Genomic DNA, 48,690 nt, shown 5'->3' with positions numbered 1-48,690 from the left:
GAGCAGAGAAGTTATTGTAGTGAGAAAAAGCCACAGTCTGTGTGGATAGGTCACTCATTGGTGCGTTTTCAGTGTTTCTTGAAAGTTTAATGATACCGCTCATATCGATATTAATCCTTATATTTTGTACAAAAACACCACGCTTTTTAAATAGCGTCGTGTTGGAAAGAATGATTAAAGTGGCGCAATGTTAAGACAAAATATTTGGGCTAAATGTGACGTACATTCAAATATTATTTCACTAGAGCTTTATCGACAATAGGATAAATAGTCACTTTGCGACTAATTATCCACGACAATGTCAATAATGGCGTTTAAATAACGTTTTTTTGCGAAAGATTCGTCAATAGTGAATATAATCTCATTGAGAAATGGACCCAATTTGATGAATTTAATCTGAATTTGATAGGTTGTTCACAATAAACTCATCTATCGCTACTTATAGCGTGCGGTTTATGTCGTTATAAATGCATAAATTCCCTGAGAGAAATTAAATTGAGCGTATATGACTTTATTATATAGACGAGAATAATGCTTAATTGATAAAAGTGATGAGTTGCAAAATGTGTTACGCCAAAGATTTAATTGTTTGGCAAGATAAACGATACAAAGTATTCGCTGAGTATAATAAAAGAGCTGTACCGACAAGTGACTGCAATATACTTGAGTATATCCGTTTACTGGGATGATTGTGTCGGGCAGCTCTGTGTTATCTAGATTAAAGAACCTGTTCGCTGGTAACGAGCGGTACGCGAGTGGAGACAGCGTGCAGGGCTATGTTATGAATCATCTCATCTACTGTGGTGCAGCAATCCATTAAAATAGAAACCTGATATTTTTCTGCCGCTTTTGATATGGCAGTGTGAGTAACACAGTTTTGCGTCATCATTCCACAGATGAGCAGTTCACTAATACCATGCTTTTGTAACGTTTCTTCGAGGTTGGTTTGTTCAAAGCTGTCGGCATTATGCTTAATAACGACATCAGCCTGTGGCGCTGCGGCAATGATTTCCGGATGTATTTCAACCCCTTCGCTGCCTTGATTAAAAAATGGTGCTATGCCAACGCTAGGATCCGCTTCATGTTTAATATGAATAACCGTCATGTTTTGCTGTTGTGCTTTTTCTATGGCGGTTTTGATGTTGCTTAGTGTCGTTGCTGTATTCCACAGAGGAAAGCTTCCCGTTGGGAAATAGTCGTTTTGTAAGTCGATAACAAGCAGTGCTGTTTTGTTCATTTTATTCACCGTAATGATATGTGGGTTTGTATGGGACCATTATCATCGCTTTGCTGGTTCTCTATAAGAGTCTAAAATGACATAATATAGGTTAAATGCGACAAAGAGAGTTAAGTGAGTGAAGAGAGTAGCCATTGGAATCTATCACTATCCTAATGCATTAAAATCTGCCATTTATGGGTTGGAAGAGCTGTTTTTAATGGCCAATAGTGTGTGTAATGAGCATCAGCTAGATGTGGTGTTTGAGCCTGTCATCTTTGAACATACTCAATCGCTGGATAATACGTTTGCCGTAATTCTTTTACCTCCCGGTTTGCAAGACAGCGATTACATTAACCCTGATATTAAAATTGTTGAATGGCTTCAAACTCAGCATCGCCAAGGTGCTACTCTCGCGTCTGCATGCGCGGGTGCTTTTATATTGGCGGCGACAAATTTGGTTGACTCCAGAGCCGTCACCACACATTGGGGATTGGTGCCACAGTTTGCTGGTCAATTTCCTCATATTGAACTTAAAAGCAATGAGATTTTAATTAATCATGGTGATGTGATTACTGCTGGCGGCATGATGTCTTGGTTAGATCTCGGCTTTGAACTAGTTAAACAGTATGCGTCAGCCTCAGTAATGCGTAAGTTGGGTAAGCTACTGGTGGTTGATACCGCGCCGAGAGAGCAGCGTTTTTATCAACAATTTAATCCGTCACTATTGCATGGTGATCAGAGCATTGTGTCTATTCAACAATCCATGAACTTGAGTTATATGGACTCGTTGTCGGTGAATACTCTCGCTGCTCAGGCCAATCTTACCGTTCGTACTATGCAACGTCGTTTTCTTAAGGCAACTGGCTATACGCCAAATCAATACTTACAGCGATTACGGGTACAAAAAGCGTGCGATTACTTGGAAAGCGGTCAGCATTCATTTGAGTATATTGCCAATCTCATCGGCTATGAAGACACCAGTGCTTGTAGAAAAATATTCATTAAAATCATCGGACTTACTCCGCGAGAGTTTCGTAAACGCTTTACTGAGTATTAGTGCTTTAGAATAGCGCAGATATTTTTGACCACTTCATCGTATATGGTATCCCTTGTATCTGAGCGATGGCGCTTGATTTTTCAACGATGACTTGGTTACACTAGACACCTCATTTCTGTAGGAGATTACGCCAACATGAACAACTAAACCTGTTTTCCATTTATTACTATTTTTTTGGACATACAGGGTTAGTAGGCGTAGCTCACTTTCCGATATTCGATAGCCATTCCTTGTTTTTGTAAAGCGCACTAAAGCTGCGTGTAATGCTATTGAACTATCATAACTCTTTTCCGTGATGCGGCGGTTACTTCTCCTGTTACACAGGAGGCAAACTATGCCAGTTATACAAGCTCGTAATATAAGTTATCAGTTCAGTGACGGAGAGTCGCTGTTTCAGCACATTTCATGCACAGCAAATAAAAGCCGCATAGGTTTAGTTGGGCGAAATGGCGTTGGGAAATCTATTCTTGCTGCCATTCTAACCGGAGAAATGGCGTCATCTAGCGGCACCGTAATATCACCAACTTCATTTGCGACGTATCGACAGCAACCTTTGAATAGCCAAGTTGAAACACTCTCAATTGCTGAATTTATCGGTAAGGATATGGTGTTGCAGGCGCTAAAGAAGATCGAAGCGGGAGACTGTGCTAGCAAATGGTTCGATTTAGTTGGAGAGGAGTGGAATCTATCCATCGATCTTAATCAGCAGCTGCAAAGCATGGGGTTGCCTGCGAATCCAGATTTCCCTTGTGCACTGCTTAGCGGAGGCCAACTTGCTCGTTTGCAGTTATGGCAACTATTTCAACGTGACGTCGAGCTATTGGTTTTAGATGAGCCGTCTAATCATCTCGATCGCGACGCCAGGCAATGGTTAATTGAGGCGATAAGACAGTTTAAAGGGGCAATACTTCTCATTAGCCATGATCGTGAGTTGCTACGAGAGATGGAAGAAATATGGCAGCTTTCTGACTTGGGATTAAAGGTGTTTGGCGGAAATTATGATTTTTATGCACATCAGCTAAGTGTTGAGCAGCAGGCGGTAGAGCGGCAACTCGCTGTTTTAAATAAGCAGAAAAGTGAACTGAAGAAGAACGCGCAACGTAGCAGAGAGAAAGCTGAACAACGCGCCAGCCAAGGCAACAAGTTACGTAAGGAGGGGAGCCAACCTAAAGTGTTATTAGATGGCAAAAAAGATCGCGCCACCGCGAACCTTTCTAACCGGAACAAAAATGAATCGCTACGGCAGATGCATTTGCAAGAGAAAGAGCAGAAGTTAATGTCTCGACAGCAACAGGTTACTAATCAAACGCTCCATTTGGCCGATAGCATCAGTCGTTCTGGTAACGCGGTTTCAATGGTTGATGGGATACTCGCATTCGGCAGTAGTACGCCAATAACAATGCAGCTTGGTAGTGGTGAAAAAGTTCACCTTGTCGGAAAAAATGGCAGTGGCAAGTCTACGCTACTAAAAACCTTGCTTGGTAAACAAACGTTAATTGCTGGCGAGTTGCGAGTAAACAGCCCGGTTTATTATCTCGACCAACACTTTGCGGCGATTAAAGCGGAACTTACTATGATTGAGAACTTAGTCTGTTCTTGTGATGGTATTAAAGAGCAGACGGCCCGCACCTTACTGGCCGGCATAGGTTTTCGCCGTGATAAGGTGTTTCGCCTAGGAGGGTCACTGAGTGGTGGAGAGAAAATGAAGTTGTCGATGCTAATTGCAAGCCATCAACCTTGTCAGCCTTTACTGCTACTTGATGAACCTGACAATCATCTAGATCTCGACTCAAAAATCACCTTAGCAAAGGCGTTGAAAGCGTATCGAGGCGGATTTATTTTGGTTAGTCACGATAAGGACTTTGCAACAGAATCCGCTGTGTCTCGTCAAATTACTCTGCAATAAAAACCTTGGCTAGATTGTTACATAGGCTCTGCGGTTCTGTTTGAGGGTTTGCCCGCCGAGATGAGAGCATGTTAATTAATTGTAAAATTGTGATGGGAGATTGATTGCGTGTGTAATTAATTGCCTATGCTTTGTAACTTCTTCTCTAGTACAAGGACTGTATCGTGAATGGTTTAAAAACAGCAATCATAGGTAGCTCTATAGTCTCTTTAATGGCCTGCACAGGGTCGGTTTTTATAGAGCCTAAGCAGGTCAAACTTGATGCCGAGAATGTATGTACAAATCCTGATAAATCAGCGTTTGATCCTATTGCTTGGTTGGGAGGGTACCTGATTAAGAAAGGGGCAGAGTTTTTGGTGGAGGAAGTCACTGAACAGGCGAAAAAACAAGTTCAAAACCACACTGCTACCTACAAACTCAACCACAGCTTTGCTTGTGATTTTAGCGCTAAGGGGAGCAGAACAATCACCTTTAACATTCAAGACTCAACTGACAAGCGCAACATTGGACAGTTGCAGACGGAAATGTCATCGGTTAAGAACAATGAGTTCACTCTAGCAATGAACACCAGTTTCAGCGATTTCGATTGGAGCAAGTTTAAAACAAAATCGGATGACAAGATTGACGCCAGTGTGGTGGTGAACCTGATATGGAAAGTGAACACTCGGAAAAATGGTGAGATATTGCATCAGCCTTTATTTGATGGGGCATTTTCAGCATTCAAGTTGAAAGAAGTTAATGATGGCTTCCTAATCAATAATGAGAAAAAAGATCAATTCTTCTCGTCTACAAAAGTGACTCATCCGCATATTGCCGTTGAAAGTGATAGTGACTTTGTACAAGTTCACTCTTTTGAATGGTCGATTACCATGGTTGATGAATCCTTGGACGCTGAGATAAAGCGTAAAGTTTATGATGCGCTAGAAGGAAAAGAAGACGACCACCAGTCTAAAATTGAAGAGTGGCTAAAAGAAGAACTATAACGAGATAAAACAGAGGCTTTAACATGAAAAATATCATTGCAATGATTATTCTCGCTCTGTTGGTTGGCTGTACGAGTCCGTACGCACCTATTCAATCAACTTATCGTGATGATTACCAAAACAGAGGTTTTACTCCGTTGTACCAAGCCGATAGTCAAACAACGATCATCATGATTCATGGAATGTGTAATCACTCAACTGGCTGGGCAAAGAGCAGAGTGGAACGAATGGCTGATACTATGAATTTGACCGCTAGTCGCACGTCAAATCGGGCTATCTCTAGAGAGTTTGATACCAAAGATGGAAAAAATAGCATTTTCTTAAAGTCCTATCATTACGCTCGTGAGGGGTATCAACTAACGGCTTATGAGTTTACCTATGGCGCGTTTAACGATCATCGTGCCTATCATTTTCAAGATGATGACAAACACGCTTTAGCCAATCGCGAGATAAAGAAACTGTTAATGGACGACTGTTTATCAGACGTAACTGTCTATGCCGGAGAGCGAGGAAAGGATATTCGTAAAGCGTTACGCCACTCTCTGAAAGAGATTGAAAGTAAGCTGAGTGCAGATGAACGAGTGTTTTTCTTGGCAGAAAGTTTAGGAAGTAAAGTGTTAAGGGACAGTTTGATTTGTCAGCCTGAGAATAGCAGTGCTGCGAACAAAAGTGAGCAGAGCAAACTAAATCGATTCTATTATTCCGCTGATGCTATTATTTTGGCTTCCAATCAGTTACCGATTTTAAATCACATAGATAGCTGTAAAGATAGCCCTTTAACGAGGCGAAGCGGTAAACAAGAACTCTCAGGAGGGCTATTGGACATGTACCGAGTAAATGAAGAGTTGAGAGCGAAACAAGCCGATGAGGGTAAGTCAAACTCTAGCTCAGGCTATAAAGTTTTGTCGTTCACTGATCCAAATGATTTGCTCAGTTATCGATTTAAAGAGAGTGATTTCTCAACAAAAAATGTTCAGTTGCTTGAAATACCCGTGAGCAATACCAGTGCATTCTTAAACTTATTGGCGAATCCATATAAAGCTCACACCGGTTATCTGACTAACTCCGGAGTGGTGAAACTAATTGCCTGTGGTAATGATGACTGCGCTCCTTGATTGATTCGTTTCCCTTAAATCAGTCACTGTTGTTAACAGAGCAATCGCGTTACTGAGAGAAAAATCTAACCGATGGATTGATATGAATGGGCATCTTAAGCTTCTACGCTTATGATGCCCATCTTTATAAGACAACTTTTCTAATAGAAAGAAAGGGCCTTCGCTGAAAGCAATTTTAACTAACGTTCAGAATATGTTTAAGCCGAAAACCTCCTTAACATCAAATAGGACTTGCTCGGTTTTAATTTGCGATGACTGGCTGCCTTTTTGTAAAATCTCAATCAGCTGGGCTTTATCATTCAGATACATTTTTCTGTTGTTTCTTATAGGACGAAGCAATTCTTGCAGACACTCTTCGAGTATTTTTTTGGTTGTTCCATCACCAAGGCCGCCTTGTTGGTATCTCTCTTTAAGCTGCGTCACATAGTCCCTGTCTTGGCAAAAGGCATCAAGATAAGTAAACACGACATTTCCTTCTACATTACCCGGATCGTCAACTCTTAAATGGCCTGGATCGGTATACATAGATTTTACCGCCATGTGGATCTCTTTTTCCGATGCGCCCAAGTTAATGGTATTTCCCATTGATTTAGACATTTTATTTTTACCATCTGTGCTAGGAAGACGAGAAGCCTTACTTAAAAGCGGTTGACACTCATTTAAGATCTCTTTGTTAGCCATTGAATTGATTTTGCGAACGATCTCATTCGTTTGCTCAATCATAGGTAACTGATCGTCACCAACAGGAACCAGAGTTGCGCGAAATGCGGTGATATCGGCGGCTTGGGAAATGGGGTATGTTAAAAATCCTGCAGGAAGCGAGCGTTCAAACCCCTTAGATTTAATCTCACTTTTCACCGTTGGATTACGTTCCAGTCGAGCAATGGAAACAAGGTTACTGTAGTACATTGTTAACTCAGCGAGTGCCGGCAATTGAGATTGTAGAGTAATGGTGGTTTTTAAAGGGTCAATACCTACCGCTAGATAGTCTGCAACGACGTTGAGTATATTCGAAGAGACCTTTGAAGGATTATGAGCGTTGTCAGTTAAACCTTGCATGTCAGCAACAAGAACTGTTTGGTCATAGATCTCTTGTAACGCTATGCGTTGTTGTAAAGAACCGATGTAGTGACCCAAATGCAAAGGGCCGGTAGCTCTATCACCCGTTAAAACGGTGTCTAATTTGTTTACAGATTGATGAGTATTCATTGATTATCTCCAAGTTAAATAAAACACTACTGGAGATAAAATAAGACCACACGCTTAGCTACCTTCCAGCAGCGTAAGAATGTAAGAATTCCGTGCCGCTCTAAGTTGAGCGCCACCAGAAGAAGAAATGTGAAGGTATTGAGATGTTTTTCATCTTTTCAACATAACAACAATTATTTTTTAATTCAATCTTTTATATAAAACCATAAATAGATTCAATGTGATGATAACCTTGTTAGAGAGGCTTTGTATGAGATAGCAGAGAGGAGTTCCGCTGCTTAACAGTTTCAAAATGGGCCTATTTTGTAACACTCGCTGCGTCAATAAAGACTCGATTTCTTCCCGCTTCTTTTGCCCGGTACAGCGCTTTATCCGCACGCGCTAAAACAAGGGTAGGGTGATCATCGTCAGTTCGGCATTCAGAGCAGCCAATACTGACGGTAACATTGATTGAGTGTTCATGAAATTGAATGTAGGTTTGTGCAATCGTGTTGCGGATTTTTTCTGCGATAAACGCAATTTTTTTGTCGGTTGAATCGATTAGAATAAGGGCAAACTCTTCCCCACCGATTCTAGCGACAACGTCCGATGCGCCTGACTCTAATGTCAGTGTGTCAGCAATATATTGTATGACCTTGTCACCTGCCGCGTGGCCGAATGTATCATTAATGTTTTTAAATCTGTCGATATCTACCATGATAATGGCGTAGAGTTTGTCAGTTGTTTTGGCTTGCTTATGAACGGATTCACCGAGCTCAAAAAAAGCGCGTCGATTACTAATATTGGTCAGTTCATCTACTCGTGCCATTTTCTCTGCTTCCTGATGAAGAAGAGAAAGCTCTTTTGTTCGTTCCGCGACTTTCTTCTCCAGAAGTAGCCGTTCTTTTGACAAAGCAAATCTAATCTTTTTGAGTTTACCGTTGTAAATAGTAAGCACTAACAGTAGTACCGTTAGTGTGGTTAAGAATATGGCGACAATAATCACTTCTTTGTTGTGCTCATCCCAAAGCGAAGGCTGCTTGAAACGTATCTCTGCTTGTGGACTGATGATGTTTTGATATTGCCAACGAATGATTTCATTCCAATCGTAGGCTAGCTCAAAGCCGTCATGAGAGAATGTGACGGTTTGATGCTTTATCAAGTTCAGTGCGGCCTCTCCAGCCATCATGCCTAGCTCGGTGGGGGAGTGAAGGTAACCACCAACCGAGCCAAAGCCGAGTTCAACCACTGAGGTAGCAAAAATAGGCGCCTTTGACATTTGGTGTAGAGATTTTAGAACATAAACGGGCAGCAGCCCCTTGCCATTGTGTACCCGATAAATGGGAGCAAAGAAAATGGCGCTATTACTTGGTATGTTTGAGATTGTGGTGAGGAGAGTCGGTAAGTCTTTGTTGTCGAGAATGGTATAACGAATGTGTTGTCGATCTAGCTGGTTAGAAATATTGCTTAATCTGTGTCGGTCACTCGGTTTAATCGAGTCACCAATAACAAAAACCTCTTTAGGTTGAGATAAACGAAGTGCATCGTTAACCAGCAAGGAATAATCTATTTTTGTATCGATGACGACCGCGTCATTTATTATGTCTGCGTCATTTTCTTTGGGCTGAATCACGATACGTTTTGCTGTGGGAAAAAGTTCTGGATATGACAAAGAGAAGTGCGACGCAGCAGGGCCAGCAGAGATAAATACATCAGGCTCTTTATGATCAAACTTGCTTTTAAGATATCGAAATACAGCATGATGCTGTTCGATTTCATCAAAACGACCGGCATCTAAGTGGTCGATATAATAAATATGGGCAGAGTTACTTTCATCCAAGCTACTTTTAATGCCTTGAACGATCGATTTGGTCCACAAGGATTCTGAGCTTCCTGACCCTAAAACAAATATTGTGGTTGGGGATGCCTGTAGGGGAGTCGCCCACAGGGTGCAGAAGATAACTAGGCTGAATATGCTCAGCAGTTTATGGGTCGTCATGGTTGACGTTCATCACTGCTAACGCCTCTCGGCACTGATAATCGATTTAACAAGGAAATGATGTGACTCCTTTGTATTCAAACATTTAGAAAGCCCTAATAAATAGACTAGCACATGTGCACAAAAGCTTATTAACATTCTTCTTTTTTCTTGAGTTATCTCAATAACATATTGAAAATTAGATGATTAGTGGCTATTTTATATTTGGCTAAAGTGGATGAGAACGATAATGAAATACCCAAAACCGTTGCATAAAGGAAGTACAATTGCGATCACCGCATTTTCGTCGGGAATAGCACAAGATCACCTTGCTAGATTTGAGGTTGTAACAGAGCACCTCAAACAACAAGGCTTTCACCTTGTCGTTGGTCAATGCTTACTTGGTCAGTTCAAACATGTAAGTGCGCCAATAGAGAAACGAGTGGAAGAGCTAATGGCGTTCTTGATGGATGATGACATTGATGCGATTTATCCGCCTTGGGGCGGAGAGCTGGCAATGGAACTTCTACCCCTTATCGATTTTTCTAAGTTAGAGAAGGCCAAGCCAAAGTGGATTTTGGGCTTTTCTGATATCAGCACAATATCGGCCGTATTTACCAGCAAGCTTCAATGGGCCTCGGCACACTGTTCAAACTTAATGGATTTAACGCCTCAGGCAACAGATCCACTGACATCAAATACCTTAACGCATCTTGCGACACCACTGGGTGAAGAATTTAGACAGGTTGCCTCATCAATGCATGCCAACTCTTGGCCAGATATTGTTAATAAACCATCAAGCGGGTTTATTGCCAACACGCCCTCCAACTGGCACTGGTTAGTAAAACCAGATTCGTCTTCTATGATTGAAGGTCGCCTTATCGGTGGTTGCTGGGATACATTGTCGCACCTTTTTGATACCGAGTACTTAGACTTAAGCGCGTTTGCAAAGCGTTATCCTGAAGGTGTTCTGCTTTATCTGGAAAATGCTGAAATGCCGCCAACGGAAGTGGCGCGAACAATACTGAACATGAAATTTCGCGGTGTGTTCTCGCACATTAACGGTCTGCTTTTAGGACGCAATGCGGCTTCAGAACCTAACAGTGATCAAGATCTTAGCTACGATGAAGCGATAAAGATTGGTTTAGCTTGTACGGGAATTCCTGTGATGATGGATTTAGATATTGGTCATCTTCCGCCAAACTTAACGTTGATTAATGGTGCTGTTGCGAAGGTAGAGCTTGATAGAGAAGAGGATGGTATAGGTACCATCTGTCAGCGTTTAATTTAGTTGTCTAAATTGATATAAAAAGTCCCTCATGAGCCTGAGGGACTTTTATTAAGCGACGGACTATTTAGCTGTTAGTGTGACAACATCATCGTAAACTCGGCGCTGCCAGCCAGTTACTTCACCTTCTTTATCCATCATAGGGAAAACATAAACTGGTGAGATCTCAGTAGTCCAAACACCTTGGTCATTTTGAAATACATTAACTTCCAAGTGACCATAGTGTTTTCCACCACTCACAAGCTGTTTGTCTTGCCAAACTTCTGGTGCATCTATGTGTGCTAAGAACTGCTGATGAGGGTTATCCATATCCACTTTGTATTTGCCATCTTTACCAAAGTAAGGTCCACGTAAGCCATCCCCACCTATACCAGCATCGTAAAAATGGACTCCATCCACAACAGAGCGTTCATACATTTCATCGTGGCCTGCAAAAACGGCATCGACACCATACTGCTCAAATAGGGGTGTTAAGACACGAACAGGAACGCCGGATTGATTATCTTGGCCGTTTTCAAAGCCTTCGGTTCCTGTTGGGAATCCATGAGGTCCTACGGAGTAAGGAATATGGTGGAACTGTACAAAGGTAAATTGGCTGTTCTTCTGAGCATCTGCCAACTGTTTTTCTAGCCATTTGTATTGCTCTGAACCCGGGTTAAAGTCCGGTGCATTGACACCCGGTAGACGCCAGTTAGTATCTTTATCTGTTTTGTCTTCTTTGCCGTCGGACGTATCGATAGTGATATATGTGATTGGTCCGTAATCTACACGATAGTAACGCTCTTTATAGGCTTCTACCTTGCTGCCGTTATCTGGCACATCAAAATACGTTTTGTAGCGAGCGATAGCTTGTCGGGCGAGCTCAGTATTGTATTCAGACATACCGCCGTCTGGACCCGGGTAGTTTTCGTGATTGCCTATTGCTGGAAATAGTGGCACGTACGAGGCGATATTATTGAAGTCACCTGCATTGTGACGCCAAAATTCATCCCAGTCGCGCTGTTCATTGCCGGACTCAACCAAATCACCAGCGATGGCGATAAAGTTAGGTTGTCGTTCTTGCATCACTCGAATGTTTTCTTGATAGCCAGTGGTCTGATCCACTAGGTATTGACGGTCAAAGTCGCCATAAGGTTCTGACCAACGGCGAGTTTTTCCGGTAGATTCTGGTTCTGTTTCAGAATCGGAGTAAACTAAAAACCGAACTGCTCCATTTTTATTTGGTACTGTTGAGAACTGTGCGTTGTACTGTTGACCGTCTTGTTCTACCGTGTATTGATAGCTTGTTCCCGGTTTTAAACCATCAATTTTTACACTATGAATGTAAGGTGTTTTCGAGTCGGCTTTATTCTCAAAGTATTTTTCAACTTCAGTTGGGTAGTATTTTAAGCCGTTTGCCAACTGAGGTTCTGATTTCAACGTTTTGCTGTAATCATTAGCAGATATATTTATTTTGCCAGCGATATCTTCAGTTGTTATCCACATGATTGTCATGCTAGTCGTGGTTGGGTTTTGTAGGTAGGGGCTTACTTTAAAGGCATCTTGCTCTGCTGCAGTTATCGTAAAACTGGTTGCAGCTAAAATCAAAGTGCTAAGTAATGTCTTTTTCATCAGTAGTCCTCAAATGTTGTTGCTAGTATTTATTTTTTATTTATCGAGTCCTGTATTCGGAAGTGCAATATAGAACTTTTTCTCTGTTTCAATTGGTATTATCTCAACAATAAAAAATAAGAATGAAAGCCATATCACAAGTTGAAATCTGCTGTAAGTGACTAAAAAGTCTTTCATTTTGTGAAAAATGAAAGGTTATGTATTTTAGGGTTTCGTTATTTACAAAGATGAAACTTATGTCTCGTGGTGTAGTAATAAATATGAAATGAAAGGTTTGAATTAAGCAGAACGAATATGATGCTACAGTATGAGAAATGTGTAATATCACAATTTTACAAATGAGACTGATCAGTTGAAAATATTTCATCAAGGCCTTTAGCCAAAATTATTTTTTTGAGTGTTCGTACTGGTGAAATAAGTGTTTGTTAGGAGAGCTATTTAGCGACTAAATAATCGAATTACTTGAGAAAATATAAGTCGCTGTGCAGTTACAGTGGTAAATACACAGCGACAGAATTTTATGAAAAAGACCTAAAAAGAAGGGAAAAGTTAGGTCAATTTGGAGAATGAATTAAACTTATGAACAAGATCCGCAGCAGCCTGTTGGAGTTTCGTGCTTAGTTTTTTTCTCTGAGTTACTATCGCTGTCTTTGTCTAAAGTCGGTTTTTCTGTTTCTACCGTTTTTGAGTTATCGTCTTTTTTACTGAAAATCTTTTTAATTGAAAATGTCATCGTTTAATCCTAATTTGAGCTTTCTATTGTTGAACAGCATGCACAATACCATAGTAAAATAGTCAAGTATTGATGTGGCACATGATTTTCGTTAAATGTTTCAATATAGGTAGCCGTTTTTTCAACACAAAATTTAGAGGTTGTTATGATTCAATTTCCAAATGACTTTTTATGGGGTGGCGCTATTGCAGCGAATCAAGTAGAAGGTGCGTATCAACAAGATGGTAAGGGATTATCGACTGCGGATATGTTGCCGAAAGGCATTCTGAATCCGCACGAATCTCGGGAAGAGCGTAACTCTGGCATTAAAGATATTGCGATAGATTTCTATCATCGTTATCCAGAAGATATTTCTCTATTCAATGAAATGGGTTTTAACTGCCTGCGCTTATCCATTGCATGGACTCGAATTTTTCCAAATGGCGATGAACTGGAACCGAATGAAGAAGGGTTGGCTTATTACGATGACATTTTCGATGAGCTTGCTAAGTACGATATCACTCCATTTGTCACTCTGTCTCACTATGAGATGCCTTATGCTTTAGTTGAGAATTATGGTGGTTGGTCTGACCGTAGGTTGATCGAGTTTTTTGAGCGATACGCTACAACTGTATTTCAACGTTACAAAGATAAAGTAAAGTTATGGCTGACATTTAACGAGATCAATATGTCATTGCATGCTCCTTTTACTGGTGTCGGTTTGCCAGAAGAGGCTGCGGAACAGCAAATTTATCAGGCGATTCATCACCAGTTGGTGGCAAGTGCTAAAGCAGTCAGTTTATGCCATTCAATTATCCCTGATGGAAGAATTGGTAACATGCTTTTAGGAGCCATTAATTACCCTCTTACTTGCAACCCAAGTGATGTAATCGCAGCAATGCATGAGAATAACAAGTGGTTGTTTTTTGGTGATGTGCAAACCAGAGGCAAATACCCTGGCTATATGCTGCGCTATTTTCGCGAAAACAATATCCATATCGAGATGCAAGATGATGATGTTAGAACCTTAGCTGATGCGTCTGTGGATTTTATTTCGTTTAGCTATTATGCCAGTGGTTGTGCAAGTGCTGATCCCAAGCATAAAGAGGTCGGTAATATCGTAGATAGTGTGCCAAACCCCTATTTGAATAAGAGTGAGTGGGGCTGGCTTATTGACCCCCAAGGCTTGCGTATCTTATTGAATTTTCTTTATGACCGTTATCAAAAGCCACTGTTTATTGTTGAGAACGGTTTAGGTGCCGTCGATGAGATTGACCACAATGGCGAAATTCACGATGACTATCGTATTCAATATTTAAATGATCATTTAGTTCAGGCAAGAGAAGCAGTTTTAGATGGTGTTGAACTAATGGGTTTTACAAGCTGGGGACCCATTGACCTTGTCGCGAATTCAACCGCAGAGATGAAAAAACGTTACGGATATATCTATGTTGATCGTCACGATGATGGCCTAGGTACACTAGAGCGTAAGCGTAAGAAGAGTTTTTATTGGTATCAAAGTGTTATCAAAACACAAGGTCAGTCTCTATGTGGTGAATAACATGGTTTGGCTACCTTACTGCTCTAACTGATAAACAAATAGAAGGCGAGCCAGTTGGTTCGTCTTTTGTCTGTTAGCCACTCATGTTGTCCTTAGATGGTGAGTGTTGTCCTTAATGGTGTCCTTAGTGGTTGTTGGCTGTCCTTAATGACGCTACAATTAGGCATCAGAACTATTGTTTATAAAGAATGATAGATAGTGTGTGATGGATAGAGCATGAAGATAAATCTAACCACTGTTGAGCAAGAGCTTAAACTAATTCTAAATGCGGTCAAAAGTGCAGACAAGCCTTTATCAAGAAGTGATGTCCGTTCTTTGTTGCCATTTGATATTAATGAGAAAACACTCCAAAGACGATTGCGAAAGTTGACAGACGAGTCTCAGATTGCCACTTCAGGTCAACGAAGCGCTGTTAAATATATGTCCCTAGTTAATACTAAGGACACAATAGCGTCATTGCGAAATGATAGGCTACGAGAAGATACGCCAGAATATGCGAATGATGCTCTGTTCTCACAACAGTCGCTAAAGAAGCTTAAGCATCTTGACACTCCATCCTATGCGCGCACCAAAGTGTCTTATGATGTGTCCTTAATTGATCGCTATATCCCTAATGAAACACGCTATGTATCGGAAGATATGGCGAGTCAACTTCACTCGCTAGGGAGACGCTTTAATAAAAAGCTTGCGGCCGGGACGTATGCTAAAGATATTGTACAAAGACTTCTAATCGATTTAACGTTTAACTCCAGTCGATTGGAGGGGAATACTTACTCTATTCTTGATACAGAAAAACTGCTGGATGGGGGAGAGCTTGCTAATGGTAAGTTCGATGAAGAAACCATTATGATCTTAAATCACAAAGAAGCGATTCTGTTTTTGATTGAGAATGCCGAAGAGCTTGCGGTAACCCCCTTTGTAATCAGAAATTTACATCAACTTTTATCGCAAGATCTGCTCCCTGATAGTTCAGCATGCGGTAAGGTCAGGCAGATTGAAGTTAATATCAGCAAAACGTCGTATATGCCGTTAAATGCACCGCAACAGCTAGAGGAATTGTTAACATTGTTGCTTAGAAAAGCGGAGAGAATTATCGATCCGTTTGAGCAATCATTCTTCTTGCTAATGCACTTGTCATATCTGCAAGCTTTTGAGGATGTAAATAAGCGCACTGCTCGACTAGGTTGTAATTTGCCATTTATCCAAGAAAATCTTTGTCCACTGAGCTTTGTGGATGTCCCTAAAGATGACTATATTAAGTCACTGATTTACTTCTATGAGACAGGTGATCATCAACCTGCGTTAGAAGTTTTTGCGTGGGCTTATCAGCGCTCAAGCCTTCAGTATGAGGTAGTTGAAAAATCTATTGGTGCGATTGACCCTTATCGAATTAAGTATCGTCGTGAAAGAAAACAGGTAATTGGTCAAATTATTAGAGCAATGATCGTGGGTGATGAAATAGAGCGTCATTTAGAGCAGTTTTGTGCTGAAAACACTATTCAAGATGCAGATAAGTTTATCTCTATTGCAACGGTTGAACTTGATAAGCTGCATAGTGGGGCGATTGTGTCTCTTGGTGTTACTGAGAGTCTGTTTTTTGCATGGAAAGAAAGGCAAGACTCAATAACAAATGAATGATGTGTTGACGCAGACTTCTCATGATGAGCGGTTTTTTTTCTTGTAAGGTTTATCCGCTGCGCTTTATTCTTTACACTTGCTCTCCAATAACAAATTAGCCAAAGGGACAACAAATGACAAAAGCAAAAATCGGTATAGTTACCGTCAGTGATCGAGCAAGCGCTGGTGTGTACGAAGACCTATCTGGTCAGTCAATTATTGACACGTTGAATGCCTATTTGATATCTGAATGGGAACCTGTCTACCAAGTGATCCCTGATGAGCAAGATATTATCGAAGCCACATTGATTAAAATGGCAGATCAACAAGAGTGTAGCCTGATAGTGACAACCGGAGGGACAGGGCCAGCTAAACGCGATGTAACTCCTGAAGCAACAGAAGCCGTTTGCGATCGTATGATGCCGGGGTTTGGTGAGCTTATGCGTGCGGAGTCTTTGAAATTTGTTCCTACCGCTATTTTGTCACGCCAAACCGCTGGTCTTCGCGATGATACTTTGATTGTAAACTTACCGGGAAAACCAAAGTCTATTCGCGAATGTCTGGACGCCGTGTTCCCTGCAATACCATACTGTATCGACCTAATGCATGGCCCTTATCTGGAATGCAATGAAGAGGTCATAAAACCTTTTCGTCCGAAACAGAAATAACCGATAGTAATTGCAGCATCATGTGCAGAATAGCCATCGGTTATCAATAGGTGCTAATTCAGTATCTGTTTTCTATTTAGAAAGCGCACGCTGTGATTGCCCTAACTCTTCTTTTTTATAACTGGAAAGCAGTGTTAAAAGAAATAGGGCGATTTCAGTGTTGGTGGCGTGATTTTCTGTTGAGTTATCGGCAACAGCACAAAGAATGAAGTCTTCTACTTGTTGATAGAAATCTGGGTTATTTAGATGAGACATAATGTTCTCCGGATGTAATTTTGCTAAATCACCATCCAAAGGGTCTAATCATTGGGTGGTGAACTGAACAAGGTTAGACCTACCGCACATCCGTAACGGCCAGCATATTGCTGCCTTGTCCAGCCCACCATAAATTTAAGGTACGCTGAAGCTGCACATAGAGTTCAGTAAAAACTGGCATCTATACACCGGATGTTAAAAGGCAGGGGTCTAATCCTGACACTGAATTGTGTCAGTGCTCGGCTAGGGTATAAAAATGTTGGTTTTGGTGCAATAAGAGTTTGATTTGTTTCTTTATTGATGGTTAAAAGGCGTCAGTATTGAGAGGTATTTTGAGGTGTCTGTCCCGAAACTATTACACGCTCGCTCTATAATGGTTGTTATCGAACTGAAGAAGGAATGCTGATGTTAAATGAAAACCATGCTTTTATTTTAGATTTTCCTGACCTGAAATTAGATATTGTTCAGCTCAATCACGACGATCCTACATTCAAAGCGGATCTTCAGCAGTACCATGAACTCGATTACGATATTCGTCAGCTTGAGATTTCAGGTAGTCCAATCGATGATGAGGCGATGCATGAACTTAAAGTTCAGCGTCTTGAGTTAAAGGATATGTTGTATAAACAACTTACTGAACACCATGAACAGGCAAAAGCGTAGCTGATTAGAGTTAGGTTACAACAAAGCCGGTTGTCGCGAGCATTGCGACAACCGGCTTTGTATATGTGGACTGTTACTAGTTAGAAACGCTTATGCTGCGCTTAATGTTTTTCTCTGGTGAGACAGGTATTCATTATAAGTGCCTTGGAAGCTAACCAGTTTTTTGTCTTTCACATCAATAATCGAGGTCGCCAGAGAGGAAACAAATTCACGGTCATGGCTTACGAAAATAAGAGTTCCTTGGTAGTTTTTCAGCGCTTCATTAAGAGCTTCAATCGCTTCCATATCCATATGGTTTGTTGGCTCATCCATAACCAGAACATTAATGTCCTGCATCATCAACTTACCAAACAGTAAACGGTTTTTCTCACCACCAGAACAGTTCTTCGCTAGCTTATTCGCATCGTCCGCAGTGAAAAGTAAACGACCCAAAATACCGCGTACCATCAAGTCATCGTGCTTAGGTGTGCGCCACTGTGATATCCAATCAAAGATAGTTAAATCGTTGTCAAAATCTGCGCTGCTATCCTGAGGGCAATAACCAATAGATGCGTTTTCTGACCATTTTACAACGCCATGCTTTTGCTCTAACTCTTGAACTAAACAGCGTAGCAAAGTGGTTTTGCCGACACCGTTTTCACCAATGACGGCTAAACGCGTTCCTGCTTCCAGAAGTAAGTTACCCTGTTCGAATAGCAGTTCGTCTTCAAATGCATGACCGAGATCTTGCAGCTCCAGTGCTTGACGATGCAGTTTCTTACCTTCACCAAAATTGATTGATGGGCTCACTCGGCTGGAGGACTTCACTTCATCTAACTTGATCTTATCCATCTTTTTAGCGCGGGAACTTGCTTGCTTAGCTTTAGATGCATTGGCACCGAATCGATTAACGAAATCTTGCAGCTCACTGATTTCCGCTGCTTTTTTAGCATTGCCGGCCAGTAATTGCTCGCGAATAAGACCTGATGCTTCAACGAAATACTCGTAGTTACCCGGGTAGATTCGAAGTTCACCGTAATCGATATCGGCCATATGTGTACATACAGAGTTTAAGAAGTGGCGATCGTGGGAAATGATGATCATGGTGCACTTACGCTGATTTAACTCTTCTGCCAGCCAGTTAATGGTATTGATATCCAAGTTGTTGGTTGGTTCGTCTAGCAACAAAATATCAGGGTTGGCAAAAAGTGCTTGTGCAAGTAGCACACGCAGTTTCCAACCCGGTGCCACTTGCTGCATTAAACCGAAATGTAACTCTTCTTCGATACCGGCTTGAATGAGGATATCTCCCGCACGACTTTCTGCGGTATAGCCGTCCATTTCTGCGAATTGACTTTCAAGCTCGGCAACCAGCATGCCGTCTTCTTCACTCATCTCTGGTAAAGAATAAATACGGTCACGTTCTTTTTTGATTTCCCATAACTTACTGTCACCCATGATTACGGCATCGATAACACTGTATTGCTCAAAAGCGAACTGGTCTTGGCTCAAAACACCAAGCTTTTGTCCCGGTGTAATAGAAACGTTGCCCGAACTTGGAGTGAGTGCGCCGCTAAGAATTTTCATGAAAGTTGATTTGCCACAGCCATTAGCGCCGATTAGACCATAACGGTTGCCGTTACCAAATTTAGCAGAAATGTTTTCAAATAAAGGCTCGGCGCCAAATTGCATGGTGATGTTAGCGGTTGAAATCAAGAAAGTATTCCTAAGTATTAAGACTGGTTAATCACTTAGTCAGTGATGCCAAATCAACAGAAGTTAAAGTACGGATTGATAGGCGGCGAATTATACAGGTTTCTTTAACAAAGAATAGATGTGAGATGTAAGTCACAGAAAATAGCTGTGTTAGCTATAGTTTCAACAGTTGCTTACCGAGTAGTCTCTCTTCATCGTGAAGAAATAGGCCTGAGCTGTTTAGAAAACAATCAACACTTTGTAAAGCTTGTCAGTTCGCGACATCGTATAGGAGAAAATAATGTCAAAACGCGTCAGTTCATCGTGTGAAAGAAACCAGCAGCCCATTTTCGAGCAGTTGTCTATTTACCTTAATAAAAGTAAACAGCTATTAGAAATTGGCTCTGGAACTGGGCAGCATGCTGTATTTTTTGCTGCGCAGCTGCCCCATGTAATTTGGCATACCAGTGATATGCCGGAAAATCACCCTAGTATCCGAACATGGATTTCAGAGTCTGGCTGTGAAAATATCTCGGAGCCAGTGGCTTTTAAAATCGGTCAGGACGAATGGCCTTGCGCTTCGGCTGATGCGGTTTTTACCGCAAATACCACCCATATAATGCAGATAGAAGAAGCTCAACTGATGATGGAAATGGTGGCTAAGCACCTTCCTCAAGGAGGTGTTTTTTGTCAGTATGGCCCGATGAAGGTCGATGGAGACTTCACCAGTGACAGTAATCGAGTATTTGATGAATCATTAAAGCAGAAAGGGTTTGGCGGCATTCGTGACATCGAACAACTTGCGAACTGGGGTAAGGGACTGGAGCTGAATGCGACAATAGCGATGCCAGCAAACAACTTCTTACTGGTGTGGAAGAAGTAATGAACTCGTTGAAGGTGATTTTTGCAAGATTGTGGAGCGTCTAAAAGGCAGCTGTGCTTCTAAAAAGGTAACCGTGTGAAGCACGACAATTTGGAGAGCCACTTAGGCTTTATTGGCAAATAATCTGGTAAATAGACAGTCGGAAATTGTATTACTTGGATTGTCATTAAGATAATACCATATCCAGATGATAATAAATTGATATTGTCATTTGGATAAATATATTTAAAGGTACAGCTTAACTCATTGATATTATACAAGTATAAAGTTGGCATAAGGATTGTAATAGGGGAGGGTCTAATTTAACTAAAGGACCCGAAAATGACGAAACAAAAATTTTCTCTGATAGCATTGGTCATCGTATGTATTACATCGTTTGCCATCTTGCTCAGTCTGGGAAGCGAAATTTATAGGGAAGCCCCACCTATTCCAACGGTTGTAAAATCGACAAGCGGCGACGTAATCTTTACCGAAAAAGACATTCAAGATGGACAACTGGTTTGGCGAACAATGGGAGGTCATCAGTTAGGTTCTATCTGGGGACATGGCTCTTATATCGCGCCAGATTGGACTGCTGACTGGGTTCATCGCGAGTCTGAAATATGGTTGGATCTTGCTGCACAATCTCAGTTTTTAAAACCACTCTCGCAGCTAGATACATTCGAAAGAGCCTCTTTAGAGAGTAAGTTAAGAGATGATATTCGACCAAATCAGTTTAATCCAGAAACGGGTGTTTTAACCGTTTCGGACCTACGTGCCAAATCAATTATTGAGTTACAACAGTACTATGTCGGCCTGTTTGGAGATGATCCAACATTCCAGCCGACACGGGAAGATTACGCCATGAAAGAAGGCACGATCTCGACGGAACAAAATCGAGAAAAGCTTTCTGCCTTCTTTTTCTGGGGGGCTTGGGCTGCGGTAACAGAACGTCCGGGAGAGAACTACACCTATACAAACAATTGGCCGTTTGATCCTGTCGTGGGTAACACGCCAACGTCAAACAATATTGTCTGGTCGATTCTGAGTATTGTTTTTCTTATTGCGGGTGTTGGTGCGCTGGCGTGGTATCACGCATCTTTAAAGCAGCACGATCTTCCGGCATACCCAAAAACGGATCCGTTATTTGGGATTAAACCAACCCCTTCTCAAAAAGCGCTGGCGAAATACTTTTATACCGCAGTAGGGTTATTTCTTCTTCAAGTTGTTCTCGGCGGTATTACTGCTCACTACGCTGTTGAAGGGCAGGATTTCTACGGAATACCGTTGGCTGAAATATTACCTTACTCTGTCACTCGTACTTGGCATACTCAACTTGCGGTATTCTGGATTGCAACCGCTTGGTTGGGGACAGGGCTCTACATTGCGCCTGCACTTTCTAATTATGAACCAAAGTTCCAACGTATTGGTGTCAATGTGCTTTGGGTTGCGTTGGTCATCGTCGTGCTAGGCTCAATGGCCGGAGAATGGATGGCTGTTCAGCAGTACTTCGATATTGATACCAGCTATTGGTTAGGACATCAGGGCCAAGAGTATATTGACCTAGGGCGTGTCTGGCAGATACTTCTGCTGGTTGGGTTGCTGATTTGGCTTGCATTGGTAACCGCTGCTATTCGTCCTGCATTGACTAAAGATGGCGAAATGAAGCCTGTAATATGGGTTTTATACGCATCTTGTGTGGCTATCGGACTCTTTTACGGTGCGGGTTTATTCCAAGGTAAACATACCAACCTAGCAATTGCAGAATACTGGCGCTGGTGGGTGGTTCATTTATGGGTAGAAGGTTTCTTTGAAACGTTTGCCACCTCAGTAATCGCATTAATGTTTGTTCGCCTTGGTTTAGTACGCGCACAATCTGCCAACAGTGCCGTGCTGTTTGCTACGGTCGTGTTCCTGACGGGTGGCCTTTTAGGCACCTTGCATCACCTATATTTCACCGGTACACCGACTTCTGTCATTGCATGGGGCTCAATGTTCTCGGCACTTGAAGTGGTACCACTTGCGCTTATTGGATTTGAAGCGGTAGAGACTTACCGAATGCGCAAATCAGCAGTATGGATGGCACGTTATAAGTGGGCAATCATGTTCTTTGTCGCAACCGCTTTTTGGAACTTAGTTGGTGCAGGGATTTTAGGTTTCCTCATCAATCCACCTATCGCGCTTTACTATATTCAAGGGCTTAACACCACTGCAACCCACGCTCATGGTGCCTTTATGGGTGTTTATGGAATGCTCGGTATCGGTCTAATGCTTACCTGTCTGCGTGGCCTGTCTTCAGATACCGTTCACTGGGATGATAAATTGCTTAAATGGTCATTTTGGACGCTTAATATTGGTCTTGCCGCGATGATTTTTATGTCTCTACTTCCTGTTGGCATCATTCAGTTCTTTGCCGTGATTGAACATGGTTATTGGTATGCGCGTTCTCCAGCTGTGATTCATAGTGAGTTGGTTGAAATGTTCGTATGGCTGCGTATGCCGGGAGATATTCTGTTTGGTCTTGGTGGTCTATTCTTAGCGGGGTTCTTTGCAAAGTTATTACTGGCATTTATGGGGAACAAATCTTCAAAACAGGCCGTGACAAGTTAATTACATTGAATTCCATCAACAAACAGATTGGATAAACAAACACACTTAATATGCAGTCTTTGATTATCAACCCTAGCGACAGACATATTGTTTGGCTAGCGAAAGTAATCAAAGGCTGCATTTTGTTGGTTTTGAATTGATTGACTTTGAGTTGATTAGTTTTGAGTTGATTCGTTTCGAATAGCTTAGTTTCAAATAATCTGGATTCTAACGGTTTAGAATAGTCCCAGCTCAATGCTTAATTGATAAACTAAAGCAGGCAGATAAGAAACAAACATAGAGCCGAGCGCAAGACCACCTAGGGCAATAGAGTACTTTATGATAACGATGACAAACTTCATTTATGCTTTCCTTTCCCAGTAGTTTTCAGAACTAAAATGACCGGTTTTACTCCGGCGGTGTTTTTGAAACCCAAGTTGGTTCAAGGTTGTACTGGTAGATTTAACCATGTCTGGATTTCCACACAAATATATGAAGCTTTGGTCTTTGTTGAGTTGTAGACAAGCGGCTTTTTCTAGCTCTCTGTTATTGAGCAGTTGTGGAATTCTTCCGGATAACATCCCATCTATTGTCTCTCTGGAAACAATAGGAACATACTTAAATTTTCCGGGATGTTTACTTAACAGCTGGTTTATCTCATTTTGATACACCAAATCTTCAAAATGCCTCACAGCGTGTACTAGGGTCTGTTGATCTTTCGAGAACAGATTTTGTTCAATCTGAAAGCGGTTTGAGCAAGGCATGAGGAGAGCAGCATAGTTATTCTATGTAAGCGACTCATAACATAGCTCAAGGTGTTTTCAGATGAACCCTTCGGGCAGCGTTTGTTGGCACTTTCTACTGCGTTATCACCTGATTTGTGTAGATGACTACACTGCATAGGTGCTGCCTTGTATAAAGCACCAACAAACTGCGGCAAAAATAGTCGCGAAAGGTCAACAGACCCTAATACCAAGTGGTTAAAACGGTAGGTTATTTTGCGATCATTCAACATTGAAAGAAATGGCCCGATAGCGGTTCCCGTTGATATTAACCATAAATCTCTAGCATCCAATGGGATTTCATCCAGCGTCATAAAACCTGCTCCTTGACGGCCAATGAACACTTCATCCCCCGGTGTGAGCGAATGTAAAAGGGGAGACAAGCTTCCGTTTGAATCGGCAACAATTAAGAACTCGAGCTCTCCTGATTTTAGGTGGCTATCCGGATGGTTAACAAATGAGTACGCTCTTCGAATCAGCTCTCCTTTGTTATTAAACATGGCTAGCTTGGTAAATTGCCCCGCTTTATATTTGGTGTTGGGGGAGTGTACCGTCAGTGTAAACAGCGAGTCAGTCCATGCCTTATTACGGGTGACTCGTGCAGAAATAAGAGTGCTTAATTGGTTGTTCATTACTTTTTCCTCTTGAATCAGTGGCAAGTGGTTGTATTGATCTTGGTGCAGAAACAGTGCCAATTATTATCTTGCTCAAATTCAACGGGTTACTGAGGTTTTAATTGTTTTGTTGTCATTTAGATAATTAAAAATACTTGTCGATATGCTAATGTCTATTGTCATAGAGATAATTTTTTTAGAGAGGATTTACGTTTATGGTTCAAGTAGGCAAAGAGTGGGTACAGGTCGCGCTTGATATAACCTCTGGTATTTCTGATCAGGACAGGTTTGACCGGTTGCTTTCAACGATTCGGCATACACTCAAATGTGATGCCTCCGCATTGTTGCTTTTTCGTGACCAACAATTTGTTCCTCTCGCAATCAATGGGCTAAGTGAAGATGTGTTAGGGCGGCGTTTTGATATTGAACAACACCCGAGACTTGAAGCGATAGCGAGAGCGGGGGATGTGGTTCGTTTTCCTCCTGACAGCGACTTACCTGACCCTTACGACGGCCTTATTGCGAACCATGATGAAGATCTTAAAGTCCACTCTTGTATCGGTTTACCGCTTATGCTGGAAGAGCGTTTGATTGGGGCGGTCACCATTGATGCCTTTGACCCGAAGCAATTTGATAGTTTTAAAAATGATGACCTTCGTATTGTAAGCGCACTGGCTGCGAGTAGCCTGAATACTGCGTTGCTGATGGATCAGCTAGAGAAATCTGCTGGAGTTGAGGTACATGTCCCTAGACGGTCTAGAAAGTTAAGCGCTCAAGGGGAAATCATTGGACAGTCTCCTTCGATGTTAGAGCTTAAAGCTCATATTGATGCCGTTGCTGATACTGACCTGTCTGTACTGATCATGGGAGAGACGGGAGTGGGTAAGGAACTCGTAGCGAATGCGCTGCATGCACAATCCAGACGCTCGAAACATCCTCTTGTTTATTTAAACTGTGCCGCTTTGCCGGAGTCGGTTGCCGAAAGTGAACTGTTTGGGCATATTAAAGGCGCTTTTACCGGAGCCATCAGTAACCGTAAAGGCAAATTTGAACTGGCAGATAACGGCACACTATTTTTAGATGAAGTTGGCGAGTTGTCACTTCAGTTACAGGCTAAACTGCTTCGAGCCCTTCAGTATGGTGACATACAACGAGTGGGGGAAGACCGAAACATTAAAGTGAATGTTCGTATCATTGCGGCGACCAATCGGGTGATGCATGAGGAAGTAAAAGAGGGTAATTTCCGAGCCGATTTGTATCACCGTTTGAGTGTCTTTCCGATATTTGTGCCGCCACTGAGAGAGCGTGAAAAAGATCTTATATTACTCGCCGGCTTTTTTGCGGAACGCTGTGCGCATAAACTCGGCATTGCGAATATTAATTTGGCGGCAACGACGCTAAATGTTATTCAAAGCTATACTTGGCCGGGCAATGTGCGCGAACTGGAGCATGCCATTAACAGAGCGTCCGTGATTGCAAAATCCATTAGCCATTCAGATCGAATCACTTTGCAACCGAATCATTTCAACTTATCTGCTGATGTGTTTTCTCCTCAGTCTATTAACACTGTGGCGGAGAAATCAGTACCAACGGACATGACTGAATATCGAGATTTTGGTTTAAAAGAAGCGTTGGATCATTTTCAGACTCAACTGGTACAGAGTGCTTATTTAGAAAACAATAAAAACTTAAGTGCCACAGCAAAGCAGTTGAAAGTTAACTCGCCGAACTTGCACCGATTAATGAAGCGTTTAAATTTAAAGTAGTATTGAACTGCGAAAATAGACATTATCAAAAAGATAATATGATGTCATATTGATTGCCCTGCATGTGTTATCAATATGACACCATATGCTTGTATGTTGTTTATTTTCAGTGAGTTATGTTCTGGCATGATAGTTGTTATGTTTAATAGAAAGGCTATTTATCATGTGAAGGTAGCGAACCATTTATTCGTACCGTAGAGGAGCGCTAATGTACTTAGAAGTTAAACTGTTTCACCTTTTTACCGTAGTCACTAGCGTCTTATTGTACCTCTATCGATTCCTGAAATATTATCGACAGCAACAGGTACCTGAGATACCACGGCTGCTTAAGCGTATCCCACATATTAACGACACGTTATTGCTCAGTAGCGGTATAGCTTTGATATCAATCACGGGTTTTACTCCATTTACGGCTAGCGCCCCTTGGTTGACTTATAAACTTTTCGCTGTTGTCTTCTATATTTTGTGCGGATTTTGGTCAACAAATCGATCGGCAAGTTTAGCCAGTAGAGTTTTCTTTTTTATTGCTGCACTAAGCTGGCTAGTGGTTATATTTGGCCTCGCGGTCAGTAAAAATCCGAGCCTGTTTGGTATGGGGTAACGGATTAATCGAAGGAATGGCATCCCCCTTTCGGGATTATCTGTATATAATTATCTCTGCATCAAAGCGAGTTTACGTGATAAGTTAGCCAGCTTTAGCTTATGCGATTTAGGCGGGATGCGTGACGCTAGGCATTTTTTAGGATGGTGGATCTATGAAGTTGAAACACATTATATTGCTTATATTGACTCATTTATCTGTGGGGGTATTCGGGGTAGGCTTGGGTATTTATTTGCTGCCAATTCTTATTGCGCCAACATCACCCACGGAGTCAGAAGTTACTCAGTTATCTTCTCAAGCGCAGTATTCTGCTACTTTTAAAAAAGACCTCAAAGATAGCGATACCTTTCACTGGGGTGAAGGTGAGGTTTCCATAAGTTCAGATTACATCACACTAAGTGGCAACCTAGCACCGGGTCCTGACTACAAGCTTTACCTATCTACTGAGTTTGTTGAAACTGAAGCGGAGTTTAATCGGTTGAAAGCGAACATGGCTTTTGTAGGCAATGTAAAAACCTTTGAAAATTTCGCGGTTAACGTTCCTCAAGATATTGACCTATCTCGCTATAATACAGTCATTGTGTGGTGTGAGACATTTGGCGAGTTTATTACATCCGCCAAGTACCAATAGTAGTAGCGTTACACCATTAAAACTTTTTCTCTCACTCCCATGCTACGCGTGGGAGTGCATATTGAATATCACTCACCTCTATCAAAGAAGGCCACCACACTCCTCGCAAAATATTACCGTTTCATTTAATCTATAGTAAAAATATATTGAATTCATTGATTAATATAAATATTGAGGGGTTATGAAAGGGAAGAGAAATACAAGTTTAATCATCATACTTATTGTTTTAATATTTGCTGTAGTAGGTTTAACCAAGAATTATTTAATTGACTCGATTACTGATAGTGTAACTATTGTCACCGCTATAGTTGGTGTTATTGCAATCTGGTATCAATTGAAGAAAGACCATGATGTATCTAAAGCTGAGTTTGTTATCAACCTAAACAATACCTTTCACGACAATGAAAAAATAGTCTACATCTACGAAAAATTTAAGTCCAACAGAGATAAGAACTCGATTGAAGTCACCGAAGAAGATGGTAGAACCATGGGTGACTACATTATGTTTTTCCAAATGGTTAATTACTTGGTTAAAGAAAACATTGTTAATATATCCATGATAGATGAGTTATTTGCCAATAAGTTTTTCATCTTTGTTAATAACCATTGGGTACAGAAGTATCAGTTGGTTTATAGCATGATTAATATGCCAGTATTGGAGCTATATGAAACTTGGTTCAATTATAGGCTATCAACGAAAAAGCCCATTCTCTATAAGGATAAGCAACTTCATATTGAGCTAGGCGAACAGTTTAATGTTAAAAAGAATGGCAGAATTCAACTCAAGAAAGACCATTTAAAGGGTTACGATATGTGATCAGAACTGATACAAGCACAGACTCAAACAGCCTATCTCGCTCATGCCCTATTTTGCGTTAACCTAATTATTCAGTGGCAGATTCTGCCACTGAAATCACCATACTTATGCTCATTGTGAATAGTAGATTTCTCTCGCTATTCAAGGAAACAATCAAGACAGGCATCTTACATTTTGCGCTCAACTCACATACTAACCATTTACATGGATTTCAATCGAGAACCAAAGTGTTGGTACACGTAATCATTGTCGAAGCCATCTACATTCTGGCTAGAGAAAATAAGCGGAGTGGCGCCTTGTTTTAATGCTTCCTTTTGAGATTCTACAACCAACATGTTCATGATCATCATGCCTGCTATGCTAGAAAATGCCCCTGTTACTTTACCGTTAACCTGACATAACCCATCACCAGGGGGAACCTGATTGTCGATGACAATATCTGCAATATCCATTAATTTCAGACCAGAGCTATGACGGCTTGGGTATTTAGATGACTGTTCTACGGACGTTATCGCGATAACTGGATGTCCTTTAGTTTTTGCAATTTGTGCAAATTCTATCGGAAGCGCATTTCGTCCAGAATTGGAGATAACCATAACTACGTCATTGGGGGAAATGTTCTGATCATTCCAAATTATTTCAGCCATCCCCGGCAATTTCTCCATTGCCGAACCTCTTAGTGCGCCATCATTGGTGAGCAATACTGAGTCTAAAATAGCATTGATATTGCCAAGGCCGCCGGCACGAATAAACCCTTCTAAACCAATCATGTGCGAATGACCTGTTCCTAAGACTTGTATCATGTTGTCTTTAACGATGGCTTGAGCGAACAACTCTGTTGCCTGAGATAATGCCTTTTGGTTTGCTACCGCAAGCGAGGTGAGCTTTGGCATTAAGCAATTAAGATATTCGGACATTGTTTGTTTCTCCTATTCTGTGTGCCGATTGGTTAACCTTATCAGTTCTATTTTTCGTTAGTGGTACTATTCTATCGACCAATGATACTTTTATTGATTAATGCTCATTGTGTGGCATCATGCGCTGATGTGACGAATTATTCTCAATGGCATTGAATGAAAGCAACGATACAGAAAGTACCGCAAAGGCTTGGCTGGTCATGGCGCTATAAGATGTTAGAAGAAGTTGTCAAACCAGAAAATTGGCATGTTCATCAAGAGTTTGAACTGGTTTTGCATAGAAATTTTCAGGGGAAATCAAGAGTTGCATATTTTGAAGGGAAGATAGAACACAACCAACTGCTTTTGATTGGTCCCGGTGTTGCACATAGTTTTGAATCGTTAAATTCCGACGAACAGAATCCATGTGAAACTCACATAATTTGGTTTCGAGAGGAGTGGATTGCCCAACTCATGTACAGCTGCGCCGAGCTTCGGCAGTTAGCACCTGTAATACAAAATGCCAACAAAGGTTTAAGATTCTCTACGCAAACAGCAGAGAAGGTTTGCCAACATCTAAATGATTTTAATGACCTTTCTCCTATTGGGCAGCTGGCAGTATTAATTCAAATTCTGGGGGAACTATGTGCAGATCAATCACAAATAACACTCTCCTATGCTTCACCGGGCGAACGGGAAAAAACCAGAGGCGATTTCAGCAAAATTGCTCAAGTCTGTGAGTACATCGACAGCCATTACTCATCTGATATTACGTTAATGAAGCTCGCGGATTACATGCATGTGAGTGAAAACACCGTTCATCGTTGGTTTATTCAACATTTTAACGAAAGTTATATCGTTTACTTGACCAAGTTAAGATTGAACCATGCGTCTCAATTACTCACAACGACGTCGCAACCCATAAGTTTAATTGCAGAAAAGGTCGGCTATACCAATCGTTCTAACTTTAATCGTCTGTTTAAAAAATACAAAGGTACTTCGCCTTCGTTATATCGACAGAATTTTAAATGAGTAGGGTGTGGGCATTCTGATTTCTGCGTAACCACATTTTCACTTCTCGCTGTTACAACGAAATAGTAAATGTGCTACCTATCCCTAATTCAGACTCTACGGTTAACGTTCCTTCAAGGTTTTCGACTATTGCGAGTGCTAAGGATAAGCCAAGGCCATACCCTTCAATGTTGCTACGGCTACTGTCGACTCGGTAAAGTCGTTCGAAAATCAGATCTTGATATCTTTGCTCAATGCCAATACCTGTATCTCGGATGGCTATATCTACCTTACCTTCAGCACTTTGCTTCACCTCAATTGTGACTCGCCCTCCTGGTTCCGTGTATTTAATCGCATTATCAACGAGATTAACTAAAACTTGGCTTAGTTTGTCAGGGTCAGACTGAAGAATAAGGCCATCGGTTACATTTACATCAAGCTGAATCTGTTTGTCTTCTGCTACATCTTCATACCAACTCGCCACATTGGCAACAACCTCTGATACATGTGTTGCGGTTTTCTTTGGTGAGCGCTTTCCGGTAAGTTCATCATTAAGCTTCATTAATGTCGTAAGCATATTGTTTGCCTGCATGGCATGCTCAGCACAATCAGCCAAGGCGTGTTTCATGGTTTGTTGGTCTGCGTTATTGAGCAGCGCATCTTGTGAAGCCAGCGTAATACGGGACAAAGGTGTGCGAATATCATGAGCAATAGCATCAACAGTTGTGTTTAGTATTGTGGTGATATGCTGAAGCTTTACAACCGCGGAAAAGACACTAGAGCTGATGATATTGAGTCCTTGTGGCATTTCAGACTCAGTATCGTTTAATTCTAATTGTCCTTTTTTCATCTTATCTAGCAGATCTCCAAAGGTAATTAGTGGCGACAAGGCACTCTGGATGATATTACGTGTAAATATTGCCGTGATCATGACCAATGCTAAAAGGGCATACAGTGTCATTAACCATTGGTTATAAGCAATAAAATATCTGGAACGATTGTCCAAAACAAGCCAAAACTCGTACTCTTCTCCTTGCATGCTCAATGACATAAATGGATTGAATATGAACGTTTGTATCCAAGGCAAGTTCTCATCGATTTTGAAGTGAGTAAACGGAAGATCGGTCACCACGTTTTCATCTCCAGCGACAAAAATAGTCTCTGGTGAAGTGCCACCCTGAATCATATAGGCAGCAATGTTGTTTTCGACTAGCCTGCGAGGGTTTGTTTCTAAAACATGAATCAATTGTTCAGCAGAGTCGTAGGTTAATATACGCTGATACTCCGTCGACATGGATGATAAGATTTTTTTTTCTGTTTGGTAGAGATCATAAAAGAATATCACTCCTATAATCAGCTCTACTAACAACAAGCAGAAAAGTAAGGTTGTCATAAAGCGTACTAATAAATTTCTTTGCGTTTTCGCTAGGGCTTGCTGGATATTATGACTTGAGGACATATCCAACCCCCCGTAGAGTGTGGATTAATGGTGTTGAGAAACCTTTGTCGACTTTGCTGCGAAGTCGGCAAACAAGTACATCCACAACATTGGTTTGCGGGTCAAATTGGTGTCCCCAAACATGCTCAAGAATGGTTGTTTTGGAAATCACAATTTCTGGATTTTCGAGTAACAGTTTCATCAACATAAATTCACGTTGATTGATGGCGATAGTTTGTTGTTTTCTTTGCAACGTGTGCTTGAGAAGGTCAAGACTAAGCGGACCATAATTAAGCTCAAGTGCCTGTGGTGTAGGTAATTTCCCTCGACGCATTAATGATTGGCATCGGGCAAGTAACTCAGTGAATGCAAAAGGCTTTACGAGGTAATCATCAGCGCCAGATTGCAATCCCGTTACTCGCTCTTCCACTGAATGCTTAGCGCTTAGTATTATCACAGGAGTAGAGAACCCTTGGCCCCGCAACTCTGCTAATACTTCAAAGCCATCTTTCTTTGGTAACATTATATCGAGAATAATGACGTCGAAATCTTGAGTTATTGCTTCGTGCAAACCATCAACACCGTCTGTTGAGTGTGTCACACTTATTCCTTCCTGCTGAAAACCATTCAATAAAAATCGCGCGATATGTATGTCATCTTCGATCAATAGTATTTTCATCAATGTCCATTTCTGTCTTAATCTTGGTTTGAATATACTCTACCAATATCCTTTCTTCAGTGTAACCAACATTGCAATTTTGTAATGTTTCGGAAAGCATCTCGTAATCATGTGTTCGTTAGTATGGACCCGCCAATTAAAACAACACTTAAACGGAGTAAACATGAAAACGACAAAACTGACTTTATTAGCGGCAACTCTTGGTTTTTTGAGCTTATCTCATACTGCTGGCGCCTCTGAGAACCAAACTGTTTCCATCACTCAGATTTCGTCAGAAGCAGCTTTTAAACTGGCTCATGAAGCGGTGAGTCAATGTAAGGCAGATGGCTATAAAGTATCTGCGACTGTTGTGGACTTATCAGGTAATGTAATGGCTCAGCTTCGCTCTGACGGCGCAGGTGTTCACACACTAGATAGCTCCCGTCAAAAGGCGTTCACTGTTGTTAGTATGAAGCAGCCATCGGGTAATTTAATGAAGTTAATTGCTGATAAGCCTATCATGCAACCATTGCAGAACATGGACGACAACTTACTGTTCTTAGCTGGTGGTATTTCTGTGCAACTTAACAATGCCATGATAGGAGCAATAGGTGTCGGTGGTGCTCCTGGTGGGCATTTAGATGTTGCTTGTGCGGAAAAAGCGATTAAGAAGTTTTTCTAATAACACTCTATAATCTGGCGGCTCTCTTAATAAACGTTGCTGAAGGCTTAATCTCTAGCTTTGTTAAGTTACTTCAGTAACGTTTGTATATACTCAAGGTGCAGGATTCAGAGCAACATCAACAAGTTCAGTTCAAGAAAGATAGTTGAAGAAATGGGCGTGTTGATGCGCTGCCAAACGGCGACTTTTATTGGCTTCTGCTCTGTGTTACTGATTCTTGCCGTAGAATGACTATGCCTTCAAATCAGTGCCTTGAACAGCCGCTAATAAATTCTCGCTGAATAAGCACCTTGAGTTCATCATCGAAATACGATCTTTGGACTTTTTATACAAATAGATAGTGTGTAATGAACCATAAATACTGGAGATTTTTTAAGCCACATACTGTTATAGGCTCTCCAAAGTGTTACTACCAACGCGATTCAGAAAAATACTCTGACAAATAGTCGATCAGTGCACGAACAGTAGGCGACATATACTTTCTGGAAGAATAGAGAACGTAAATGGTCAGGTCGTCTGGTGTCCAGTCTGGTAACACCTGCTGAAGCTGCCCACTCTCAATGTATTGATTGACCAGGTAGGTTGGCTGAATGGCTAAGCCAGCGCCACACAATTGAGATAAATGGTAGAGGTTCACTACTTCTTAGACCCTATGTGCGGTTGATGTTACGGTGCGTAAATCCAATCTGCATTTACATATCAAACAAAAAGGCGAACCAAACGGTTCGCCTTTAAACTATCAAATCAGATGCTAACTTAGTTAGTCGTGATCAACACCAAAAACTACTCTTCGTAGTTATCAATACTCGGGCACGAACAGATTAAGTTTCGGTCACCGTATACATTATCGACACGGTTTACGGTTGGCCAGTATTTTGATGCTTTTGCTTGCTTCGATGGGAAACATGCCAGTTCGCGAGAGTATGGGTGTTGCCACTCATCCGCAGAGAGATCCACTTGAGTATGCGGTGCATTAACCAGTGGGTTATCTTCTAGCGGCCATTCGCCAGCGAGTACTTTCTTGCTCTCATTACGGATAGCAATCATAGCTTCGCAGAAGCGGTCTAGCTCTTCTAAATCTTCCGACTCAGTTGGCTCGACCATTAATGTACCCGCTACAGGGAACGACATTGTTGGTGCGTGGAAACCGTAGTCCATTAATCGCTTAGCAATGTCTTCTTCACTAATGCCTGTCTCTTCTTTAATAGGACGAATATCGATAATACATTCGTGTGCTACGCGGCCGTTGGTGCCACGGTAAAGTACAGGATAGTGTGGAAGTAGGCGCTCCATCACGTAGTTTGCATTAAGAATCGCGACTTTAGTTGCTTCTTTTAGCCCCGGCTCTCCCATCATAGCAATGTATGCCCAAGAAATAGGCAAGATAGATGCACTACCAAGATCCGCTGCAGATACAGCAAAGTCACTGCCTTCTAGACCATTCTCAATGTGCCCCGGTAAGAAAGGTGCTAGGTGAGATTTAACACCTATCGGTCCCATGCCCGGACCGCCGCCACCGTGTGGAATACAGAACGTTTTGTGAAGGTTAAGGTGCGATACATCAGAGCCAATAAAGCCCGGCGTGGTTAAGCCTACTTGAGCGTTCATGTTGGCACCATCAAGATAAACCTGACCGCCTGCTTCATGAACCATATCACACACTTTTTGTACCTGCTCTTCGTATACCCCGTGTGTAGAAGGGTAGGTGATCATGATGCTGGATAGGTTGTCGCGATGTTTTTCAATTTTCGCGCCTAGGTCATCGATATCGATGTTACCTGCATCGTCACATTTCACTACAACCACTTTCATCGACACCATAGAGGCCGTTGCTGGGTTGGTGCCGTGCGCTGAGCTTGGGATTAAACAGACGTTACGGTGATCATCGCCACGACTTTGATGGTAGCGTTGAATAGCGATTAGACCAGTGTACTCACCAGATGCACCAGAGTTTGGCTGAAGTGATACTTCGTCGTAGCCCGTTATCTCGCAAAGCATGGTTTTAAGTGAAGAGGCTAATGCGCTATAGCCACCCGCTTGCTCGATGGGTGCGAATGGGTGCATGCTGCCAAATTCTGGCCATGTCACAGGGATCATCTCTGCTACGGCATTTAGCTTCATGGTACAGCTGCCAAGCGGAATCATTCCGTGTGTTAGGGAGAAATCTTTATTTTCTAGCTGTTTCAGGTAACGCATCATCTGTGTTTCACTATGGTGCGTATTAAACACTGGGTGCGTTAAGTAGCTAGATTGACGACGACACGACTCAGGAATAGCGGCAAACTCATTGCCAGCAATATCTTTAGACAAGCTGTCGATATCTGCATCTACACCAAATACGGCAAATAGTGCAGCAATATCGTCAGTTTTGGTGGTTTCATCAAAGCTGATACCGATCTTGTCGTCAAACTTGCGTAAGTTGATGTCTGATTGTAGTGCTTTGTTATACAGAGCGTCTGTATTTGCACCAGTTTCAATGGTGATGGTGTCGAAGTAGCTGTTATGAGCCAGTTCGAACCCTGCTTTTGTCAGTCCAGCAGCAAGAATCGCCGTCATATGGTGTGTACGACGAGCAATGGTGCGTAGCCCTTCTGCGCCGTGATAAACCGCGTAGAATGATGCCATATTGGCTAGCAAAGCTTGCGCAGTACAGATATTGGATGTCGCTTTTTCACGACGAATATGCTGTTCACGTGTTTGCATTGCCATACGCAACGCTTGGTTGCCTTTTTTATCGATGGAAACACCAATGACACGTCCCGGCATAGTACGTTTGTGTTTGTCACGCGTTGCCATAAATGCAGCGTGAGGACCACCGTATCCCATTGGAACACCAAATCGTTGTGCGCTACCAATAACGACATCTGCGCCCATTTCACCCGCTGGTTTAAGTAGGGCAGAGGCTAATAGATCAGTGGCAACAGTAACCAATGTTTTATTGGCTTGAGCGGCGGCGATGACGTCGGTTAAGTCTGTTACTTCACCTGTAGTCGATGGGTATTGTAGTAAGGCACCAAATACATCTTGTTCTGGTAATGTCGCAACACTGCCAACCATTACTTCAAATCCGATAAATGCCGCTCTTGTTTTTACTACTTCTAATGTTTGTGGATGGACGTCATCTGCAACAAAAAATACTTTGCTTTTACTTTTGCCAGCACGCTTACACAGGGTCATTGCTTCACCGGCAGCGGTTGCTTCGTCAAGCAGCGAAGCGTTGGCAATTTCCATGCTGGTTAAATCCATAACCATTTGCTGGAAGTTAAGAAGCGCTTCTAATCGACCTTGCGAGATCTCAGGTTGATACGGCGTATACGCGGTATACCAGCCCGGATTTTCCATAACGTTACGTAGAATAACGTTAGGAACAAATGTGTTGTAGTAACCCTGACCAATGAACGTACGCTTTAGTTGGTTTAAATCGGCAAAAGATTTAATTTTTTTAAGCATATCGGCTTCGCTTAATGCTGCTTCTAATGTAAGCGGCTGCTCTAGGCGGATTGCTTCTGGTACGGTCTGTTCTATCAGTTGCTCAAGCGTATCGACGTTAACCGTGGATAGCATTTTTGCTTGGTCTGCCTTATTAGGGCCGTTATGTCTGCCAACAAATTCATGTTGTGTGCTTAGGTGGTGAAGTAATTCTGTCATTTTTTCGTTTACCTTATATACCTGTTAGGTATAAAGAAGCTGCTCATGGTGAGCAGCCTTTTTACCATCAACCTAAATTAATCTTCTTCGATGCTGTTTAGGTAGTCTTCTGCATTTGTTAGTGCGTCAAGTTCTGAAGGATCGCTCATTTTGATTTTTACAATCCAGCCACCTTCATAGGACTCTTCGTTGATAAGCTCAGGGCTATCTTCTAGCTCTTCATTGACTTCAACGATTTCACCAGTAATCGGTGTATAGATATCAGAAGCCGCTTTTACAGATTCAACGAGCGAAAAGCTTTCGCCTGCTTCTACTTCTGTTTCTGCTTCTGGCAGGTCAACAAATACTACGTCGCCAAGCATTTGCTGAGCGTGCTCTGAAATTCCAAGAGTTACAGTTCCGTCGCCATTGTCTTTAATCCACTCATGGCTTTCTGCAAACTTTAGGGTCATATCCATTCTTATTGTCTCCAAAGATAATATTCAATCAAATTACTGGTAAAGCGGAAAACGGTTGCACAGTTCTTTTACTTGTTTACGAACTTTTTGCTCAACCTCAGGGTTACCTTCAGGGCTTTCTACTAAGCCATCAAGTACATCACCTATCCACTCTCCAATGAGTTTAAATTCTTCACTACCGAATCCTCGGCTGGTTCCGGCTGGCGTACCTAAGCGAATGCCAGATGTTATCATAGGCTTCTCTGTGTCAAATGGAATGCCATTTTTGTTACATGTGATCCCTGCACGTTCTAATGCTTCTTCTGTACTGTTTCCTTTCAACCCTTTAGGTCGAAGATCCACCAACATTAGGTGAGTATCGGTTCCGCCGGTAACAATGTCACAGCCACGATTTTGTAGCACTTCTGCGAGTACTTTTGCGTTCTCAACAACAGCGTCGATGTAGGTGCTAAATTCTGGGCCTAACGCTTCGCCAAATGCCACGGCTTTAGCCGCGATAACGTGCATTAGCGGACCACCTTGTAGACCTGGGAATACCGCAGAGTTGATCTTTTTATTAATCTCTTCGTGGTTGGTTAATATCATGCCACCACGAGGACCGCGTAATGTTTTGTGCGTGGTTGTTGTTACAACATGTGCATGAGGAAGCGGGCTTGGATGAGCGCCTGTTGCAATAAGGCCTGCGATGTGGGCCATGTCGACCATTAATAGTGCGCCAACTTCATCAGCAATGGCTCTAAATTTAGCAAAATCAATGGTTCGTGGAATTGCAGATCCGCCAGCAATGATCATTTTTGGCTGATGCTCTTTTGCTAGTTCTAGTACGGCATCATAATCAATTTCTAATGTGTCTCTATCTACACCATATTGAACGGCATTAAACCATTTGCCGGAAAGGGCAGGACGTGCTCCGTGAGTAAGGTGACCACCCGCATCCAGTGACATACCTAAAATAGTATCGCCCGGTTGCAATAGTGCTAACTTAACCGCGCCATTTGCTTGGGCGCCTGAGTGAGGTTGAACGTTTGCATATTCGCATTTGAATAAAGACTTAGCTCGTTCGATAGCAAGTGCTTCGACGGTATCAACATGTTCGCAGCCACCGTAGTAACGACGACCCGGATAACCTTCGGCATACTTGTTGGTCAAACAGGTTCCCTGTGCCTGCATTACCGCTTTAGAGACGATGTTTTCTGAGGCAATCAGTTCTATTTGTTCATTTTGACGGCTGTTTTCTTGCTGAATAGCGGCAAACACTGCGTCATCAGTAGCAGATAGGTTGGTTGAGAAAAAACTCTCTAAACTGTGATTTTGAAATGATTTATGCACGGGAGTGACTCCTTCCTTTAACCAATTAAATGGTCTGTTTCACGCTGATAGTATTGAGTAGAGTTTTGCTTTAGTAGTGAGAGCTGGCTCTCGTTTATAGATGCAAAACCACTAAACTACTCTCTGTTTTTATAACTAGTTCGTAACATAACCATAGTTTTTTAATTAATCAATCAAAAAATTTCCAATAGGAAACATAATCTCGTATGGTTAGTGGTAACAGGTGTATGTTTGTTGCATTTTTGCAGTGATTTTCTGACACAGAGCAGATAAATTGTTTCACCGTATAAAAGAGAGGTAAAACCTGATATGGCCGAAGATATATTTGATGAGTACCCGTCTATTAAGCTTGAAAGAGAGAGTGCTGATGGAGTAATTGAACCACTCAAGCTTGGTCAAAAAATAAAAAATGTAAGAACTAAGATGGGGATCACATTAGAAGAGGCCAGCCAGCGAACCGGATTGGCTCGTTCTACATTATCTAAGATTGAAAATGAGCAGATATCGCCAACTTTTCAGGCGATGCAAAAGCTGGCAATGGGGTTGCAGATTGATATGCCTCAGCTGTTTGAACCGCCTAAATCCCAAGCGGCATCAGGGCGCAGGGATATTACTAAGAAAGATGAGGGCAAACCTCACCCGACACAAACTTACGAACATGAACTGCTGGCAACACAGCTTTCAAATAAAAAGATGATGCCGTTTAAAAGTCGTATTCGCGCCCGAAAGTTTGAAGACTATAGCGATTGGGTTAAGCACGATGGTGAGGAGTTTCTGCTTATTCTGCAAGGTGAAGTGACGCTCTATACCGAGTTCTATGAGCCTATAAACCTGAAAGAAGGGGATAGCGTTTATTACGACGCTAATATGGGGCATATGCTGACTTCTATAAGCGAAGAAGATGCACTGATTTTATGGGTTACCGCGAGGTAACCTTTTTTGTTTTGTTTCCCGGTAGAAACTTTACCCCTTTCTCATTTCTTATCATAAACCGATTTAAAAGATGACCAAATGTAAACAATCTGTTATTAATGTTTCCCTGAATGGAAAATGTTTATTATTGGAAACAGGACTCCCGCAAACCTAAAGGAGAAAGCGATGACTGATCTACAACAAACACCTTTACATGCACTTCACGTTGAGGCCGGCGCAAAAATGGTCCCTTTTGCTGGTTTTGATATGCCAGTTCAATATGCATTGGGTGTGAAAAAAGAGCATTTACATACCCGAGATGCGGCGGGTCTATTTGACGTTTCTCATATGGGACAACTTCGTTTAAAAGGTGCTAATGCGGCTAAAACATTAGAGGCTCTGGTACCTGTCGATATTATTGATTTGCCTGCAGGTAAACAGCGCTATGCGTTCTTTACTAATGAGCAGGGCGGAATTTTAGACGATCTCATGGTGACTAATTTTGGTGATCATATTTTTGTGGTCGTTAATGCGGCATGTAAAGAGCAAGACATTGCCCACCTACAAGCGAATTTACTCGATGGAGTAGAACTAGAGCTTATAAACGACCGTGCGTTACTTGCATTGCAAGGGCCGAAAGCTGCAGAAGTGCTGGCATCTATAGAGCCAAAAGTGGCGGACATGTTGTTTATGGATGCGCAGATTATCGAGCTGGATGGTATTGAGTGCTATGTAAGCCGTTCAGGTTATACCGGTGAAGATGGCTTTGAGATCTCTGTACCAGCAGATAAAGCTGCGTCTTTTGCTCGCAAACTAACCGATCATAGCTTGGTGGAATGGATTGGACTTGGTGCGCGTGATTCATTGCGTCTGGAGTGTGGTTTGTGTTTATACGGACACGATTTAGATACGACCACGACACCAGTAGAAGCTAGCCTATTATGGGGTATCAGCAAGAACCGCCGTACAGATGGCGAGCGCGCAGGTGGTTTCCCGGGGGCTGACATTATCCTTAATCAAATTATAACAAAAGACGTAGCCAGAAAGCGTGTAGGTTTAGTAGGACAAACTAAAGCACCAGTACGTGAAGGCTGTGAATTGTTTGATCAGGATGGTAATAAAGTCGGTGTTGTCACCAGTGGTACCGCGGGTCCTACAGCAGGTAAACCGGTTTCTATGGGCTATGTTGCTACTGAGTTAGCGGTTGTTGGAACGGAAGTCTTTGCTGAAGTTCGCGGTAAAAAGCTGGCAATGACTATTGAGAAAATGCCGTTTGTACCGCAACGTTATTATCGCGGCTAACTAGTAATGAGAATTATTCTCTTTTAAAGTCTTTTAATTTCATGTAACATTATCAATAAGATAGATACAGAAGAGAAAGTATCAGCTTAACGCAGGTGCTTTCTCTTTTTTGTTGCAATATTTATTGATGATTCGATTACTAATTGAGTTTGTATTTAGATCACCTATCATTATATTATCGGTCACATATGGGCCTTATCCATTATGGCTAATGATAAAGTACACATGAAGTTTGATGTTTTTTAAGTGGTAATATGAGAAAAGCTTGGTTTTTTAGTACAGTTTTCCTACTCAGTAGCCTAGCTATAAAGGCGGCTACCATTACGCCTTATATAGTGAACGGCACACCAACAACGTCAATCGCTCATCCAACCTTTGCTAGTATTTACACCTATGCTGACTTTCACGATGGTTCTTATTTATCTGGTGCTCGATGCGGAGCGACCGTACTTAATAGTACCCACATACTAACCGCTGCTCACTGTGTATCGAATAAGGATATTTCTGCTTTCCTACAAGAGTTTACGATAGTCCTTCCTCAATTAAGTAATCAGGCTGACTTTGATGAAATTCCAGAGTTTCTTGCTACAACTAAGTATTGGGTGTCCGATATATTTGTTCATCCTAGCTACAACGACAGTACAATTGAAAACGATATTGCGATATTACGTTTAGAAACTGCGCTTCCAGGGACGATTCCAAGTGTCAATATTGTTGGTAATCAAAATGAGTATAGAGGGCTGGCAAGCCAAAATTATATAGCCGTTGGACATGGGAATACTCAAACGGGTGTGGATTCTACTACCCAGTTACAGCAAACGACCCTTAATTTGGTGGCTAATGCTCTGTGCGGCTATTCTGGGGTGGCACCTGCAACTCAGCTCTGTATGGCGGGGGCGGCTATTATGAACAATCTTGAAAATGCCACATGCCAAGGTGATTCGGGCGGTCCTTTATATTGGACCGATACTGTGCCTAACCCTGATGTTACCTATCAAGTTGGTATTACTAGTTATGGACCGGGTACGCCATATACTTGTGGGAGTACCACTTTTCCTGGAGCAACTTCTGTTTTTACTGAAGTCGTAGATTATCAGCCATGGATAGCGGATATCATTGCAAATACAGGATCAGCAACAGAAAATACGGCTAGAGAAGCGACGCCTTCAGATGGCGCCAGAAATGTTTATCGAGCGAATAACACTGCAAACGACTTTGTCTCTCAACCTTCGGTTTCTGCACCATCCAGTTCTTCAGGCTCTAGCGGTGGATCAATACCATTGTGGCTATTACTGTTCTTGCCAGTAATCACCTACGTTAGGCAAAGACGCCTTTAAACCATTTCAAAAAGCTAGTGTAGTACGAAACTATTTATCTATGATCAATAGGCAGACTTGAAGAGATGGCATTCTACTACAGTATCAATTTCTCAACTTACGCCAACAACACTTTCATTAAATCGCGTCAAGTTTCCCTTATTTAAGGGGGCTGATAACCTTGCATGAAGATTATACCCTTGTCGCGGTTTATTGAACGGGTTGATGCAGAATATCACCCCGTAATCATTGATAGCGGAAATGATTATCCTAGTCAGTGACCGGGACAGTGGCTCTAGTGGTGGAGGTGAATCGACGCCATTGTGGTGATTAGTCTTACCGGCCATCTGACGCAATTAAGAAGACGAACACGACACTATCAATGAAGGTAATAAGAGAAAAAAAAGGAGCATAAAGCTCCTTTTTTCTTGTGCAATTATGTGTGAGATTTGTATCAGAATATCATATGGGCGATACCCGCGATCACAGGCAGGGTGATCAAGGTACGCAAAATGAAGATAACAAACAGCTCAACTATATTGACTGGAATGCGGCTACCCAATAGCAATGCACCTACTTCAGACATGTAAATTAACTGAGTAACTGACATCGCTGCAACAACAAAACGAGTTAGCTCACTGTCTACTGAAGAGATAATAATCGCAGGTAAGAACATGTCTGCAAAGCCAACGACCATGGTCTCTGAGGCGGCAACAGCATCAGGAATAGCAAGCAGTTCCAGAAACGGAACGAATGGCTTACCAAGTATTGCAAACACAGTGGTGTATTCAGCGACGATTAAAGCAATGGTTCCTAAGCCCATAACAACAGGCAAAACGCCAAACACCATATCAACGGCATTTTCAATGCCATCATTAATAACACGCTTAATGCTTGTTACTGTCGACGCTTTTTTCAAAGCCAGCTTAATGCCCCATGAAAATACGCCATGTCCTTCAGGAATCACGTCAACATCTTTATCCGGTGCACTGTTGTCGACATAAAGATCTTTTTTAAGGCTTAACGGTGGAATTCGCGGAATTATAATCGCCGCGACAATACCAGCCAAACAGATAGAACCATAAAATGGAATAAAGTATTGCTCTAACTTAACTTGTGCCAGTACTACAAGGCTAAAGGTAATGGAAACCGCAGAGAATGTGGTTCCAACGACAGCCGCTTCTCTCTGGGTATAAAACTTGTTCTCGTATTGCTTAGTGGTCAGCAAGATACCTACGCTGCCATCACCTAACCAAGACGCCATACAGTCGATAGCCGAGCGACCGGGTAAATTAAATACTGGGCGCATGACTTTACTTAAAATGGTGCCAAACAGTTCTAATAGGCCAAAATTAAGTAATAATGGCAGCAACATTCCTGCAAATATAAATACGGCAAACAGTGTTGGCAGCAAGCCTTCGAGTACTAATCCACCGGTATTCGCTTCCCATACTGCTTCTGGACCAACCTTGAAATAGGTCATCGCAACGGCTAATCCACCGATAACTCTTACCGCTAACCAGAGTGGTGACGGAGTAAATAAGCGATGCAAAAAAGCGTTCTTAGCGATAAATGAAGGCTGAACGGCTCTGTATAGTAAAGAACTGATTGCCATGAAGCTGATGATTATCGTAACTACGGTAACCAAGTACGCGTCCATAACACTGATAAGGGATTTTGCCAGAACAGCTACTGGGATGGTTAAATCTCCGTTGTAGCTAACAGGTGCCATAAAGAGGAATAGGCCAAGTAGTGACGGGATGAGAAATACCCAAAATGTGCTTTTATTCTGTGGTGTCTCTGTGGTCTCTGAATTGTTTTGCATTTTATGTCTCTAAATAACAAGTCGTTTTGTTGCCATATCCTTTGGCGCTGTTATTTTTTATACATCCATATCAAAATCGTGTGCGAAGATTAACGATAATCATCGTTCATTGCAATACTATTCACTAATAAAGGAATAATATGCAGTAATTTCATACTGTAAAGTAATGGCTTTGAGCGATTTATATACAGTTATATGTTTTCTCAATAGTAATTATAGTAAGAATATTAATCCCAAATATATGCATAACTACCAGTGCGAATGTGAATGATAAATCAGCCGAACATAGTGTGTTACCTTGGCTTATTTACCATGCAGAGTACGTTATAATCACTAACTTGTAAGAGCATTAAGTCACGGTACCGTAAATTTATTCTATATCTACTTAACTATCTTGGTGAAACTTTACCGATAGCGCTAGTTCATTTCTGCTACAAAAGCGCGAATTTCTGCATATCCGTCATATGAATAAAGGTGATATTAAAAATCATCACATCAAATGTTGCCATACTATTGATTGTTGTATTTAGTGCTAATTTAGTCTCATTTATTGATTTTATTCTCTATCCTTTAGTCAAAAAAGTTATTGATTAGTCCGGTAATTTTAAATTATATAAAACATTGTGTTGGTGTACCGTGCTGCAATCGTTTACTTGAATATAAAATGTTCTTTATATACCTTTTTTGAATTATAATTAGATCTACATCTCGTTTTATGTGAAACAAGTTGAGAAGGCAAACATGCTAAATTACAAAAATAAGAGTATTGGTTTTCAATTGAGGCTAGTCGTTGCCCTTTGCTTAGTTATTGCTTTTGGTGCAATCGGAGTGATGGCTTACCAAAATGCGTCAAAGGTTTTGTTAAATAAAACATTAAATGAACATCAACATCGTGTGGAAGCTTTAGCCAGCGTATTAGAAGGCGAGTTCCAGACAATATTAGACAGTGCCAAGAGTTTAGAATCGGCATTTCGCAATGGTTATTTGGCGGGTGTTTATCTTGAAGATAGAACGGTTGAGTTTGCTGGTAAGCAAGTAAGAGACATTACTCAGTTTGGTGAGTCGTTGGTAGGAGACACTAAGCTAGTTGATGCCTTTACCCGAGATACGGGTTCAATTGCAACTCTATTTGTTCCGACTGGAAATGACTTTATTCGCGTTTCAACCTCACTGAAAGATCAAGCGGGTAACCGAGCTGTGGGAAGCATGCTGGGTAGTAATCATCCCGGTTATCAACAGCTTAAGAGTGGCCAGCCTTATTATGCCAAAGTGATTCTTTTTGACATGCCATACCTCACATATTATCAACCGATTGTGACGTCGAACGGATCTATTATGGGGATCTCTTTTATTGGCGTTCCTGTAGAAAAAGCGACGGCTCAGATCTTTGCTAAATTGGGCGAAATGACATGGGGTGACAGTGGTTTTACCAGCATTATTGATAATAGTGAGCAGTCAAAAGGCAGATACTTACTACATCCTTCAAAAAGGATAAATGATCAGCCAATCCAAACTGAACGTGATGTAAATGGCAATGCTGTGTTTAATGAACTGTTTGCCAATAGCGACGGTGTGATCCAGTACAACTTAACAGACGACTCGGCTCAAGAACGATACATCGCTTACGCAGAAGTACCGGGTTGGGACTGGAAAATAATAGGTGGAACCTATGTTTCTGAAGTGACCAAAGAGAGTTTAGACCTATTTAAAACCATTCTAATGATTTCTGTGGTGGTTGGTCTGCTTACCTTTGTTGTTGTGAGCCTCTTTTTATCACGCATTATTAAACCGTTAGAAACCTTGTCTGCCTATATGGATAGATTTGGTAAAGGCGAAGTAAGCTTGTCTATCAATAGGGGCGATGATACTTCTAAAAATGAAATTGTTCGTTTAACTAACGGCATGAGTGATATGGCGGCAAAACTGAATAGTTTGGTTGGCGATATTCGTGGCACCAGTGATACGGTTTACCAACAAGCTAACGGTGTTTACCAAGACGCGCAAAATAGTTTAGTACAGTCCGATAAACAGCAACAACGCGTAGAGCAAGTGGTAACAGCGGTAGAAGAGATGGCAACATCGGCGCAGTCTGTTGCAGGGCAAGTAGAGTCCATCGCGGCAAGTGTTAAACAAGCGAATGATAACAGCCAATCAGGTTTAACCATTGTAGAGCAGGTGAGCAGTGATATGGCTGCGCTTAATGGCCTGCTAGAGCAATCTGCAATCGCCATTGATAGTGTGGCAAAAGACAGTGACGGTATTCAAGATGTCACGAGAATGATTGATGAAATCGCAGAGCAGACCAACTTACTGGCGTTAAATGCTGCCATTGAAGCTGCGAGAGCGGGAGAGCAAGGAAGAGGCTTTGCGGTTGTTGCGGATGAAGTACGAACGCTAGCGCATCGTACTCAAACGTCGGTTCAAGAAGTCGTGGCCATTATCAATAAACTTCAGCAATCTACATCTGGGGCAGTGGCGTTAATGCATGATAGCCAAAATAACGCGACTCAAGTGTTGGAGAGAACCAGTCAGGCTGGCGATGCGTTGCAGTCTATCGCACAACAGGTGAGTGAGATTTCAGAACAGTCTGAAACTATAGCAGCAACGTCTGATCAACAAGCGATGGTTTCTCAAGAGATTGCGGAAAGTATCTCTGACATCAATAAGCTAAACAGTGAAACGCGAGAAGTAACTGCTCAGTCAGCCAATAGTGCTGAGAGTTTACAATCTCAATCGACAGAGCTGAAAAAGCAGGTGGATTTTTTCCACTAAACCCAGTTCGGTAATGACGCAAAAAGACCAGCTTTCGAGCTGGTCTTTTTTGTCTGATGTAAAAGTAAGTAAAGCTAAGTGTGAGCTGACGTCTAAATTGTTATATTATATCATTTTGCCTTATGGTAGTCTTTCTGTAATAGTTAATGAGCTGCTATGTCAGCTATCACTAGTAGACTTTTCTTGTATATTTTTACTGCTGTTTGACTGGATTAATTTGTGTTAAAAACGTTATTTTCTCGATTGGGCAACCTGTTTTCGCCTGATATCTCTTTGCGTACTAAGTGTCTATTAGTACTGTTTCCTGTTGTATTAATTGTGATTTTTGCTTTGTTAGGTTCCATGGATTCATCGGGACGAAAAGAACTCACACTTCAGTTTAATGAAATGCCGTCGTATCCTGACCGGCAAAACATAGAGCCAACCATTTCTTATGATTCCGCCCCTGATTTTCGTTATCAGATTCAAAAAGGGGACAACTTAAGCGCTATTTTTACTCGCTTAGGTTTCAACTATTCCGATCTATTGAAGATCATGGAAACCGACTTAAACTATCTCATGCTAGACACCTTGATGCCGGGTAATACCTTGCTGTTTTGGGCTGGGGAAGAGAAGACAACGCTAGAAAAAATGGTGTTGCAGTTTAACATTGCTGATCAAGTTTCTTATGTTCTTTTGGATGATGGCAGTTACGAGTACAAAGACATTTCCATTGCTGGTGAGTGGAAAATGGCCGCCATTACTGGCGAAATTCAAGGTAACTTCTCTCTCTCTGCAAACAAAGCAGGCTTAGGGAAAAATGAAATCGAACAGGTTAATACCCTGTTGAAGGACAAAATTAATTTTGCTCGCGACTTACGAGCGGGAGATAAGTTTGAGATAGTTGAGAATCGCCAGTATGTTGGCGACAAACTGTCTGGAAACAAAGAAGTCGCGGCTATCCGAATTCACAACCGGGGTAAAACAGTAACGGCTTATCTTCATTCAGATGGTCAATATTACGATAAGAATGGTGATAGTTTGCAAAGAGCATTCCAGCGCTATCCAACCAATAAGCGTTATCGTATCTCGTCCTCCTTTAATCCTAAACGTAAGCATCCCGTCACAGGTCGGATTTCGCCACACAATGGGACAGACTTTGCGGTGGGTATTGGCACCCCAGTCTATGCGACTGGAGACGGCAAAGTCATTCTGACAAAGAATCACCCTTATGCCGGTAAGTATATTGTTATTCAACACGGTAGCAGCTATAAAACTCGCTTCTTGCATTTAAGTAAAATCTTAGTGAAGAAAGGACAAAAAGTGTCTCGCGGTCAGCGCATCGCTCTATCGGGGAACACGGGTCGTTCAACAGGACCACATCTTCATTATGAGTTTATTATCCGAGGACGTCCGGTAAACGCGATGACGGCAAATATTCCTATGGCTAGCTCAGTGCCTACAAAAGAGCTCGACGAGTTTAAAACTAAGATTGCAAGCTACAATGAGCTACTTGGCCAAACTTACGCCAATAACCTAAATTAGCCCATACATATTGGCGGGCGTTGGGTATAATGCGCTATCAGAATTTGGAGTTTAGTTATGTTACAAAATGAATTTGAGGTATTGGTTAATGCCTTATGTGAGAAACAGAGCCTACCTGATGCGTTAGAGATGCTTAAAAAAAGTGAAGATGAAGACATCGCTCAAGCTGCGGAATCTTTAGTAGGTCAGTTTGCCTTGGCGGATGTTGAAGGAGAGAAGCGTATTTATCACGTTTCTCTACAAGAGAATGACCAAGGTGAAGAGGAAGAATTTGTAGAGCATGTTATGAACGAAGGCGATGACATTATTAAGTTTATTGCTTGGTTCTTTTTTGCCATGTTTGATGTAAAACAAAAAGAGACCTATCAGTTGGCTGGAAAAACCTATAAGCAACCCAAAAGAAGTTAATTGCTTCTATGATTAATTGATATGACTGAATCTCATTTGGTTAATACATAAGGAGTTGTTTGTGTCAGTTTACCCTACAAAGTGGATTGTTCTGTTGGTCGGATTACTATTTTTGGCTGGTTGTTGTAATGGCTCTGGTCCAGGGCCTCGGGCGTATGTTGATGTTCAAACAACAGTACAGCAGCAGAGCTGAATGCACGAAACAGTAAAAACTCAATGTTAAAAGGGAAACCATAGTGGTTTCCCTTTATTGTATGCAGAAAACCCCCAGCTAGGCTGGGGGTTCCGTAAAGCTTACAGCTATGAGTCAGTTATAAAACCCCTTTCAATTTGTTAAAACCTCCTTGTGGTCTG

Annotated in this window: 41 protein-coding genes; 23 read left to right on the top strand and 18 right to left on the bottom strand. The window is 41.8% G+C overall.

The window, feature by feature from the left end:
- Positions 1-718 precede the first annotated feature (718 nt).
- Positions 719-1,237 (bottom strand): cysteine hydrolase family protein, encoded by a 519-nt coding sequence (locus tag F0227_RS17660; protein ID WP_171754566.1) that lies wholly within the window; start codon positions 1,235-1,237, stop codon positions 719-721.
- A gap of 118 nt (positions 1,238-1,355) precedes the next feature.
- On the opposite strand from F0227_RS17660, the gene F0227_RS17655 reads away from it, so the two are divergent.
- The 4 genes from F0227_RS17655 to F0227_RS17640 all read left to right on the top strand — a co-directional run bounded on the left by F0227_RS17655 (position 1,356) and on the right by F0227_RS17640 (position 6,280).
- Complete coding sequence (locus F0227_RS17655) at positions 1,356-2,276, top strand: helix-turn-helix domain-containing protein (protein WP_171754565.1); 921 nt, start codon at positions 1,356-1,358, stop codon at positions 2,274-2,276.
- Between the two features lie 334 nt (positions 2,277-2,610).
- Entirely contained in the window at positions 2,611-4,182 is a 1,572-nt protein-coding gene (locus tag F0227_RS17650) for an ATP-binding cassette domain-containing protein (RefSeq protein WP_171754564.1), read from the top strand.
- Between the two features lie 164 nt (positions 4,183-4,346).
- On the top strand, positions 4,347-5,165 hold the full coding sequence (locus F0227_RS17645) for a hypothetical protein (protein ID WP_171754563.1): 819 nt from the start codon (positions 4,347-4,349) through the stop codon (positions 5,163-5,165).
- Positions 5,166-5,188: 23 nt separating this feature from the next.
- Complete coding sequence (locus F0227_RS17640) at positions 5,189-6,280, top strand: hypothetical protein (protein ID WP_171754562.1); 1,092 nt, start codon at positions 5,189-5,191, stop codon at positions 6,278-6,280.
- A gap of 186 nt (positions 6,281-6,466) precedes the next feature.
- On the opposite strand, the gene trpS is transcribed toward F0227_RS17640, so the two are convergent.
- Positions 6,467-7,489 (bottom strand): tryptophan--tRNA ligase, encoded by a 1,023-nt coding sequence (trpS, locus tag F0227_RS17635; protein WP_171754561.1) that lies wholly within the window; start codon positions 7,487-7,489, stop codon positions 6,467-6,469.
- Between the two features lie 298 nt (positions 7,490-7,787).
- Entirely contained in the window at positions 7,788-9,467 is a 1,680-nt protein-coding gene (locus F0227_RS17630; RefSeq protein ID WP_171754560.1) for a GGDEF domain-containing protein, read from the bottom strand.
- A gap of 229 nt (positions 9,468-9,696) precedes the next feature.
- Here F0227_RS17630 and F0227_RS17625 point away from each other — a divergent pair, with 229 nt between their 5' ends.
- Positions 9,697-10,737, top strand: a complete 1,041-nt coding sequence (locus F0227_RS17625) for a S66 peptidase family protein (protein ID WP_171754559.1) — start codon at positions 9,697-9,699, stop codon at positions 10,735-10,737.
- Positions 10,738-10,797: 60 nt separating this feature from the next.
- Here F0227_RS17625 and F0227_RS17620 read toward each other — a convergent pair whose 3' ends face one another.
- Together F0227_RS17620 and F0227_RS17615 are read right to left on the bottom strand one after the other, a co-directional pair.
- Positions 10,798-12,345 (bottom strand): metallophosphoesterase family protein, encoded by a 1,548-nt coding sequence (locus tag F0227_RS17620; protein ID WP_171754558.1) that lies wholly within the window; start codon positions 12,343-12,345, stop codon positions 10,798-10,800.
- 577 nt (positions 12,346-12,922) lie between these two features.
- Complete coding sequence (locus F0227_RS17615) at positions 12,923-13,078, bottom strand: hypothetical protein (protein ID WP_171754557.1); 156 nt, start codon at positions 13,076-13,078, stop codon at positions 12,923-12,925.
- Positions 13,079-13,223: 145 nt separating this feature from the next.
- On the opposite strand from F0227_RS17615, the gene ascB reads away from it, so the two are divergent.
- The 3 genes from ascB to mog all read left to right on the top strand — a co-directional run bounded on the left by ascB (position 13,224) and on the right by mog (position 16,903).
- Positions 13,224-14,618 (top strand): 6-phospho-beta-glucosidase, encoded by a 1,395-nt coding sequence (ascB, locus tag F0227_RS17610; RefSeq protein ID WP_171754556.1) that lies wholly within the window; start codon positions 13,224-13,226, stop codon positions 14,616-14,618.
- Between the two features lie 216 nt (positions 14,619-14,834).
- Complete coding sequence (locus F0227_RS17605) at positions 14,835-16,256, top strand: Fic family protein (RefSeq protein ID WP_171754555.1); 1,422 nt, start codon at positions 14,835-14,837, stop codon at positions 16,254-16,256.
- Between the two features lie 113 nt (positions 16,257-16,369).
- Positions 16,370-16,903 carry a molybdopterin adenylyltransferase gene (mog, locus tag F0227_RS17600; RefSeq protein WP_171754554.1) on the top strand — a complete coding sequence of 178 codons (534 nt, stop codon included), beginning with the start codon at positions 16,370-16,372 and terminating at the stop codon, positions 16,901-16,903.
- A 72-nt stretch (positions 16,904-16,975) separates the two neighbouring features.
- Here mog and F0227_RS17595 read toward each other — a convergent pair whose 3' ends face one another.
- Positions 16,976-17,158: a hypothetical protein gene (locus F0227_RS17595; RefSeq protein WP_171754553.1), complete on the bottom strand. Its 183-nt coding sequence runs from the start codon at positions 17,156-17,158 to the stop codon at positions 16,976-16,978.
- Positions 17,159-17,563: 405 nt separating this feature from the next.
- On the opposite strand from F0227_RS17595, the gene F0227_RS17590 reads away from it, so the two are divergent.
- Complete coding sequence (locus tag F0227_RS17590; protein ID WP_171754552.1) at positions 17,564-17,821, top strand: YdcH family protein; 258 nt, start codon at positions 17,564-17,566, stop codon at positions 17,819-17,821.
- A 90-nt stretch (positions 17,822-17,911) separates the two neighbouring features.
- On the opposite strand, the gene F0227_RS17585 is transcribed toward F0227_RS17590, so the two are convergent.
- The gene (locus tag F0227_RS17585) at positions 17,912-19,516 is read right to left on the bottom strand and encodes an ABC-F family ATPase (protein WP_171754551.1); all 1,605 of its coding nucleotides are present in this window, start codon (positions 19,514-19,516) and stop codon (positions 17,912-17,914) included.
- Between the two features lie 280 nt (positions 19,517-19,796).
- On the opposite strand from F0227_RS17585, the gene F0227_RS17580 reads away from it, so the two are divergent.
- Together F0227_RS17580 and F0227_RS17575 are read left to right on the top strand one after the other, a co-directional pair.
- On the top strand, positions 19,797-20,378 hold the full coding sequence (locus F0227_RS17580; protein WP_171754550.1) for a DUF938 domain-containing protein: 582 nt from the start codon (positions 19,797-19,799) through the stop codon (positions 20,376-20,378).
- A 321-nt stretch (positions 20,379-20,699) separates the two neighbouring features.
- Positions 20,700-22,967, top strand: coding sequence for a nitric-oxide reductase large subunit (locus tag F0227_RS17575; RefSeq protein WP_171754549.1), 2,268 nt, complete (start codon positions 20,700-20,702; stop codon positions 22,965-22,967).
- Between the two features lie 215 nt (positions 22,968-23,182).
- On the opposite strand, the gene F0227_RS22050 is transcribed toward F0227_RS17575, so the two are convergent.
- The 3 genes from F0227_RS22050 to F0227_RS21855 are packed head-to-tail and all read right to left on the bottom strand — an operon-like array spanning position 23,183 to position 24,360.
- Entirely contained in the window at positions 23,183-23,308 is a 126-nt protein-coding gene (locus tag F0227_RS22050) for a hypothetical protein (protein WP_301338376.1), read from the bottom strand.
- The gene (locus F0227_RS17570; RefSeq protein WP_345775813.1) at positions 23,309-23,638 is read right to left on the bottom strand and encodes a hypothetical protein; all 330 of its coding nucleotides are present in this window, start codon (positions 23,636-23,638) and stop codon (positions 23,309-23,311) included.
- 8 nt (positions 23,639-23,646) lie between these two features.
- Positions 23,647-24,360 carry an FAD-binding oxidoreductase gene (locus F0227_RS21855; protein WP_216613466.1) on the bottom strand — a complete coding sequence of 238 codons (714 nt, stop codon included), beginning with the start codon at positions 24,358-24,360 and terminating at the stop codon, positions 23,647-23,649.
- A gap of 197 nt (positions 24,361-24,557) precedes the next feature.
- On the opposite strand from F0227_RS21855, the gene norR reads away from it, so the two are divergent.
- The 4 genes from norR to F0227_RS17545 all read left to right on the top strand — a co-directional run bounded on the left by norR (position 24,558) and on the right by F0227_RS17545 (position 28,157).
- Complete coding sequence (gene norR / locus F0227_RS17560) at positions 24,558-26,108, top strand: nitric oxide reductase transcriptional regulator NorR (RefSeq protein ID WP_171754547.1); 1,551 nt, start codon at positions 24,558-24,560, stop codon at positions 26,106-26,108.
- Between the two features lie 208 nt (positions 26,109-26,316).
- Entirely contained in the window at positions 26,317-26,709 is a 393-nt protein-coding gene (locus tag F0227_RS17555; RefSeq protein ID WP_171754546.1) for a SirB2 family protein, read from the top strand.
- Between the two features lie 154 nt (positions 26,710-26,863).
- Positions 26,864-27,340, top strand: coding sequence for a DM13 domain-containing protein (locus tag F0227_RS17550; protein ID WP_171754545.1), 477 nt, complete (start codon positions 26,864-26,866; stop codon positions 27,338-27,340).
- 181 nt (positions 27,341-27,521) lie between these two features.
- Complete coding sequence (locus F0227_RS17545; RefSeq protein WP_171754544.1) at positions 27,522-28,157, top strand: hypothetical protein; 636 nt, start codon at positions 27,522-27,524, stop codon at positions 28,155-28,157.
- Positions 28,158-28,357: 200 nt separating this feature from the next.
- Here F0227_RS17545 and F0227_RS17540 read toward each other — a convergent pair whose 3' ends face one another.
- Entirely contained in the window at positions 28,358-29,074 is a 717-nt protein-coding gene (locus tag F0227_RS17540) for a sugar isomerase domain-containing protein (protein WP_171754543.1), read from the bottom strand.
- Positions 29,075-29,230: 156 nt separating this feature from the next.
- Here F0227_RS17540 and F0227_RS17535 point away from each other — a divergent pair, with 156 nt between their 5' ends.
- Positions 29,231-30,085, top strand: a complete 855-nt coding sequence (locus F0227_RS17535; RefSeq protein WP_171754542.1) for an AraC family transcriptional regulator — start codon at positions 29,231-29,233, stop codon at positions 30,083-30,085.
- 52 nt (positions 30,086-30,137) lie between these two features.
- On the opposite strand, the gene F0227_RS17530 is transcribed toward F0227_RS17535, so the two are convergent.
- Together F0227_RS17530 and F0227_RS17525 are read right to left on the bottom strand one after the other, a co-directional pair.
- Complete coding sequence (locus F0227_RS17530; RefSeq protein ID WP_171754541.1) at positions 30,138-31,523, bottom strand: HAMP domain-containing sensor histidine kinase; 1,386 nt, start codon at positions 31,521-31,523, stop codon at positions 30,138-30,140.
- Positions 31,507-32,181, bottom strand: a complete 675-nt coding sequence (locus F0227_RS17525; protein WP_171754540.1) for a response regulator transcription factor — start codon at positions 32,179-32,181, stop codon at positions 31,507-31,509. The genes F0227_RS17530 and F0227_RS17525 overlap by 17 nt, the downstream gene beginning before the upstream one ends.
- A 163-nt stretch (positions 32,182-32,344) precedes the next feature.
- On the opposite strand from F0227_RS17525, the gene F0227_RS17520 reads away from it, so the two are divergent.
- A complete protein-coding gene (locus tag F0227_RS17520; protein WP_171754539.1) occupies positions 32,345-32,842 on the top strand; it encodes a heme-binding protein in 498 nt (165 codons plus the stop codon).
- A gap of 409 nt (positions 32,843-33,251) precedes the next feature.
- On the opposite strand, the gene F0227_RS17515 is transcribed toward F0227_RS17520, so the two are convergent.
- From F0227_RS17515 to F0227_RS17500, 4 genes are all read right to left on the bottom strand, one after another.
- Positions 33,252-33,479: a LysR substrate-binding domain-containing protein gene (locus F0227_RS17515; protein WP_345775812.1), complete on the bottom strand. Its 228-nt coding sequence runs from the start codon at positions 33,477-33,479 to the stop codon at positions 33,252-33,254.
- A 146-nt stretch (positions 33,480-33,625) separates the two neighbouring features.
- Entirely contained in the window at positions 33,626-36,490 is a 2,865-nt protein-coding gene (gene gcvP, locus F0227_RS17510) for an aminomethyl-transferring glycine dehydrogenase (RefSeq protein ID WP_171754538.1), read from the bottom strand.
- Positions 36,491-36,567: 77 nt separating this feature from the next.
- A complete protein-coding gene (gene gcvH / locus F0227_RS17505) occupies positions 36,568-36,948 on the bottom strand; it encodes a glycine cleavage system protein GcvH (RefSeq protein WP_171754537.1) in 381 nt (126 codons plus the stop codon).
- 33 nt (positions 36,949-36,981) lie between these two features.
- Positions 36,982-38,277: a serine hydroxymethyltransferase gene (locus tag F0227_RS17500; protein WP_171754536.1), complete on the bottom strand. Its 1,296-nt coding sequence runs from the start codon at positions 38,275-38,277 to the stop codon at positions 36,982-36,984.
- Between the two features lie 309 nt (positions 38,278-38,586).
- Between F0227_RS17500 and F0227_RS17495 the strand changes: the two genes are divergently transcribed.
- The 3 genes from F0227_RS17495 (at position 38,587) to F0227_RS17485 (ending at position 41,828) form a co-directional block, all read left to right on the top strand.
- Positions 38,587-39,210 (top strand): XRE family transcriptional regulator, encoded by a 624-nt coding sequence (locus F0227_RS17495; RefSeq protein ID WP_171754535.1) that lies wholly within the window; start codon positions 38,587-38,589, stop codon positions 39,208-39,210.
- 165 nt (positions 39,211-39,375) lie between these two features.
- Positions 39,376-40,491, top strand: a complete 1,116-nt coding sequence (gcvT, locus tag F0227_RS17490) for a glycine cleavage system aminomethyltransferase GcvT (RefSeq protein ID WP_171754534.1) — start codon at positions 39,376-39,378, stop codon at positions 40,489-40,491.
- A gap of 254 nt (positions 40,492-40,745) precedes the next feature.
- Positions 40,746-41,828: a serine protease gene (locus F0227_RS17485; protein ID WP_171754533.1), complete on the top strand. Its 1,083-nt coding sequence runs from the start codon at positions 40,746-40,748 to the stop codon at positions 41,826-41,828.
- A gap of 433 nt (positions 41,829-42,261) precedes the next feature.
- Here F0227_RS17485 and F0227_RS17480 read toward each other — a convergent pair whose 3' ends face one another.
- A complete protein-coding gene (locus F0227_RS17480) occupies positions 42,262-43,632 on the bottom strand; it encodes a YjiH family protein (protein WP_171754532.1) in 1,371 nt (456 codons plus the stop codon).
- Positions 43,633-44,373: 741 nt separating this feature from the next.
- Here F0227_RS17480 and F0227_RS17475 point away from each other — a divergent pair.
- From F0227_RS17475 to F0227_RS17465, 3 genes are all read left to right on the top strand, one after another.
- The gene (locus F0227_RS17475; protein WP_171754531.1) at positions 44,374-46,404 is read left to right on the top strand and encodes a methyl-accepting chemotaxis protein; all 2,031 of its coding nucleotides are present in this window, start codon (positions 44,374-44,376) and stop codon (positions 46,402-46,404) included.
- Between the two features lie 252 nt (positions 46,405-46,656).
- Positions 46,657-47,928 (top strand): peptidoglycan DD-metalloendopeptidase family protein, encoded by a 1,272-nt coding sequence (locus tag F0227_RS17470; RefSeq protein WP_301338377.1) that lies wholly within the window; start codon positions 46,657-46,659, stop codon positions 47,926-47,928.
- A 57-nt stretch (positions 47,929-47,985) separates the two neighbouring features.
- Positions 47,986-48,336, top strand: coding sequence for a hypothetical protein (locus F0227_RS17465; RefSeq protein WP_171754530.1), 351 nt, complete (start codon positions 47,986-47,988; stop codon positions 48,334-48,336).
- Positions 48,337-48,690 lie beyond the last annotated feature (354 nt).

Origin of the sequence: Vibrio sp. 99-8-1 (assembly GCF_013114595.1) — a bacterium.
In the GTDB taxonomy this organism is placed as follows: Bacteria; Pseudomonadota; Gammaproteobacteria; order Enterobacterales; family Vibrionaceae; genus Vibrio.
Note: the sequence above shows the minus strand (reverse complement) of the source record. Positions and strands in the feature narration are given on the sequence as shown.

What these genes read in the sequence shown, in the direction of transcription:
- F0227_RS17595 (WP_171754553.1), bottom strand. Translation starts at nt 17,158, where the DNA reads ATGTCTCATCTAAATAACCCAGATTTCTATCAACAAGTAGAAGACTTC.
- F0227_RS17525 (WP_171754540.1), bottom strand. Translation starts at nt 32,181, where the DNA reads ATGAAAATACTATTGATCGAAGATGACATACATATCGCGCGATTTTTA.
- F0227_RS21855 (WP_216613466.1), bottom strand. Translation starts at nt 24,360, where the DNA reads ATGAACAACCAATTAAGCACTCTTATTTCTGCACGAGTCACCCGTAAT.
- F0227_RS17555 (WP_171754546.1), top strand. Translation starts at nt 26,317, where the DNA reads ATGTACTTAGAAGTTAAACTGTTTCACCTTTTTACCGTAGTCACTAGC.
- gcvH (WP_171754537.1), bottom strand. Translation starts at nt 36,948, where the DNA reads ATGGATATGACCCTAAAGTTTGCAGAAAGCCATGAGTGGATTAAAGAC.
- F0227_RS17540 (WP_171754543.1), bottom strand. Translation starts at nt 29,074, where the DNA reads ATGTCCGAATATCTTAATTGCTTAATGCCAAAGCTCACCTCGCTTGCG.
- F0227_RS17660 (WP_171754566.1), bottom strand. Translation starts at nt 1,237, where the DNA reads ATGAACAAAACAGCACTGCTTGTTATCGACTTACAAAACGACTATTTC.
- F0227_RS17545 (WP_171754544.1), top strand. Translation starts at nt 27,522, where the DNA reads ATGAAAGGGAAGAGAAATACAAGTTTAATCATCATACTTATTGTTTTA.
- F0227_RS17615 (WP_171754557.1), bottom strand. Translation starts at nt 13,078, where the DNA reads ATGACATTTTCAATTAAAAAGATTTTCAGTAAAAAAGACGATAACTCA.
- norR (WP_171754547.1), top strand. Translation starts at nt 24,558, where the DNA reads ATGGTTCAAGTAGGCAAAGAGTGGGTACAGGTCGCGCTTGATATAACC.
- F0227_RS17650 (WP_171754564.1), top strand. Translation starts at nt 2,611, where the DNA reads ATGCCAGTTATACAAGCTCGTAATATAAGTTATCAGTTCAGTGACGGA.
- F0227_RS17465 (WP_171754530.1), top strand. Translation starts at nt 47,986, where the DNA reads ATGTTACAAAATGAATTTGAGGTATTGGTTAATGCCTTATGTGAGAAA.
- F0227_RS17475 (WP_171754531.1), top strand. Translation starts at nt 44,374, where the DNA reads ATGCTAAATTACAAAAATAAGAGTATTGGTTTTCAATTGAGGCTAGTC.
- trpS (WP_171754561.1), bottom strand. Translation starts at nt 7,489, where the DNA reads ATGAATACTCATCAATCTGTAAACAAATTAGACACCGTTTTAACGGGT.
- gcvP (WP_171754538.1), bottom strand. Translation starts at nt 36,490, where the DNA reads ATGACAGAATTACTTCACCACCTAAGCACACAACATGAATTTGTTGGC.
- F0227_RS17550 (WP_171754545.1), top strand. Translation starts at nt 26,864, where the DNA reads ATGAAGTTGAAACACATTATATTGCTTATATTGACTCATTTATCTGTG.
- ascB (WP_171754556.1), top strand. Translation starts at nt 13,224, where the DNA reads ATGATTCAATTTCCAAATGACTTTTTATGGGGTGGCGCTATTGCAGCG.
- F0227_RS17485 (WP_171754533.1), top strand. Translation starts at nt 40,746, where the DNA reads ATGAGAAAAGCTTGGTTTTTTAGTACAGTTTTCCTACTCAGTAGCCTA.
- mog (WP_171754554.1), top strand. Translation starts at nt 16,370, where the DNA reads ATGACAAAAGCAAAAATCGGTATAGTTACCGTCAGTGATCGAGCAAGC.
- F0227_RS22050 (WP_301338376.1), bottom strand. Translation starts at nt 23,308, where the DNA reads ATGAAGTTTGTCATCGTTATCATAAAGTACTCTATTGCCCTAGGTGGT.
- F0227_RS17535 (WP_171754542.1), top strand. Translation starts at nt 29,231, where the DNA reads ATGAAAGCAACGATACAGAAAGTACCGCAAAGGCTTGGCTGGTCATGG.
- F0227_RS17590 (WP_171754552.1), top strand. Translation starts at nt 17,564, where the DNA reads ATGTTAAATGAAAACCATGCTTTTATTTTAGATTTTCCTGACCTGAAA.
- F0227_RS17495 (WP_171754535.1), top strand. Translation starts at nt 38,587, where the DNA reads ATGGCCGAAGATATATTTGATGAGTACCCGTCTATTAAGCTTGAAAGA.
- F0227_RS17575 (WP_171754549.1), top strand. Translation starts at nt 20,700, where the DNA reads ATGACGAAACAAAAATTTTCTCTGATAGCATTGGTCATCGTATGTATT.
- F0227_RS17640 (WP_171754562.1), top strand. Translation starts at nt 5,189, where the DNA reads ATGAAAAATATCATTGCAATGATTATTCTCGCTCTGTTGGTTGGCTGT.
- F0227_RS17480 (WP_171754532.1), bottom strand. Translation starts at nt 43,632, where the DNA reads ATGCAAAACAATTCAGAGACCACAGAGACACCACAGAATAAAAGCACA.
- F0227_RS17620 (WP_171754558.1), bottom strand. Translation starts at nt 12,345, where the DNA reads ATGAAAAAGACATTACTTAGCACTTTGATTTTAGCTGCAACCAGTTTT.
- F0227_RS17580 (WP_171754550.1), top strand. Translation starts at nt 19,797, where the DNA reads ATGTCAAAACGCGTCAGTTCATCGTGTGAAAGAAACCAGCAGCCCATT.
- F0227_RS17530 (WP_171754541.1), bottom strand. Translation starts at nt 31,523, where the DNA reads ATGTCCTCAAGTCATAATATCCAGCAAGCCCTAGCGAAAACGCAAAGA.
- F0227_RS17630 (WP_171754560.1), bottom strand. Translation starts at nt 9,467, where the DNA reads ATGACGACCCATAAACTGCTGAGCATATTCAGCCTAGTTATCTTCTGC.
- F0227_RS17520 (WP_171754539.1), top strand. Translation starts at nt 32,345, where the DNA reads ATGAAAACGACAAAACTGACTTTATTAGCGGCAACTCTTGGTTTTTTG.
- F0227_RS17625 (WP_171754559.1), top strand. Translation starts at nt 9,697, where the DNA reads ATGAAATACCCAAAACCGTTGCATAAAGGAAGTACAATTGCGATCACC.
- F0227_RS17605 (WP_171754555.1), top strand. Translation starts at nt 14,835, where the DNA reads ATGAAGATAAATCTAACCACTGTTGAGCAAGAGCTTAAACTAATTCTA.
- gcvT (WP_171754534.1), top strand. Translation starts at nt 39,376, where the DNA reads ATGACTGATCTACAACAAACACCTTTACATGCACTTCACGTTGAGGCC.